Below are 57,671 nucleotides of genomic sequence, written 5' to 3' on the forward strand. Positions count from 1 at the left end.
CCTGGTTGATGATGCAGTCTTAACGGCTCAGGGCTAACGAGTATTATCCCTCGGGTTCCACAGACGACTGTGCATGTGCCATCTGCCCACTCAACCATGTGACCCAATTACCAAATGGTCACACGTTGTCAATCGGAGCCTGTCACGCTAAGCTGAAATAATGACTAAAGACATGAACACCCCATCCACACGTGGTCCACTCGATCACACGGTCCGAGAGCAAATCGTCGAAGCTGCGTATGAGCACTTCGGCCATTACGGCTATGAAAAAACCACCGTCGCTGAACTTGCCAAAGCCATCGGTTTTTCAAAAGCCTATATCTATAAGTTTTTTGATTCCAAGCAGGCAATCGGCGAGGTCATCTGCGCGAACCGTCTTGATATGATCATGGCGGCGGTCAATGCAGCCATCGCTGATGCGCCATCCGCAAGCGAAAAGCTGCGTCGTCTGTTCAGGGCGCTCACCGAGGCGGGAAGTGAACTGTTTTTCCATGAGCGTAAACTTTACGACATCGCCGCCGTTGCCGCGCGGGACAAGTGGCCTTCAACCGAAAGGTATTCCGAACGTCTGCTGAAACTGATTGAGAGCATTGTTGTCGAGGGCAGAAAAGCCGGTGAGTTCGAGAGAAAAACCCCTCTGGACGAAGCTACACTGGCGATCTATATGGTGATGTGCCCTTTCATTAACCCTGTTCAGCTGCAGTACAACCTCGAAGCCGCCCCGACCGCGGCGGTTGTCCTCTCCTCTCTGATTTTGCGAAGCCTGGCCCCCTGATTAGTGACCATTGACTTTATTGGTCACTAGAATGAGAATGCGGATACCGTCCTGTTAATGTAATAAGGGTTCCCATGCTCAGGCTTCATTCAGCCCGCCTTGCCGTATGCCTCCTGCCGTTTGCCCTGGTGGCATGCGGCGATAACCACGCCAGTGACGATCCGCGCACGCAGCCACCGCTTGTCAGGTCTGCGTCCGTGATCCCTGCGAACGAGACGTCACGCGCCTTTACCGGCGTGGTGGTGGCAAGAACGCAAAGTGATTTAGGCTTCAGGGTGCAGGGCAAAATTCTCGAACGTCTTGTCGATACGGGTCAGACCGTTAAGCAGGGCCAGCCTTTAATGCGTCTGGATCCTGTTGATCTGAAATTACAGGCGCAGGCCCAGCAGCGAGCGGTGGATGCTGCCCAGGCGCGCGCACGTAAAGCGTCCAGCGATGAGGCGCGTTATCGCGGCCTTGTGGCATCCGGTGCAGTGTCGGCGTCGGAATACGACCAGATTAAAGCCGCAGCCGACAGCGCCAGAGCGGAGCTCAGCGCTGCCCGGGCACAGGCAGGCGTGGCGCAAAACGCCACCGGTTATGCCGTGCTACTTGCCGATTCAGACGGCGTGGTGATGGAGACGCTTGCCGAGCCTGGACAGGTGGTCAGCGCCGGGCAGGCGGTGGTCCGTCTGGCCCGCGCGGGGCAGCGCGAGGCGCTGGTCCAGTTGCCGGAAACCCTGCGCCCTGCCGTAGGAAGTACAGCCCTGGCAACGCTCTACGGTAACGAAAAACAGCCCGTTAGCGCGAAGCTGCGCCTGCTGTCTGATTCAGCCGATGCGACCACCCGTACCTTTGAGGCCCGATACGTGCTGGATGGCGCGCTGGCGAACGCGCCGCTGGGGGCAACCGTGACGCTGAGCATCGAACACGGCAAAGGCGACAGCCGGGTGATGCAGGTTCCTCTGGCGTCTCTCTACGATGCGGGGAAAGGGCCTGGCGTCTGGCGTATTTCCGCTCAGCCGACAAAAGTCGTCTGGCAGCCTGTCAGGGTGCTTAGCGTAGGGGATGATATCGCCAGAGTGACCGGCGGCGTACAGCCCGGAGAGAAGATTGTTGCGTTAGGTGTCCATCTTCTGCACGAAGGCGAAGCGGTCCGGCTGGCGGAACAGCGCGATGCCACTCAGGCGGGGATGACACCATGAGTGGAGGTCGTTTCAACCTGTCAGCGCTTGCGGTACGCGAGCGCTCGGTCACGCTGTTCTTGATTATTCTGGTTACCCTTGCCGGTATTTTCTCGTTTTTTGGCCTTGGCCGCGCGGAAGATCCCCCCTTCACGGTTAAGCAAATGACGGTTATCACCGTCTGGCCCGGTGCAACCGCACAGGAAATCCAGGATCAGGTCGCCGAGCCGCTGGAAAAACGTCTGCAGGAACTCAAATGGTATGACCGCACGGAAACGTATACCCGCCCCGGTATGGCGTTTATCACGTTGTCATTGCAGGACAAAACCCCGCCTTCTCAGGTTCAGGAGGAATTTTACCAGGCGCGAAAGAAACTGGGGGATGAAACCAAAAACCTTCCGGCAGGCGTCATGGGGCCGATGATCAATGACGAGTTTTCCGATGTCACCTTTGCCCTTTTTGCACTGAAAGCGAAAGGCGAACCACAGCGTCTGTTAGTGCGTGACGCCGAAGCCCTGCGCCAGCAGCTTTTGCACGTTCCGGGCGTAAAGAAAGTGAACATCATCGGGGAACAGGCCGAGCGGATTTACATCTCCTTCTCGCATGACCGTCTGGCAACACTGGGACTCTCGCCGCAGGATATTTTCACCACGCTCAACAGCCAGAACGCATTAACCGCGGCGGGCTCGATTGAAACGCGCGGGGCGCAAATCTTTATCCGCCTCGACGGCGCTTTCGATAAATTGCAGAAGATCCGCGATACGCCCCTTATCGCGCAGGGCAAAACGCTCCGGCTGTCCGACGTGGCAACGGTTGAACGGGGCTATGAGGACCCTCCGACCCTGCAGATCCGTAACCAGCAAGAACCCACCCTCCTGCTCGGTATTGTCATGCGTGAAGGCTGGAACGGCCTGGCGCTGGGTAAAGCGCTGGATGCAGAAACGGCAAACATCAATGCGAATATGCCTCTGGGGATGACCCTGACGAAAGTCACCGATCAGTCGGTGAATATCCGCTCGTCGGTCGATGAGTTCATGATCAAGTTCTTCGTCGCCCTGCTGGTGGTGATGGTGGTGTGTTTTGTCAGTATGGGGTGGCGCGTGGGCATCGTTGTCGCAGCGGCAGTGCCGCTGACGCTGGCGGTCGTTTTTGTCGTGATGGAAGCCTCCGGTATAAACTTCGACCGCGTTACCCTGGGCTCCCTTATTCTCGCCCTCGGCTTACTGGTTGATGATGCGATTATCGCCATCGAAATGATGGTGGTAAAAATGGAGGAAGGCTACGACAGAATCAAAGCCTCCGCCTACGCCTGGAGCCATACCGCCGCGCCAATGCTGGCCGGAACCCTGGTGACAGCCATCGGGTTTATGCCGAATGGTTTTGCGCAGTCAACCGCCGGGGAGTACACCAGCAATATGTTCTGGGTAGTCGGCCTCGCCCTGATAGCTTCGTGGTTTGTGGCGGTGGTGTTCACCCCTTATCTGGGCGTCAAAATTCTGCCGGACATCGCAAAAGTCGAAGGCGGTCATGCCGCCATCTATGACACCCCGCGCTATAACCGTTTTCGTCATACCCTGAGCCGCGTGATCGCCCGAAAATGGATCGTCGCCGCGTCCGTCGTGGCCATCTTCACCCTCGCAGTACTGGGGATGGGGCTGGTTAAAAAACAGTTTTTCCCGACGTCCGACCGCCCCGAGGTGCTGGTGGAAGTGCAGATGCCGTATGGCACATCGATTGAGCAAACCAGCGCCGCCACCGCGAAAATCGAAGCGTGGCTGCGCAAACAGCCTGAAGCCAGCATCGTCACCGCCTACATTGGCCAGGGTTCGCCGCGCTTTTATCTGGCGATGGCCCCTGAGTTGCCCGATCCCTCTTTCGCGAAGGTTGTCGTCATGACGGACAGCGAGAAGTCACGCGAGGCGCTTAAGTTCCGCCTTCGCGAAGCGGTAGCACGCGGGCTGGCTCCGGAGGCACGCGTGCGGGTCACGCAGCTGGTGTTCGGGCCTTATTCTCCCTTCCCGGTCGCCTGGCGAGTAATGGGACCGGATGTCGATAAACTGCGTGATATTGCAGATAACGTTAAAGGTGTGCTGCAGGCCAGTCCGATGATGAGAACCGTCAATACCGACTGGGGTTCACGCGTACCGACCCTGCATTTCACCCTCGATCAGAATCGCCTGCAGGCTACCGGTTTAACGTCGAACGCCGTTGCCCAGCAGCTTCAGTTCCTGCTGTCGGGCGTTCCCATCACCTCCGTGCGGGAAGATATTCGCTCGGTACAGGTTACGGGCCGCGCCGCGGGTGATATCCGCCTTGATCCGGCGAAGATAGAGGGCTTTACCCTGGTGGGTAACGCCGGGCAACGCGTTCCGCTGTCACAAATCGGGGAGATTGAGATCCGAATGGAAGATCCGCTGTTGCGCCGTCGCGATCGTACGCCCACGATTACCGTGCGGGGAGACATTGCCGAAAACCTTCAGCCCCCGGATGTGTCAACCGCCATCATGAAACAGCTGCAACCCCTTGTTGATTCGCTTCCACCTGGCTATCGCATCGAAATGGCGGGATCGATTGAGGAATCCGGCAAAGCCACCCAGGCCATGGCCCCGCTGTTCCCCATCATGATTGCCCTGACGCTGCTGATAATCATTCTGCAGGTGCGTTCACTCTCGGCCATGGTCATGGTATTCCTGACCGCACCGCTGGGGCTTATTGGTGTGGTTCCTACGCTGCTGCTTTTCAATCAGCCGTTTGGCATCAATGCCCTCGTCGGCCTGATCGCGCTTTCGGGGATCCTGATGCGAAATACGCTGATACTCATTGGTCAAATCGATCACAACCAGAAGGACGGTCTCGATCCGTTCCACGCCGTGGTTGAGGCGACCGTACAGCGCGCGAGGCCGGTCTTACTGACGGCCATGGCCGCCGTGCTGGCGTTCATTCCCCTGACGCACTCCGTGTTCTGGGGAACGCTGGCCTACACGCTGATTGGCGGAACGCTAGGGGGAACCATTATTACCCTCGTCTTCCTGCCTGCGATGTATGCGATCTGGTTTCGGATCAAGCCCGCCGCCTGACGGTGCCGGGCTGGCGTTCGGGATAAGCCCGGCAATCCAGTCTGCAAAGGCACGCACTGCGGGAGAGAGAAAACGCTGATGGGGATAAAGCAACGTAACAGGCACCGAAGGCGGTTGCCAGTCAGCCAGAACCTCAACCAGCCTTCCCTCCCGCAGATGCGCTGAGACAATACTCTCAGCCAGCTGCGCCAGCCCGAAACCTTCAAGGCACATGTTGATATAAAGCCCGGTGGCATTTACGGCCGCTTCGCCGCGGACAGGGATGGAGACCGTCTCTGTCCCGCGGACAAAGCGTAACGCATCCGCCCGTCGGGTCTGATCGGAAAAATAGTGTATCGCCCGATGCTGTGATAAGTCGTCTGGCGAGCAGGGGGTACCGAACTTCCTGAGATAGTCCGGTGAGGCACAGGTCACCCAGCGAAACCGGCCCAGAGGACGGGCAACAAGAGGTCGAGCTATTCAGATCACCCGTTCGGATCACACAGTCCACCCCCTCCTGCACCAGATCAACCTGCCGATCGTTGACGCCCAGCATCAGGTAGATATCCGGATATAGCCGGTAAAAATCTTTCAGGTGAGGCATCACGATGAAATCCGCGATCCCGCCCGGCATATCCACCCGCAAGCGTCCCTGCGGGCACCGGACTGACGCCGTCAGGCTCGTTTCGGCATGATCGATTAGCGCCAGTATTTCCTGGCATTGCGCCAGATACTGCACACCTTCAGCGGTGAGGCTCACCCGCCTTGTCGTTCTGTTAAGCAGGCGCACCTGGAGGTAATTCTCCAGATTTTTTATGCTGCTGGTGACCGTTGACGAAGGCAGAGAAAGCGTTTCGGCTGCGCGGACAAAGCTTCCGGCCTGCGCTACCCGCATGAAGATCTGCATTGCCTGAATACGATCCATTTTTTCTCCCCCGACCGTCGCTCACATTATTCTTCGTAGATTATGAATAATGAAAACACGTTAAGCATCTTTTTCGCAGTAATCGGGTGGCGTAATTTCTCACTCATGAAGAGACAAAGGACAAGAAGATGAGCGATTACCTGAGAAATATGATTAACAATCAAAGCATAACCCCACCCGCCACGTTGATTAAGGGCGCAACCCTGCTCAGCATGGATGACAGGGTGGGTAATCTTGAGCGCGGCGATATCCTTATCGAAGGCGCAAAGATCGTCGCCATTAGTGAAAATCTGGCAGCAGAAGGCGCCCGCTTAATAGATGCCACACATATGATTGCCATGCCGGGCCTGGTAGATACCCATCGCCATGCCTGGGAGGGACAACTGCGCCGCATTAACCCCGACGCCAAAACGCTTGAAGATTACTGCAACGCCACGCACTTCTCGTTCGCCAGGTATTATCGCCCTGCCGATATTTATATCGGCAACCTGCTCACCGCCCTGGGGTGTATTGATGCCGGTATCACTACGGTGATTGATAATTCCCATAACAGCCGCACCGCTGCGCATTCGGACGCGGCCGTTGAGGCCCTGCTGGATACGGGGATCCGCGCCGTACACGCTTCCGGTGCACCGGTGTCCGGAGAATGGGACCGCGCGCACTGGCCCGGTAACTGGCAGCGCCTGCAAGAAAAGTATTTCCAGAATAACCCTGAAAGTCTTGTTTCGCTGGCGGTCATGGCCCAGCTGGAGCCGGAGAAATGGCTGGAGGCCCGCAGGCTGGGGTTGCCAATCGTGACCGAATTCTTTGGGGGTGAAATGGCGTCGCAGCTTGAGGCGCTGCATCAGCAGGGGCTTCTGGGACCGGACAATATTTTTAATCACTGCACCGCACTGCCGGACGACGGATGGAAAATCCTGCGGGATGCGGGCGTACGCGTGAACGTCTGCCCCCGTTCCGATGCGCACTATGGGATTGAAGACGGCATGTTTGCCCTTCAGTCCGCGCTGCGCCACGGCATCAGCCCCGGCCTCAGCGTTGACAATGAAACGTCGTACAGCGGCGACATGTTTATGGAAATGCGCGTGGCTTTTTACCTCCAGCGCGTCATGGGCATGCATCAGCAGCGCTGCTGTGGTTCAGCGCACACCGTAAATACGCTTCATACCCAACAGCTCCTGAAAGCAGCCACCGTCGATGGTGCGGCCTGTGCAGGGTTACAGGAGAGCATCGGCAGCCTGACGCCGGGTAAACAGGCCGACCTGGTTCTGATTAACGCCGGCGATCTCAACCTCTATCCGTCCGGCAATGCATTTGGCACGGTGGTCCATGCGGCAGAGCGCAGCAACATCCATACCGTCATGATTGCCGGACGAATCGTGAAGCAAGACGGCAACGTGCTGGGGGTAGACATCACCCGCCTTCGCGAGGCCATTGATGAATCACGTCATCATCTCTTTACCTCAGCCGGGTATGAGCCGGACATATTTGCCGGCGCCTTCCTGCCGCTGGCGCAGGATTAAGCCCCTTCAACCACAACAAATGTCCCGGTTGCCGCCCCCGCGCGCAGCTTTCTGGCGGCCACGTACCCGGGACTGTTATAAAAACGTTTGGCCTCAGCATACGAATCAAACTCTAAAACGACATGGCGTTCATGCGCCTCCCCTTCGAGATTTTCATATTCCCCTGACCAGACGATGACCCGGGGGTTGAACCCCTGCAGCGCTTCCCCGGCAGCGTTCGCATATTCTGCATAGGCAGCAGGATCTGTGACGGTCACGTGGGCGATTAAATAACCTTTATTCATCTTCTTTATCCTTCCTGAGGACTGTTGCCGGTGGTGTAAAACGCATCAACCTGTTTGACAGCGTTACGCGGTATGAAGACACTCTATTAGTCATCAATAAGGGAATAAATCACCCAAAAAATAACGCACTGTTACCTGTAAGGTGAACAATGAAAAACCTGCATGCACTGACTATTTTTGCGCGCGTCGCAGAAATGCAGAGCTTTACTCAGGCGGCGGAGAGCCTGGGCATTAAGAAAGGCCGCGTTTCAACGGTCGTACGTGAGCTTGAGCATGACCTCGGGACGACGCTGTTGCACCGGACTACCCGCGCGGTACAGCTGACCGAAGACGGTCGGGCTTTTTATTCGCGCGCCCGGGATTTGTTATCAGATGCTGAAGATCTGCAGTCCATGTTCGCGCCTGGCGGCATGTCACTGCGGGGACGTTTACGCGTCGATATGCCAGCAGTGTTGGCCCAAAGCGTAGTGATTCCCGCCCTGCCACAACTGCTGGACGCGCATCCTGAACTTGAAATAGAACTTTCAAGCACAGACCGGCGAGTCGATCTGGTTCAGGAAGGCTTTGACTGCGTGATTCGTTTTGGGCCCATTGTTGATGAGACCCTCATTGCCCGACCGCTCGGTCAGTTACGGATGATTAACGCCGCCAGCCCACGCTATCTGGAGCGCGTCGGAGTGCCCGAGACGATTGACGACCTGCTTCGTCAGGGACACCGAATGGTGCATTACATGCGAAATTTTGGTGCCCGACCTGATGGCTGGCAGTACCCGGACGGTGATGGCTACCGGTCCGTCATGTTACCCGGCGCCGCGCGGGTCAACAGCGTACCGGCCTATCATGAAGCCGGGCTGGCGGGTCTGGGCTTAATTCAGGGCGGGTATTCCGCGCTGGCGCCCCATATCCAGCGCGGCGCGCTGGTTGAAGTGCTTCCCCATTTGCCTCCTGAACCGCTTAATGCCGCTTTCGTGGTCGCCCATCGGCGTAATTTATCGCAGCGTGTCAGAGCTTTTATGCACTGGACGGAAGTCATTTTAAAACCGTACTTTGATTAATATCCTGCTAAAGATATTCACGCTAATTGTCGGAGGCCGGACGGCAATATTATCTCGCTCAGGGACGTTTCTTGTGAAAGGAATATACAGCGCAAATGCGAATAATGACTAAAACTGGCAGTTGATTGTTATTTGCGTGGCTTTTAAAATTTAATTGCAAGGTATTTATTAAATTTTAATTAGGGACATAAAAATGACAAGAAATACGCTTTTACTGACAATGATGGCCGCCTTTTCAGGCGCAGTATACGCAGGGGAAACGCAATTTACGCCGAATTTCTCACCTGACAGCGTCACCGTTTCAGCCTCGGGCGGAATGCTCAGCGGGAAATCCCATGAAATGGTGTATGACGACGTCACAGGCAGAAAAATCAGCCAGCTGGACTGGAAAATTAAAAACGTCGCCATCCTGAAAGGCGATATTTCCTGGGATGCGTACCCTTTCCTGACCCTGAACGCACGCGGCTGGACCTCGCTGGCATCCGGGTCGGGTCATATGGATGACTATGACTGGATGAACGAAAGACAATCCAGCTGGACAGATCATTCGACGCATCCGGCAACTAACGTCAATTATGCCAATGAATACGATCTCAATGTAAAAGGCTGGATATTGCAGGGCGAAAGCTATAAAGCGGGCGTGACTGCCGGTTATCAGGAAACCCGTTTTAGCTGGACGGCGACCGGTGGCTCTTATAATTATGATAACGGTACCAACACGGGGAATTTCCCGGCGGGCGAACGCGGTATTGGTTATAGCCAGCGCTTCTCAATGCCTTATATTGGGCTTGTGGGGCAGTATCGTATTAATAATTTCGAATTTAATGGCCTGTTTAAATTCAGTGACTGGGTGCGCGCTCATGATAACGACGAGCACTATATGCGCGACCTGACCTTCCGCGAGAAAACCTCAGACTCTCGCTATTATGGTGCGTCAGTGGATGCAGGATATTACGTCACGCCACACGCCAAAGTCTTTGCCGAGTTCGCGTATAGCCGTTACAAAGAGGGCAAAGGCGGCACGCAGATTATTGATACTAACACGGGCGAATCCGGGTCAATTGGCGGTGATGCGGCGGGCATTTCCAACAAAAACTATACCGTTACCGCCGGTCTGCAATACCGGTTCTGATTTCGCGCAACGCATCAGGCCAGCGTAAACATGCACAGGCCCCTGACGGGGCCTTTTTCGATGCGCTGCTTTGACATCAGCAGGTGCGCGCCCCTTCATGACGCCGATTTTGGTCGCAGATCCTCGTCAAACTCCAGACGTTTTCGACCGGGCTCCACTTCGCGCAGGGGTTCGACCTGATGCAGGGTCAGCTTGCAGCGATCCACCAGCACCTGATACTCACGCGTGCCCTGCTTCTTCCAGGCAATTTCCTGCTCGCTCAGCACACGTATCGCTTTTGCCGGACTGCCAATGATCAAATGGTTGGCGGGCATCTCCGCTTTCGCTTTCACAAAGGCCGCCGCGCCAACAATGCTGTTTTCGCCAATCACCGCGCCGTCCATGACCACTGCGTTCATCCCTACCAGGGCGTTACGGCGGATAATACAGCCGTGCAGAATCGCGCTGTGGCCGATATGGCCGTCCTCTTCCACCACCGTGTCCTGCTCCGGGAAACCGTGCATGACGCAGTTATCCTGAATGTTCGCGCCGTCTTTCACCACAATCCGGCCAAAATCGCCGCGCAGGCTGGCATTCGGGCCAACATACACGCCTTTGCCCAGGATCACGTCGCCGATGAGCACCGCCGTCGGGTGAACGTAGCTCTCATCAGGCACCACCGGCGTCAGACCGTCAATTTGATAAACGGGCATCTCCACTCCTTATACGATAGTAAGACCACCAAAGCGTTGATAGTAGAGCGTGCCGGGCACAGGCAGTTCGCCGACGGAGGTTTCACCTTTCTCGCTGACAAACGCCAGCGCCCCCGGTGCCACACGCTGATAAATATTAATGCACAGCTGTCGCGCACTTTGTCCGGCCCAGTGTGCAGGCAATAACTCCTCCGGCAACAGCGGGTCTTTCAGCACCACGCGACGGTAAAAATGGATCAGCAACAGCTGGATCTGGAAGCAGCGTTCCGGCGTTAATTCGTCCGGCGCGGCCTCTTTCAGCAGCGGCAGAAGAGGACGGAACGAGTGGATAAACGTCTCGTACATCGCGTTCTGTTCGGTCAACTGCCAGCACTCCTCGACCCGGGCACGCAGCGCCGCGCGGGACAGCGCCAGCGGCGAATGGGCCTCGAAGAAGATGACGTTTTCCGCCACGCCTGCGTCGTGTAAAAGCGACTGCACATCCGCCAGATGCTGCGACGGGGAGGCCATCAGGCTGGGAGCCAGGGTGCCAAAACCCTGCCAGATCAGCTGCTTCTTGACGTCAGCAAGGGTGGTTTTATCCAGACCTTCCGAGAGCAGCAACAGCCACTTGCCGTCCCATGCCGGGAGTTCTGCACGGTAGATTTTACTCTCCGCGCGACGGGTCAAACGCAGCCCCTTGTCGCTCAGCCGGTAAAAGCTGCGTCGTCCGATACGCGACACATCCAGCCAGCCCTCTTTGTTAAGACGAAACAGCGCAGTGCGCACAAAGCGCTCGCCAAACCCCATGCCTTCCAGTAAGGCGGCGAGGCTACCAAGCCAAATCTCGCCGCCGCGATGTGAAAGCGCGTCACCGTATAATGAGGAGATAAGCGACGTTCCGCTAACGGGAACCGAGCTAACCGCGTGCTGGATAAAGGCATCGAGTTTATTCATGTGATTCATTCTGTTGTTATTTTTGGTCTGGATGAATCATAGCATATTCCCCTCACCCCGGCCCTCTCCCAAAGGGAGAGGGAGACAACGTCCCTTCCCCCCTCTGTGGAGAAGGTTAGGATGAGGGGTGAGGGAAACTCAACCGTTAGCCGCAACTTTACGCAAATCAAACACCCGACAGGCTTTGCCCTCTGAGCGCGGGATACTGCCGCAGTTGACAATCATCACGTCGGTGGAGATCCCGACCATCGATTTAATCCGATGGCGCAGCTGATGGCACACCTGGCAGCGCTGCTCGTGGGTCAGGGTCAGACTGCTCTCTTTGAGCTCCACCTTCACGGAAAGTGAATCAAGATGACCGCGGCGGTTGACCTCCAGCTGGTAGTGCGGGGAGAGGTGTTCGAACTTCACGATCTCCTCTTCCAGCTGGGACGGGAAGACGTTGACGCCGCGGATGATGAGCATATCGTCACTGCGACCGCTGATCCTGTCCATACGACGCATGGTGCGGGCGGTCCCAGGAAGCAGGCGCGTCAGGTCGCGGGTGCGATAACGGATCACCGGCAGCGCCTCCTTGGTCAGCGTGGTAAACAGCAGTTCGCCCTGCTCGCCATCATTAAGCGGCGTGCCGTCGTTCGGGTTAACGATCTCCGGATAGAAATGATCTTCCCAGATGGTCGGACCGTCGGCGGTTTCGATACACTCCATCGCCACGCCTGGCCCCATGACCTCGGAAAGCCCATAGATATCCAGCGCGGTGATCCCCAGACGTTTCTCGATTTCGCGGCGCATGGCCTGCGTCCACGGCTCTGCGCCAAACACCCCCACACGCAGGGAGCAGGCGCTGGCATCGCCTCCCATCTGGCGCTCCAGCTCTTCGATCAGATTGAGGCAGTAGGATGGCGTCACCATGATCATGTCCGGCTGGAAATCGCGGATCAGTTGCGCCTGTTTCTCCGTCTGGCCGCCGGACATCGGGATAACAGTCGCCCCTAAACGCTCTGCGCCATAGTGCGCGCCCAGCCCTCCGGTAAACAGGCCATATCCATAGGCCACATGAATTTTGTCTTTCGCACTGCCGCCCGCGGCGCGCAGAGAACGGGCCACCAGGTTAGCCCAGTTGTCGATGTCATGTTGGGTATAACCGACGACGGTTGGCTTTCCGGTGGTGCCGGAAGAAGCATGAATACGCACCACCTGCTCCATCGGCACGGCAAAGGTATCGAACGGATAGTTATCACGCAGGTCCTGCTTGGTGGTGCACGGGAACTTACGGATGTCTTCCAGCGTTTTAAAATCGTCAGGGTGAACGCCCGCGGCGTCAAACTTGCGTTTGTACATCGGAACGTTGTTATAGGCGTGATGCAGCGTCCATTTCAAACGCTCGGTTTGCAGCGCCTGTAATTCGTCAATGGAGGCCGTTTCGATCGGATCAAGCTTTGTTGTATTTGTCATTGTAGGGTACTCACACTGTTATTCGCTCAAACACGCTCAAGGATCATGGCAATGCCCTGACCCACACCGATGCACATCGTACACAGCGCATAGCGCCCGTTGCGTCGATGCAATTCATTGCTCGCGGCCAGCGCCAGTCTGGCACCGCTCATGCCCAGCGGGTGGCCCAACGCAATGGCCCCTCCGTTCGGGTTAACGTGTTCAGCGTCATCCGGCAATCCCAGCTGACGTAACACGCCCAGCGCCTGAGAAGCGAAAGCTTCGTTAAGCTCAATCACGTCCATATCGTTGATGCTGAGCCCGGCACGTTCCAGCACTTTGCGGGTGGCTGGCACCGGTCCTAAGCCCATCAGACGTGGCTCCACGCCAGCGGTAGCCATCGCCACGATCCGCGTGCGCGGGACAAGCCCTTGCGCGTGCGCCATCGACTCGCTGGCGATAATCAACGCCGCAGCGCCATCGTTTACACCGGAGGCGTTACCCGCCGTCACGACACCGTTCTTGCGAAACGGTGTTTTCAGCGCGGCAAGTTGTTCAAGCGTGGTATCAGAACGGGGATGCTCATCTACCGAAACTTCCGTAACCGTTCCTTTTTTGCCGGGCACCTGCACCGGCACAATCTCCTGCGCCAGAATGCCGTTCTGCTGCGCCTGAGCAGTACGCTGCTGGCTACGCAGCGCGAAAGCATCCTGATCGGCCCGGCTGATATTTAACAATTCAGCTACATTCTCTGCCGTTTCCGGCATGCTGTCAGTTCCGAATTGCTGATGCATGAGCGGATTCACAAATCGCCAGCCGAGGGTGGTGTCGAAAATCTCCGCCTGACGCTGGAACGCCGCCGTGGCTTTACCCATTACAAACGGCGCCCGGGACATTGACTCGACGCCGCCTGCAAGCAGCATGTCGCCATCACCCGCCCTGATTGCCCGCGCGGCAAAGCCAATCGCGTCCAGACCCGAACCGCACAGGCGGTTCAGCGTGGTGCCGGAGACCGTCTGAGGCAGTCCGGCCAGCAGCAGCGACATACGCGCCACGTTGCGGTTATCTTCCCCCGCCTGGTTGGCGCAGCCGAAGATCACATCATCAATCCGCTCGAGGTCGAGCTGCGGATAACGGGCCAGCAGCGCACGCAGCGGCACCGCGCCGAGATCGTCGGCGCGAACGCTGGCCAGCGCCCCGCCATAGCGCCCCACCGGGGTTCGAACGCCATCACAAATAAAAGCGTCACGCATCAGGCTTCTCCTGTCACACTGCCGCCGATGCGGTGAGATTTTCCGCGAAACAGGGCAACGGTTTTCTGTTGTTGGTTCTGAATTTCAATGTCATACACGCCGGTCAGTTTGCCCTGATGCTTAACCCGCGCGGTGGCGGTCAGCGTGTCGCCGGCAAACCCCGGGCGCAGAAAATCGATTGAACAGCCTGACGCCACTGCCGCCAGCCCCTGGCTGTTGCAGGCGTAGGCAAAAGCGGTATCGGCCAGTGAAAACAGCTGTCCTCCGTGGCAGGTTTTGTGGCCGTTGAGCATCTGCGGGGTGATGGTCATCGTCACTACCGCGTAGCCATCGTCCATGTCGATGATGTCGATCCCCAGCGCCTGGGCGCAGGCGTCCTGTTCATACATGGTACGGGCGTTATGCCAGGCGTTATGACTCATAGCTACTCTCCAGAAGCGCACGCTGGCGCAGCAGTGAACAAGGGCGATAGCGTTCTTCGCCGTAATGGCGTTGCAAATTTTCCAGCAGCGTTAACAGCCGTTGCCAGCCCAGACGCTCACCCCAGGCAATGGGCCCGTTCGGGTAATTCACGCCGAGGCGCATGGCGGTGTCGATATCCTTCTCGCTGGCCACCCCTTTTTGCAGCGCATCCAGCGCTTCGTTGGCGATCATCGCCACCGTCCGCCAGACCAGCAGGCCGGGGTAATCGGCAATGTGCAGTACCCGGTGTCCCTGCTGCTGCAGGTACCAGACGGTTTTTTGCGTGGCGGTATGCGGGTTATCCGATGCGGCTGCGATCACCGCCACGTCGCGTTCAATGCGGTCAATCACCACGACCGGACAGTGAAAACGCCGGGCCAGCGCCTGAGCGGTCTCCCCCTGGGTTTCAATCAACAGGAGCTCATCTATTTCCGTGACACTGTCACCTCTTCGCTGCACGCGCATGGGGGTAAAGCTGTCGTTTACTGCGTCAAGCCACGGCACAGCCGGTTTCTCACCGTGCCAGTCGTAAACGCCCTTCCCGCTTTTTTTGCCCAGTCGCCCCGCCAGCACCAGTTCCTGCTGCACCAGCGACGGCAGGAAACGACGTTCCTGCCAGAAGGCATTGAACACGGAACAGGTCACCGCAAAGTTGACGTCCTGACCAATCATGTCGGTCAGCTCCAGCGGTCCCATCGGGAAACCACCGCCGTCGCGCAGGGCGGCATCAATCACTTCTGGCGCGGCGACCTGCTCTTCCAGGGCGCGCCAGGCTTCAGAATAGAACGGACGCGCAACGCGGTTGACGATGAACCCTGGCGTTGACTGGCAGCGGACGGGCTGTTTCCCCCAGTTCAGCGCCAGCTCGCACAGCGCATCGGCCACTTCGGGCGATGTCGCCAGCCCGCTCACCACCTCGACCAGCTTCATGACCGGTGCAGGATTAAAGAAATGCAGCCCCGCGACGCGCTCCGGATGGTGAACATCCGCCGCAATCGCCGTAACAGAAATGGAGGAGGTATTGCTGGTCAGCAAGGTCTGCGGCGGGCAAATCTGAGCCAGTTGCGCAAACAGCGCTTTTTTGACGTCGATACGCTCAGACGCGGCTTCAATCACCAGATCTGCCGCGGCGAGCGCTTCGATATCCGTTACCGGCAACAGCCTGGCAAGAATCTGGCTGCCAGCATCGGCGGAAAGTTTTCCGCGAGTCACCCGGGAGGCGAGACGCTGGCGGATCCCGTCAATCGCGCGTGAAATCGCGTCTGAAGCAATGTCATACATCAGAACCTGATGCCCATGACTCGCTGCGACTTCCGCAATTCCCGCGCCCATCGTGCCGCTTCCAATGACGGCGACAGTACGAACCGTGATCGCCATCTTATTTCCCCGTGAATGTCGGTGCGCGTTTGGCAAGGAAGGCACTGACCCCTTCCCGGTAGTCGTCGCTGCGACCGGCCAGACGTTGATAATCGCGCTCCAGGTCAAGCTGGGCGTCGAGGGTGTTGGTCTCTGCCGCGTTAATCGCCTGCTTAATCAGCCCCAGACCAAAGGTGGGCTGAGAAGCAAAGTGCAGCGCCATCTGCTGGGCCGTGGCGGAGAGGTGTTCGTCATCCACCACCTGCCAGATCATCCCCCAGGCGTGTGCCTGTTCGGCGCTGAGTTTGTCTCCGAGCAACGCCAGCCCCATTGCGCGGGCGCGCCCGGCGACGCGCGGCAGGAACCATGTTCCCCCGCAGTCCGGCACTAATCCGAGCTTGCTGAAGGCCATCACAAAGGTGGCAGAACGGGCGGCAATGACCATGTCACACCCCAGTGCCAGCGTGGCCCCGGCCCCGGCGGCCACGCCGTTGACCGCGCAAATCACCGGTTTCGGCAACGTCGCAAGACGGCGAACCAGCGGGTTGTAGAACGTCTCCACGGACATTCCCAGATCCGGCGCCGGACCGTTAGGGTCGACGTTGCGGTCATTAAGATCCTGACCCGCGCAGAAGCCGCGCCCCGCCCCGGTAATAAGCAGACAGCGGATGGTGTCATCGCGCTCGGCCTGCTTCAGGCACTCAGCGAGTTGCTGATGCATCACGTCGTTAAAGCTGTTCAGACGCTCCGGACGGTTCAGCGTCAGGGTCATCACGCCTTGTTCTACATGACTGAGAATAAATTCCACGATTAGCGTCCTTTAAAGTCGGGGGTACGTTTCTGTAAGAATGCGTCGATGCCTTCTCGCCGGTCTTCGGTCGCTGAAAGCAGCGTAAACAGCTGTCGCTCCTGGACCAGTCCGGCCTGCAGGGAAACCTCCTGAGACTGGCGCAGTGCCTGCTTCGCCGCCTGGAGCGCCAGCGGTGAGTGTCGTGCCATCAGCGCCGCCTGTTTCAGGGCATATTCCAGCGTCAATGAAGCCGGGAACACATCGCTGACCAGCCCGGCGCGCTGCGCCTGCTGCGCGGTAATGCTCTCCCCGGTCAGCACCATTTTGCTGGCCAGCGATTTGCCCACGCTACGAATCAGGCGCTGCGTACCGCCCGCCCCGGGCATGATCCCGAGCGTAATTTCCGGCAGACCAAAACGGGCGTTATCCCCGGCAATCACCACGTCGCACAGCAGCGCAAGCTCGCAGCCCGCACCCAGCGCGAAGCCGTTGACGGCGGCAATCAGGGGTTTATTGAAGGCGTTGATCCGGGCCCACAGCTGGGGACGGATATCGTTCAGGGTGGCAGGCAGGTCTTTCTCCGCCATTTCGTTGAGATCTGCGCCGGCAGCAAAGCAGCGTGCGTTGCCGTAAATCACGCAAACGGAGAGATCGCGATCGGCCGCAGCGGCGTCAAGCGCGTCAGCAATCTGCTCTAACAGGGCGTTATTCAGCGCGTTGCGTGCCGCCGGACGGTTAAGCGTCAGCTGCAGGACACGACCATGACGGGTGACCATCAGTTCGCTCATGCCATCCCCCTGGAGTCGAAATCGACGATCACGTCAGCGGTTAACGGCAGCGACTGACAGCTCAGCACATACCCGGCCGCCAGTTCGTCCGGCTCAAGGCTGTAGTTCGTCGCCATATCAACTTTGCCACGCAGCACTTTGCATTTGCAGGTCGCGCATACGCCGCCCTTGCAGGCATACGGCAGGTCGGCGCCCTGACGCAGGGCGGCATCAAGAATGCTTTCATCGTTTGCCGTGAGGGTAATTTCCCGGTCGCGACCGTCCTGACGCACGGTGACTTTCTGCCCTTCAGCCTGCACGCTGACCGTGCGTTTGCCGGTCGAGCCTGGCGTATTAAAACGCTCAAGGTGAATCGATTTCTCTGGCATCCCCAGCGCTTTCAGCGCCGCTTCCGCGTCGTCCATCATGGCGGACGGGCCACAAATAAAGGCTTCGTCATACTGGCGGAAGTTGATCAGGCTTTTCGCCAGCGCCTGCAGCTTCTCACCGTCGATACGTCCATGCAGCAGATCGCTGTCGAGCACCTCCTGGCTGAAGATGGCGACCAGCTGCAGACGCTGCGGGTATTTGTCTTTCAGATCGGCAAGCGCCTCGCGAAACATCATGCTCTGGCTGCTGCGGTTGCCGTAGATCAGGGTGAAATGACTGTTCGGCTCGGTGGCGAGCGTGGCGGATAAGATGGCCAGCATTGGGGTAATGCCTGAACCCGCGGCAATGGTCAGATAGTGCCCTTCCCGGTCGGCGCGCGGCTGGTAACCAAACTGGCCCTGCGGCACCATGACCTCCAGCACCATGCCCTGTTTGATCTCATCCCGGGCATAGCGGGAAAAACGTCCGCCCTCGATGGCTTTCACCGCTACGCTGATCTCACCCGGCGCGGTACTGCGGCAGATGGAGTAGCAGCGACGCAGCTCATCCTCACCCAGCTTCGCTTTCAGGGTCAGGTGTTGTCCGGGACGGAAGCGATAGGCGTCCTGCAACGCCTGGGGTACCGCGAAAGTGATGGTCACCGCATCGCGGGTTTCGGGTTCCACTTTTGCCACTGTTAATGAATGAAACGTTGTCATGGCAACCTCAAATACATTTGAAATAGTCGAAAGGCTCACGGCAGTCGTTGCAGCGATAAAGCGCTTTGCAGGCCGTCGAACCAAATTCACTGATAAGCGAGGTATGTGTGCTGGCACAGCGTGGGCAACTTACCTCGGCCGGGGCATGCGCGTGGCAGCTGTGGCCCACCGGTGGGCTGATGCCATATGCGCGCAGGCGTTCACGCGCATCCGCCGTCATCCAGTCGGTGGTCCAGGCCGGTTCGAGCTGCAGCACAATATGCACTGGCGTAAAGCCGTGTGCGGTCATCGCCTCGCGAATCGCGCCAAGCAAATGTTCCGTCGCCGGGCAGCCTGAATAGGTTGGCGTAAAGCCAATGACCCAGCCTTCGCCCTGCGGCGATACGCTACGCACCATGCCTAAATCGGTGATGGTTAACACCGGCACTTCCGGGTCCGGGATCTGGCTTAACAGCGACCAGATTTGAGGGATCTCCGCGGGTGCAATCCCGGCAAAACGCTGCATCTTCACCTCCGTACTTACCACTGCTGACCCGGATGGGCACGCTGGAGATACTGCATTTCTGCGAGCATTGGGCCGAGATGTTCGGTATGCAGCCCGCGCTTGCCCCCCGTGCGATACGCCACTTCCGACGGCACGCTCAGGGTGGCCTCCTGCAAACCGGAAAACACTTCCTGCTCCCATGGCTGACGAAGCTCGCGCGGATCAACCGCGACGCCGGAGGCAATCAACGCCAGCTCGACGTCATCGGCTTCAAACAGCTCGGCCGTAAACCGCCAAAGGGTGTCAACCGCCTGCTGCATACGCTGTGAAGATGTTTCCGTTCCGTCACCCAGACGCACCAGCCAGCCACGACTGAAGCGCAGGTGATAGCGCGCCTCTTTAATGGCTTTCGCGGCGATGGCGGCAAGCTGGCTGTCGCTGCTGTGGGTCAGGCGTTCATACAGCGCTACGTTCCAGGCATCCATAAAGTACTGGCGCGCGAGCGTGTCGGCGAAACTGCCGTTAGGCTGTTCCACCAGCAACACGTTGTGAAACTGGCGTTCATCACGCCCAAACGCCAGGGTGTCTTCATCGCCCTGACCTTCCAGCTCTGCGGCATAGGTCAGGAAATTGCGCGCCTGCCCCAGCAAGTCGAGGCCGATGTTGGCGAGCGCGAGATCGATTTCCAGCTCCGGCGCGTGACCACACCAGGCGCCCAGACGCTGGGAGAGCACCAGACCGTTGTCGCCCAGACGCAGGGCATATGCGGATAATGTTTTCATCCCTGACCTCACATGTGCTCGATGCCATCAGGGATGGTGTAAAACGTAGGATGGCGGTAAACCTTACTTTCCGCCGGGTCGAAGAACTCGCCGCTCTCTTCCGGTTGAGAGGCGATAATCTCGCTCGCCTTCACCACCCAGATAGAGCAGCCTTCACTGCGACGGGTATAGGCATCACGCGCATTTTCCAGCGCCATGCGATCGTCGGCGGCATGAAGACTTCCCACATGACGGTGGGACAACCCTTGTTTGCTGCGTACGAACACTTCGTACAGCGGCCAGTAGACATTGCTCATCGTGTTTCCTCTTAAGCCACTTTGCGGGCGTGTTGTTTTTCCGCGTGCGCCAGTGCGGCTTCACGCACCCACGCCCCGTCTTCCCAGGCTTTACGTTTGGCAGCCAGACGTTCGTGGTTACAGATACCGCGCCCGTTAATGACCTCATCAAACTCGTGCCAGTCAATCTCGCCAAAGCGGTAGTGACCGCTCTCTTCGTCAAAACGCAGGTCAGGATCCGGGACCGTCATGCCCAGCATTTCTACCTGCGGAACCGTGTTGTCGACAAAACGCTGGCGAAGTTCGTCATTGCCGAAGCGTTTGATTTTCCAGGCGAGGCTGCGGGCGCTGTTCGGCGAGTTGTCATCGTTTGGGCCGAACATCATCAGAGCCGGCCACCAGAAGCGGTTAATGGCGTCCTGCAGCATCTGGCGCTGGGCGTCACTCCCCTGCGCAAGCGCCATACAGGCTTCAAAGCCCTGACGCTGGTGGAAACTCTCTTCTTTACAGATTTTCACCATCGCGCGGGCATAGGGGCCATATGAGGTACGGCACAGCGCCACCTGGTTGACGATCGCCGCACCGTCCACCAGCCAGCCGATCACCCCGATATCCGCCCAGCTCAGGGTCGGGTAGTTGAAGATGGAGGAGTATTTCATCTTGCCGTCGAGCATCTTCTGGTAGATGTCTTCCCGCGCGCAGCCCAGCGTCTCGGCCGCGCTGTAGAGGTACAAACCGTGCCCGGCTTCGTCCTGCACTTTCGCCAGCAGGATCGCTTTGCGGCGCAGCGTCGGCGCGCGGGTGATCCAGTTTCCTTCCGGCAGCATGCCGACAATTTCGGAGTGCGCGTGCTGACCAATCTGGCGGATCAACGTCTTACGATAGGCATCAGGCATCCAGTCCTGAGGCTCAATCGCCGTCTCCTGCGCTATGCGCTGCTCAAAGCGTTGTTCTTGCGTCACGTCATCACCTTTATGATTCGATTATTTACCACTTAAAGTGAAATACTGAATCACTTCATTTCTTAAAAGTTACACAAAGGTTAAATATAACCCCAAGAAATGTTTCCCCATTTTGTGATGGTGCTCGCAAGGCTTTTTGCACAAGGCCTGCACGACGGGGCTTACGGCCCTCTGCTTCATTATGCTGGATCACAATATTAACAATTCATTAAAACTTAGCTTGCTTTTTATGATTCATGATTAAACTATTGATAGTGAAATCACGTAACACTTGGAGATAAGCGATGCAGCAGTTAGCCAGCTTCTTGTCCGGTGCCTGGCAGTCTGGCCGGGGCCGCGAACGTACTATCCATCACGCCATCAGTGGCGAAGCGCTGTGGTCCGTGACCAGCGAAGGGCTGGACATGGCGGATGCACGTCGCTATGCGATCGCGCGTGGCGGCGAAGCCCTGCGCGCCATGACCTTTATCGACCGGGCCGCCATGCTGAAGGCGGTGGCGAAACATCTGCTTAGTGAGAAAGAGACGTTCTATGCCCTGTCTGCCCAGACCGGGGCGACCCGAGCGGACAGCTGGGTGGATATTGAGGGTGGGATCGGGACGCTGTTCACCTATGCCAGCCTGGGGAGCCGCGAGCTGCCTGATGACACACTCTGGCCGGAAGATGAGCTGATCCCGTTGTCGAAGGAAGGCGGCTTTGCTGCGCGTCACGTACTGACGTCAAAATCGGGCGTGGCGGTCCATATCAACGCCTTTAATTTCCCGTGCTGGGGAATGCTGGAAAAACTGGCGCCCACCTGGCTTGCGGGGATGCCTGCCATTATCAAACCCGCCACCGCCACCGCGCAGGTCGCGCAGGCGATGGTGAAAGCGATTGTGGAGAGTGGTCTGGTGCCGGACGGTGCTATCAGCCTTGTCTGCGGCGGCGCGGGCGATCTGCTGAATCATCTCGACAGCCAGGATGTGGTGACCTTTACCGGCTCCGCCAGCACCGGCCAGAGCCTGCGCATTCACCCGAATATCGTGGCGAACTCCATTCCCTTTACCATGGAAGCCGACTCCCTCAACTGCTGCGTTCTGGGGGAGGATGTGACGCCGGAACAGCCAGAATTCGCACTGTTTATTCGCGAAGTGGTACGCGAAATGACCGCCAAGGCAGGGCAAAAATGTACCGCCATCCGCCGTATAATTGTGCCTCAGGATCGGATGGATGCCGTCAGCCAGGCGCTGATCGCGCGGCTGCAAAACGTGGTCGTCGGCGACCCGGCAGAGGACGGGGTGAAGATGGGTGCGCTGGTGAACGGCGAGCAACGCGCGGACGTGCAGGAGAAAGTCGATCTGTTGATTGCGGCGGGTTGCCAGGTCAGACTCGGCGGAAAAACCGATCTGCAGGCTGCGGGGGCATTCTTCCCGCCGACGCTGCTTTTCTGCCCACAGCCAGATGAAACCCCCGCCGTGCATTACACCGAAGCCTTCGGGCCGGTCGCCACGCTGATGCCCTCCCGCAATTCAGACCACGCGATGCAGCTGGCACGGGCGGGTGGCGGGAGTCTGGCCGGTACGCTGGTCACCGCCGACCCGGCTATCGCCCGCCAGTTTATTGCCGGCGCGGCGCGGGCGCACGGACGAATTCAGATCCTTAACGCCGAATCCGCCAGGGAGTCCACCGGACATGGATCTCCGCTGCCGCAGCTGGTGCACGGCGGTCCTGGCCGCGCAGGTGGCGGTGAAGAGCTGGGAGGACTGCGTGCGGTGAAGCACTATCTGCAGCGCACCGCCATTCAGGGCAGCCCGACCATGCTTGCCGCCATCGGCAAACAGTGGGTACGGGGCGCCGCGGTTCATGAAGATCGCGTTCATCCGTTCCGGAAATACTTTGAAGAACTGCAGCCGGGCGACAGCCTGCTGACCCCGCGCCGCACCCTGACGGAAGCCGATATCGTTAACTTTGCCTGCCTGAGCGGCGATCACTTCTACGCCCATATGGACAAAATCGGCGCGGCAGAATCCATCTTTGGCGAACGGGTGGTGCACGGTTACTTCCTGATCTCTGCCGCGGCGGGTCTGTTTGTTGATGCCGGCGTTGGGCCGGTGATTGCCAACTACGGCATGGAAAACCTGCGCTTTATCGAACCGGTTAAGCCGGGCGATACCATTCAGGTGCGCCTCACCTGTAAACGTAAAACGCTGAAGAAACAACGGACCGCCGATGAGAAGCCGACCGGCGTGGTCGAATGGGCCGTTGAGATCTTTAACCAGCACCAGCAGGCGGTCGCACTCTACTCCATCCTGACGCTGGTGGCGCGCCAGCACGGCGACTTCTGACACGTTCCTCTCTTGCACATTGACCGGGGTGTGATATTGCCCCGGTCTTTTTTTAACCTGGCAAGACCAACAAATAACCTGGCAGATGCAGGCAAACGCTTTTCTCGGGCGCCTGTCAGGATAAGGCTGTCACAACACAATAAACACAACAAGATGAGGTCTACGATGGGAAGCAATTCTTCTTTTTCTGCCCGTAGAACGGCACTGGCTATGGCCGTTGCGCTGTGTTGCGCCTGGCAATCACCTGTTTTCGCACACGGCAGTGAGGCGCATATGGTTCCGATGGACAAAACGCTGCAGGCGTTTGGCGCCGATGTGCAGTGGGATGATTACGCACAGATGTTTACCCTTGCGAAGGACGGGGCATATGTGAAGGTCAAGCCCGGCGCGAAAACCGCTATTGTTAACGGCAAAACCCTCACGTTGCAGGTGCCGGTGGTCATGAAAGGCAAAAAAGCGTTCATCTCCGAGACCTTCATCAACGACGTTTTCCAGTCGGGTCTCGACCAGACCTTCCAGGTTGAAAAACGCCCTCACCCGCTAAACGCGCTAACGGCTGACGAAATTAAGCAAGCCGTGGAGATTGTGAAAGGCTCTGCGGATTTTAAACCGAACACCCGCTTCACCCAGATAGCCCTGGCCGAACCCGAGAAAGCCAAAGTGTGGGACTTTGTGCTCAACGGCACGGCGGTGGACTCTCCCCGCCAGGCGAACATCACCATGCTGGACGGGAAACACGTTATTGAAAGTCTGGTGGACCTGAAGGATAAAAAGATCCTGCGCTGGGACGCCGTTAAAGATGCCCACGGCATGGTGCTGCTGGATGATTTTGCGACCGTTCAGCAGATCATCAACGAGAGTGCAGAGTTTGCCGAGGTTTTGATAAAGCGCGGCATTACCGATACGAAGAAAGTGATCACCACGCCACTGACCGTCGGCTATTTCGACGGCAAAGATGGCCTGAAACAGGAAGACCGGCTGCTGAAAGTGGTGAGTTATCTGGACGTGGGCGACGGCAACTACTGGGCGCACCCGATTGAGAACCTGGTGGCAGTGGTCGACCTTGAGCAGAAGAAGATCCAGAAGATTGAAGAAGGTGCCGTTGTGCCGGTGCCGATGACGCCGCGTCCGTATGATGGACGTGATCGCATCAACACGCCGAAAAAGCCGCTCGACATCATTGAGCCGGAAGGCAAAAACTACACCATCACCGGCGATATGATTCACTGGCAGAACTGGGATTTCCATCTCAGTCTGGATTCCCGCGTGGGCCCAATGATTTCGACCGTCACCTACAATGATAACGGCAAAAAACGCCAGATTATGTATCAGGGCTCCCTGGGCGGGATGATCGTCCCTTACGGTGACCCTGACGTGGGCTGGTACTTCAAAGCCTATCTGGATTCCGGCGATTACGGCATGGGCACCCTGACCTCTCCGCTGGTGCGCGGCAAAGACGTGCCGTCCAACGCCGTGATGATCAATGAAACCATTGCCGATTATACCGGTGCGCCGATGGAGATCCCCCGCGCCATCGCCATTTTTGAACGCTACGCAGGACCGGAATATAAACACCAGGAGATGGGTCAGCCTAACGTCAGTACCGAGCGGCGCGAGCTGGTGGTTCGCTGGGTGAGCACCGTTGGCAACTACGACTATATTTTCGACTGGGTATTCCACGAAAATGGCACCATCGGGATTGATGCCGGTGCAACGGGGATTGAGGCGGTGAAAGGCGTACAGGCGAAAACGATGCATGACCCTACTGCCAAAGACGATACCCGATACGGCACATTAATTGATCACAACATCGTCGGGACCACCCACCAGCACATCTATAACTTCCGTCTCGATATGGATGTGGATGGCATCAACAACACGCTGGTGGCAATGGATCCACAGGTGAAACCGAACACCGCTGGCGGCCCGCGAACCAGCACCATGCAGATCAATCAGTACGCTATTGATACCGAGCAGCAGGCGGCGCAGAAATTTGACCCGGGCACCATTCGTCTGCTGAGCAACACCAGCAAAGAGAACCGCATGGGGAACCCAATTTCGTATCAGATAATCCCTTACGCCGGGGGGACGCACCCGGTGGCGACCGGCGCGAAGTTCGCCCCGGACGAGTGGATCTATCACCGCCTGAGCTTTATGGATAAACAGCTGTGGGTCACGCGTTACCATCCGGATGAGATGTACCCGGAGGGCAAATTCCCAAACCGCTCAACCCACGATACGGGGCTTGGCAAATACAGCAAAGATAACGAGTCGCTAAACGATCAGGATGACGTCGTCTGGATGACCACCGGCACAACCCACGTCGCGCGCGCCGAAGAATGGCCAATCATGCCAACGGAATGGGTGCATACCCTGCTCAAACCGTGGAACTTCTTCGACGAAACGCCGACACTCGGCAGGAAAAAAGACGCGCAGAAATAAAAACAGACCGGGCGTAATGCCCGGTTTTTTATTCGTTTATTTGCTGAATATCTCATCCTGATTATAGTTATTTTACTCCACTCATTCCGATTGCATCTTTTGAAACATTTTCAGCCAGGACGCGAAGTTTTCACAAACGACGTAGTACTTTCTCTGAGAGGTTTTAAATGAAATTGAATCTGATTGTCAGAAGTTTCGTGCTGGCTGGAATGATCATGTCCAACAGTCCCTCTTATGCGGCGGAAGCACCAAAGGACGCGTCTGCCGCAACACAACAAGCCAACAATGCCCTTTTTAACCAGCTTCCTTTCTCCGATAACACTGATTTTACCAATGCCCATAAAGGATTTATCGCTCCACTTCCTCAGGACGTTATCAAAGGCGAACAAGGCAATGTCATCTGGGATCCCCAACAGTATTCATTTATTAAAGAAGGTGATAAATCGCCGGATTCGGTAAACCCCAGCTTATGGCGTCAATCCCAGCTGATTAATATCAGCGGTCTGTTTGAAGTTACCGAAGGGGTATATCAGATCCGCAATCTCGATCTGTCAAATATGACCATCATCGAAGGCAAAGAAGGGATTACCGTCGTTGACCCGCTGGTCTCGGCAGAAACCGCCAAAGTCGGCATGGATCTTTATTACAAAAATCGCGGCCAAAAACCGGTCGTGGCGGTGATTTATACCCACAGTCATGTTGACCATTATGGCGGTGTGCGGGGTGTAGTGGATGAAGCAGACGTGAAGGCTGGCAAGGTAAAAGTTTATGCCCCTTCCGGATTTATGGAGGCGGCGGTTGCGGAAAATATCATGGCGGGCAACGTTATGAGTCGTCGCGCCAGTTATATGTATGGCAACCTGCTGAAGCCTGATGCAAAAGGACAAGTGGGTGCGGGTCTGGGGACGACCACGTCCGCCGGTACCGTCACCCTTATCGCGCCGACTGACATCATTGAAAAAGACGGACAAAAAGAGGTCATTGACGGGCTGACCTACGATTTTATGCTGGCCCCCGGCTCTGAAGCGCCTTCAGAGATGCTCTGGTTTATCGAAGAGAAAAAAATCATTGAATCCGCAGAGGATGTGACCCATACGCTGCATAACACCTACTCGCTGCGCGGCGCAAAAATTCGTGAACCGCTGCCCTGGTCAAAATATATTAATCAGGCGATTGTGCGCTGGGGCGATAAAGCCGACATCATCATGGCACAGCATCACTGGCCAACCTGGGGCAATGATAATGTCGTCACACTGCTGAAGAGCCAGCGCGACCTCTACCGTTACATCAACGATCAGACGTTACGCATGGCGAATGAAGGCCTGACGCGTGATGAAATCGCCGCTAATTTCAAACTCCCGGATTCCCTCGCCCATACCTGGGCTAACCGCGGTTACTACGGTTCTGTTAGCCATGACGTTAAAGCCACCTATGTGCTCTATCTGGGCTGGTTCGACGGTAATCCCGCCACGCTGGATGAACTGCCTCCTGAAGAGGCTGCGAAGAAATTCGTTGAGTATATGGGCGGCGCGGAGGCCATTCTGAACAAAGCGAAAACTGACTTTGATCAGGGCAACTATCGCTGGGTGGCGCAGGTCGTGAGTAAAGTGGTGTTTGCCGACCCGAACAATCAGGCCGCGCGTAATCTGGAAGCAGATGCGCTGGAACAGCTGGGTTATCAGGCGGAATCCGGCCCGTGGCGTAACTTCTACCTGACCGGCGCGCAAGAGCTGCGTAACGGCGTGGTGAAAGGCCCGACCCCGAACACCGCCAGCCCGGATACCGTGCGGGCGATGACGCCAGAGATGTTCTTCGACTACCTTGCCGTTCATATCAATGGCCAAAAAGCCGGCGATGCCAAATCGGTGTTTAACATCGATCTGGGCAGCGATGGCGGCAAATACAAACTTGAACTGGAAAACGGCGTGCTGAACCACACGGCAAATGCCGAAGCGAAAGACGCTGACGCTACGCTTACCCTGAACCGTGATACCCTGAATAAAATTATCCTGAAAGAAGTCACGCTGAAACAGGCGCAGGACAGTGGCGATATCAAGATCAGCGGCGACAGTGCCAAACTGGACGCTATGCTTGGCTATATGGATAAGTTCGATTTCTGGTTTAATATTGTGACACCGTAACGGTGCAAAACAGACGGGCGGTCCTTCCGCCCGTTCCTGCTTCACTTGCTCCCAGGAAAGGGTAAAGAGCATTTATGGAAAAAAGAAAAAAAACGACGCCAGAGCGGGCTGCCTGGCCGACGCGTCAGGCGATGGTCATGCACGGGCTGGCGATGAACCTGCCGTGGCTGGCATTCGTCAACATCAGCTTCGCCGTGATGATCCTGCTGCGCCACGTCTCGCTTAAGCCCGACGACCCCCTCTACCTCCGGTCGCTGCCTCTGCTGAAGTTTATTGATGCCTCGATGTTCGGCATTATTATTCTGTCAGCCGCGTTAATCATCATGGCCTGGCGACGTATTGCCGGTATCAGCGTGGTGCTCTTTTTCTGTAGCGTCATCTGGTCGATATCCTGTTTCTGGTTTATCACCGATCTGTTGCTGCCCCACGTCTGGCCCCTGTGTGCGATTTTGTTACTCGCCGGGTTGACGGCGCTCTACTTTTACCCCCGTGGGTTACTCTCCTTCGTGATCCCGCTCTGGGTCACGCTACCGGTCGCAAGCTGGGTACTCAATGATGGTGTCAACCTTCACTTTGCCGCCGTCTGGACCGTCTTTACGCTGATTTTGCTCTGCGGGCGTTTCATCCTGATAAGCTGGTTTGATGAGGCCTGGCGACGTAACCAGCAAAACCAGCTGTTGATTTCGCGGCTGGAAGCGCTGGCGCATCAGGATCCGTTAACCCAGACCGCCAACCGTCGCAAGATGGAAGTGGTGCTGGAGAATGCCGTTGAGCAGAAAAAAGCCTTCTCGCTAATTATGCTGGATATAGATTATTTCAAACTTTACAACGACACCTATGGTCATCAGGCCGGTGACGAATGCTTGACCCGCGTGGCGCAGGTGCTCCGGCAGTCGGTGCGAACACCTGACGATGTCGTGTCTCGCTACGGCGGTGAAGAGTTTGTGGTGATCCTCTTTGATTGCCCGGAAAACACAGCCGAAAAAGTTGCCATGCGTATTCAGGACGGCCTGCGCGCGGAAGCGATAGCGCACGACGCCTCAAAAGTCAGCGATCACGTCACCGTAAGCATGGGCATTGCAGGAATGGCAGAGGGTCTGGCGGGGACGGAGATTATCGCCCGCGCCGATGAGGCGCTGTACCGGGCGAAAGCGGCCGGACGGGACCGCTGGTCACGATAGCCGTGTCGGGTGGCCGTTGCGCCAGCCCGACACGCTTTGTTTTAATACCGTACACATACCGATTTGGTTTCACACCAGCCATCCAGCCAGTCCGGGCCGAAATCGCGCCCGGTGCCGGACTGCTTCATGCCGCCAAACGGCAGGTTGGCGTCGATCAGCGTATGGCTGTTCACCCAGACGGTCCCCGCCTGCAGCCGGTCGGTGTATTCCAGCGCCTTGCTGATATTTTGCGTCCAGACGCTGGCCGTTAACCCGTATTCGGTGTCGTTGGCCAGCGCCAGCGCTTCTTCGCCATCCGCGACGCGCACCAGGTTGACCACCGGGCCGAACACTTCTTCGCGGGTGAGTCGCAGCGCGGCATCCGGGTTCACCACCAGCGTCGGCGACACGTAATAACCGTTGCCATCCGGCCCCCGATTACCGGTGATCAACTCCGCATTGCGCGATTTTGCCTCGTCGAGGAAGGTCTGCACTTTATCGCAGTGCGCGCGCGAGACCAGCGGGTTGATGAACGCCTCCGGCGACATGCCCGGCCCGACGCTCAGGGATTTCACCGCCTGCTCAAACCCGCTGACCAGCGTGTCAAACAGCGGCGCTTCAATATAGATACGGGAGCTCGCCGCACAAACCTGCCCCTGGTTCAGGAAGCTGCCGGTCATCAGGCCTTCAATTACCCAGGCCGGGTCAGCATCTTTCAGCACGATAGCCGGGTTTTTACCCCCCAGCTCCAGCGTCACCCCCGTGAGCGTATCCGCCGCCGCGCGGGCAATTTGCTTGCCTGTCGCCGTTGAGCCAGTAAAGCTCACTTTGGCAATATGCGGATGTGAGGTCAGCGCGGCACCGCACACCGCACCGCTTCCCGTGACCACATTAAACACCCCGTCGGGGATGCCCGCTTCACTTGCCAGTTCCGCCACGCGCAGCATGGTGAGCGGCGTGGTTTCTGAAGGCTTAATGACAATGGAACACCCCGCCGCCAGCGCAGGCATGACTTTCCACATCCCGATCATCAGCGGGAAGTTCCACGGCACAATCCCGGCCACCACGCCAACCGGCTCTTTGCGCGTCCACGCCTGATAGCGGGCCCCCTGCGGTAAGGGGATGGAGAGGTCGAGGGTTTTACCGGCAATTTTCGTGGTAAGCCCTGCGGTATAGCGCATCCAGTTCAGGGTGCAGCCCACTTCAAAGGCGCGGGAGATATGAATGGATTTCCCCTGCTCCAGCGTCTCAAGCTGGGCCAGCTCTTCGCTGTGCTGTTCAACCAGATCGGCGAAATGCAGCAGGATACGCTCACGCTCTGCCGGTAATTTTCCGGCCCAGCTACGGGCAACAAACGCACGCCAGCCGGACATCACGGCACGGTCGACATCATCAACGCTGGCATCGGCGGTGGAGGCGATGACGTCACCCGTTGCCGGATTATAGACATTGAGCCGCTTTTCACTGTCCGACGCGGCCTGACGCCCTTCAATCCACAGGCCATGATGTCGGTCTAAAAACTGCTGTACGGCAGGCTGAACGGCTACCTGAGATTCAGACATAGGGTACTCCTTCGTTTTTATTCGCAGGGTGTTAATGCAGTCTAAGAGGGGTTTTGGATTCTCGCTTTTGTCTCTGTGACATTCGCTTTGCCACCTGTGACAGGCTCCGCAAATCGTGATAATTCCGTCTTATAACGCTGTTACCGGTGAGTGTTCTTTCCTATAGTCAGCCTCATAGCTCTGACAAAATGCAACACAAATGCAACAATGCAAAAACATTGACGGTGCAGCGAGATAAGCGATGGCGTGTGCAAGCGAAGAGGAACAGTATCAACAGTGGCTGGCACAAATTAACCAGGTCTGCGGGCGTTTTAATGCGCGTCCGCTGGAGGGGGAATTCGTCGGCGAGCTGGAAACCAGCTATGCCCGTAGCCTGAAGTTAAGCACCGTAACCGCAGGTGGCGTTAACCTGTTCCGATCCCGCCATGAGATTAACGACAGTAACGATGCCTGGTTCTACACCGTATTTCAGCTGGAGGGCAGCGCGGAGATTGAACAGGACGACCGCCGCGCGGTGCTGAAGACCGGCGATATCACGCTGCTTGATGCTTCCCGCCCGTGCTCCATTGCCTGGCATGAAAAATCCCGCCAGATTTCGCTGCTGGTTCCGCGCCAGATTATTGAGCAACAGTGTCGTTTTCAGGAGGTAAGCTGCGCGCTCACCCTTTCGCGCACGCTGCCCACCGTTCAGTTAAGCCACCACCTGCTGATGGAAAGTATGGGGAATGCCGATCTGAGTGACCGGGAGAGTGAAGCGGCGCTGGAAGCGATGATCTGTCTGCTTCGCCCCGCGTTCCAGCAGCGCGACGTGGCTCAGCCACGTAAAGAACGCCTGTTCCGCAATGTGCTGTCATTGATTGACGATCATATTCAGTCTGAATCACTGCGACCGGAATGGATTGCTGCACAGAGCGGGATGTCGGTGCGAAGCCTCTACCGCATGTTTGCTGATAAGGGGCTGGTGGTCGCCCAGTACATTAAAAACCGCCGTCTCGACCTGTGCGCACAAGTGTTGCGCTCCGCCAGCGATGATGAAAAGCTGGCGGGCATTGGCTACAGCTGGGGCTTTTCCGACCACAGCCATTTTTCAACCGCCTTTAAGCAGCGTTTTGGCGTCTCGCCTGGCGAATATCGTAAGCGCTTTCGCTAACTACTTCTTCAGCCATTTCCCGTTGATGCCTTTCACGTACTCGCCCGGCTGGGCGCGGGCAACCAGCTTTTGCCCTGCCATTTTCGCCACTTCATCCACCGGCAGATTGTTGCTGTCAGCCAGCTTCTGATAGCTTTCCGTGCGCGCGGCGTTAATGCGATTGACCAGCGCCAGCGTTTCCGCATCCTGTTTGATTGGCGCAAGATAACCGCTCAGGGTTTCCCCCACGCGCCCCTGCGTCCGGGCGTCATTTAAGGTCAGCGTTGCCGCCTGCACGTTCATGCCGAGCGCCAGTAACATCAGAGCTAATCGTTTCATGGCATCCTCAGAACAGATCGCTGCGCGATTTCAGCAGGGTTTCAACGTCTTTATCGACCTTAATGTGGATCTCATGTTCGATTTTGACATTCATATTGATGGTAATCGGCTCCTTCGGCGCGGCGACTTCAATGCGCGGCGTACAGCCGGTCAGTAGCGCGGCAACGGCAACGGTGAGCACACCAGCCATCTTTTTCATTGTTGTTCCTCACTTTCCTTGCCAGTCGAACTGCGGATACCAGGTATTGCCGCGTGTTGCTCAAACCAGGTTTGCAGGTTGTCTCCAAAACGCAGGCTACGCCAGAGGGTAAAGACATTCTCTTCATGGGTATAGTTCAGATTAACGTAGCTGCTTTTACCCTCTACCCGGCTGGTTCCCTTAAGGGTCGCCTGCATGGTTAATTCACCCAGATTATCTAAATTGATTCTTGTCCACGAGCGAGAAATTTCCATATAGCGCAGCCAGTTAATTGCGGCGCCCGCCACCATATTATCTTTTACGATAGCGTCCGCCGTGTCTTTATCGATACGCAGCGTCATCGGGCCGGGGTTGGTCAGCCAGCCATCTTTGATGATCCATTTTTCATTGTCCAGCCAGAACGGCAGCGCCCCGCTCACCGGGCCAGACATCGCAAACTGCTTCGGATTAACGGCACTGATCAGCTCGCTGGAGGAGATATTGTCTACCCGCAACAGCGCCGGATCGTGTTGCGGCATCCTCAACTGCTGCATGGTGATTTTTCCGCCGAGGGTTTCCACCTTCACATTGGTGAGCAGAAGCGGGTTCGCCTCACTCCAGGGGTAGTCACCCTGCAGGTCCGCCGTGATATTCCGCGCGGTCACCAGGTTTACCACCTCGCCAATCCGCAAGGTTACCGGGCCGCGCGTTCCCAGCGACCAGGTGCCCTCACTAAACCGGAACGGCAGGACAAAGTCGACGCCGTTGATCTGGTTGTCTGGCATCCAGGCGCTACCGGCTTTCAGTACGCCGTGACCGCCCGCCTCAAAGCCCTGACCCGCGGCGGCCGAGAAGGCCACCTGCGCATACAGTTCGCCGTCACGCAGCGTCATTTTCCAGTCTGGCGGGATCAACGGCTGGAACACGGTGAGCGATTGTTTCGGCCACCAGGCCTGCCCGCGAAGGCGTTCCCCGTCCCAGCGTCCGTTCACCTGTACCGGACCGATAGCATCGGCATGCAGATCGCCCTTGAACTGGAACAGTGTCGGGTCTGTTCCGTCTACGCTGAAGGTCAGCACCGACGGCGGCAATACGCTGCCGCCGCTGAAACGGGTTTGCCCGGCATTCAGTGACAGCGCTCCGCTGAACGTCGGTTTGTCAGGATCGCGATACCAGCGCACCGGGTTATCCAGCACCAGACGGGGTTTACTGACCTCCATGGCACCGTACTTGAGCTGGTCGAAACCGGTTGAAAGCGCGGTCAGCTCAATAAGTTTGTCGCGCCATTCGCCTTTTCCGGCAACATCCCAGCGCGCATTCATTGGGGTGAAGCCCCCTTTGCCCCAGTAGCGCCACTGCCACAAGCCGTTGTCGGGTAAAAAGTCACTGGCCTGACCATCCAGATGCAGTTCAAAATCACCCATCTCGTTCTCGTGCGCCCGCAAAATGGCCTGCAGGCGTCCATCGACCCCCTTTTGGGTCAGCTTAACGCCCGCCAGCGGCCAGCGAATTTCATCAATATCCAGTGAATCGATAATGCGACCACGTGAGCGCAGCAGCGCGCCCGGCTCAAAGGAGAGCTGCGGTTCATACAGGCTTCCGGTCAGTTTTGCCGGCAGTCTGGCATAGAGCACCAGGTCGTTATGTTTCGCCTCGCCGCTCAGATGAAGCGGCATGTCGCTTTGTTCCATACTGAGCCTGCCCGGTCCGATATTCAGCACCGCGTTACCCTTCCCCGCATCCCCTTGAGTGAGCACATTCAGACGCCCGGTCAGGGTCGCTTTCTCAAGCCCCGCCTGCCAGTTATCGACACGAAGGCCAACGCGCCCGCTCAGCGGCATGCCGGAAAGGTTCCAGTTCCAGCGTCCGTCACTGATATTCAGCTGTTCCGCGGTTATTTGCCATGGCAGATCGAGCAGCGGATCGGGGTTATCCCGCGCCATGACCACCAGTTGCCCCTGATTGGCTTCCCAGTCGAGATCGGCATCGACCAGCGAGGTTAACTGTGGCACGTTAAAGGTCGCAACCGCATGGCCTTTAACCGGCACGCCGTCCGGCACCAGCGGCAGGGTGAATTGTCCCACCAGTTTTATCGGCTGTGGCTGGTCGGGAAGTTGTACATCGAACTGGGTGACAGAGAGGGTCTGACCGCGGAGCATCCCTTTAATACTGACCTGCTCACCTTTGTAGGCAATCTCCTGGCGCGCGGGCGTCAGCGACGCCTGAAGTTCTCCCTGCCACTGCTGCCAGGGCGAGAGCGTCAGACGATGGACAGTAAGCCAGGTATTCGGTAACACCGCCTGCCACTGCGCCAGCGTTTTGGGCGCGACCGTGGACGGTGCGGACTGGGGAATTTTATTGAGGCAAACGGAGTTCAGTTCGAGCGCGCCGACATCCAGTTTCCAGCGGCTGGGGTGCGACAGGGTCGCGTTATCGACTCGGGCAATTTCGCAGTCATCCACAAGATAGCGAAGATCGGGGATGATCAGGGCATGACGCGTGAGTCTGGGACTTTGTTCAAAGGCGATGCGTGTCCCGACAGGAAGCCAGATCCCGGCAAGGGTTGGTACCCACTGGGCAAGGGTCATCAGCAGCGTCAGCGGCACCAGAATGAACAGCAGTAAGAGCGCAATTGCGGCTTTGTATGTACCCCTCATGGGCAGTTAATATCCTGATTTAGCGAAAGAATTAAGCCGACAGTGCCGATCATTGTCGCATGTTTAGCCAGTCAGTTGAAGAGAATGCCAAATTTAAGGATAGATGCTCTGACCGTATGCGCTAAAAATTTTATTATACTTAACGTCAATAAGTCATCTTAAATTCAATGGGTTAGGCTGTATTTCAAGACGACCTTCAGCGTTGTAGCGTCAAAAGTTAGAATTTGTTGCGCGGCATTGCCAGCAGGTAAACCATCGCAAAAACCAGGGAACCCCAGTACACCGAGTCATATAGAAAAGGATCAAAATCTATGTGCAAAAATCCATTCACAAACTCATGCCCATTCGCAAAAATGTTTATCTGTACGGCAGCGACTGCAATCACGAGCAATGTATAAGCAATGAAGAGAGGGTATTTGCGGAGTCGGTTGATTTTTATCTTCCCCAGATACAGGAGGACAAAAATTGCAATAGATACAATAAAATAGCAAAAAGCGGGCCACATAGGTGGATTTAGGGATAACTCAAGTTGTGGTGACATAATCAATTCTCTTTAGCAATCTGGTACATCTGCCATCCTGTAACGCTTCCACTTCGCCCACCTTCTGACACCTCCGCCCCAGGGTGCATCAAATCTATACTTAAGCAGGGGTGTAGATTGAATATCATAGAGTTAACGGGTAAAGATGCTCTAAAATAATTGATAGAACTTATTGAATTCAATAATATTTCAGAAATTGTAAGATAATTTTAATCATGCTAACGTGAATGCAAAATCACTGGAGAAAGTCTTATGAAACTCGCGGTATATAGCACAAAGCAGTACGACAAAAAGTATCTGCAACATGTTAACGAGGCTTACGGGTTTGAGCTTGAATTTTTCGACTTTCTGCTGTCCGAAAAAACCGCCAAAACGGCGCACGGCTATGAAGGCGTTTGCATTTTTGTGAATGATGATGGCAGCCGTCCGGTGCTGGAAGAGTTGAAAAAACAGGGCGTGAAATATATCGCCCTGCGCTGCGCTGGCTTCAACAACGTGGATCTTGATGCCGCAAAAGAGCTGGGGCTGAAGGTGGTCCGCGTCCCGGCATATTCTCCGGAAGCGGTCGCGGAACATGCCATCGGTATGATGATGTCGCTGAACCGTCGTATTCACCGTGCTTATCAGCGTACCCGTGACGCCAACTTCTCTCTGGAAGGACTGACCGGCTTTACCATGTATGGTAAAACCGCGGGCGTTATCGGTACCGGTAAGATTGGCGTCGCCGCCCTGCGCATTCTGAAAGGGTTTGGTATGCGTCTGCTGGCGTTTGATCCGTACCCAAGCGCTGCCGCGCTGGATCTGGGCGTGGAATATGTCGACCTGCCGACGCTGTTTTCACAGTCTGACGTTATCTCCCTGCACTGCCCGCTGACGCCGGAAAACTACCACCTGCTCAACCAGGCGGCGTTTGACCAGATGAAAGATGGCGTGATGATCATCAACACCAGCCGCGGCGGGTTGATTGATTCCCAGGCCGCTATTGAAGCGCTGAAAACCCAGAAGATTGGCGCGCTGGGGATGGACGTGTATGAGAATGAGCGCGATCTGTTCTTTGAAGACAAATCTAATGACGTGATCCAGGACGACGTATTCCGCCGTCTGTCTGCCTGCCATAACGTCCTGTTCACCGGACACCAGGCGTTTCTGACTGCCGAAGCGCTGATCAGCATTTCAGAAACCACGCTGGGGAACTTGCAGCAGCTGGAAAAGGGGGAAGAGTGCCCTAACGCTATCGTGTAAACCTATGTGCCGGGTGCGGCTCTGCCCGGCCAGCTACGCCCGGTCTGGTGCCCAGCTCCGGTGAGCAAAGCGCCACCAGAGCAGGACAGCCAGCAGCGCAATGGCGCTGAGCACACTAAAGGCCGTCGCAAAAGAGTAATGACCGGCAATGGTGCCGGTTAACGCCGGGCTCATTGCTGCCCCGCCCCCCTGCATCAGCATTACCACACTCTGCCCGGCATTCACGTGCCCACTCCCGCGCAACAGCACCACGATAAACGACGGCACGACAACGCCCAGGATCCCCGCGGCCAGACCATCAAGAATTTGTACCGGGATCATCATCAACGGGGCGTCTGTGGAGGCTGCCAGTGCCGCCCGAACGGGCATGATCAACAGGGCCAGCATGATGAGACGCCAGTAACCGTAGCGCTCAATTCGGCCTGCCACCCCAATGGCGACGGGGATCATCACCGCCTGAGAAATGATGACGGTGGCCGCCGCAAATAATCCGGGATTGATGGTTGCCGGTGCCGCAGCAACCCTCATGCTCAGCATCGGCAGCAGTGCGGCATTGGCCAGATGGAACAGCAGCAGCGTCAACCCGGTTATCAACAGCGCCCGGTTTTTAATCAGCACCGCGACGCCGGGGACTGGTTGACGGGCTGAAGAGGTCAGCCCCCGCGCCGCATCGTTGTCGATATCTGTATGACGAATGGCAAGCAGCGCGCACAACGTCAGAAGCGTAGTACTGGTCATCAGCAGGAAAATGCCCCCGACACCCCAGAACCAGGCAATGCCGCCTGCAATCACCGCCGTCAGGAAATTGCCGGCGTGGTTGAACGCCTCGTTCTTCCCCATCTGCGCGCTAAACCCGCCCGGGCCCGTCAGACCCAGCGTAATACCCGCAATCAGTGGCCCCACAAACGCCGCGCAGATACCGGTGATAATTTGCGAGACGGCGACGACGCCGCTCTGCTGACTAAACCAGAGCAGCAGCGTACTCAGCGTAATGGCGATACAAAGCAGTGCCAGAACCGAACGCTTATTGCGGGAGGTATCCGTAATAAATCCCGCCGGCAGCGTTGCCAGTAATCCCGCCAGCCCCCCGGCGGTCATCAGGATGCCGATATCATCCGGGGTCCAGTGACGTTCTGTCAGGAAGATGCCGAGAAAGGGCCCGAGGCCATCGCGAACATCAGCAATGAAAAAACTTGTCAGGCACAACGCCCGCAGTGAACGAAGAGACATACTTCCTGCCTTTTGCATATTGGCTGGCTCTGTTAGCGACGGCCTGTACGTTCGACGCCCTGTTAAAATCACGATGCAGTATACCGGAGCGTGTTGAAGCTAAAATGACCACTCCACTCTTCTGCCGCGGCAAACTCTTTTTATAGAACTTCACGCTTTCCAGATACGCCCATTTATGGGAGTATTTAGGAATCGATTGTTTCCTAAATGATGAGCACAATGTCTGAGAAGCTACAGAACGCACGCGAGCGCGGACGTCCGCGGCAGTTTGATCTCGATGCGGCCCTGGATCTGGCGATGCCGGTATTCAGAGAAAAGGGTTACCACAGCGCGTCGATTAGTGACCTGAGCGACGCGATGCAGCTCACTGCGGGCAGTATTTATAAAGCCTTTCACGATAAACGTGGCCTTTTCCTGCAGGTATTCGCACGTTATACCTCCCTGCGTAATCAATCGTTGCGCGAGCGTCTGGCGCGACAACCTGATGGCCGGGCCAAAATAGCCGAGCTGCTGAACTTTTATCTTGAATCGGCCAGCGCTGTCGAAGGGCGCCGCGGCTGCCTGGTGGTCGGCAGCACCCTTGAACTCAGCCAGTTTGACGGCGAAATTGCCGGGCTGGTGCAGAGCGCGCTTGCGCGAAATCAGCACGCGATCCTCCAGCTGATCGAACAGGGTATGCAGGACGGTTCAGTTAATTCACGTCACGACGCACAGGCGTTGAGCGGCGTACTGCTGTGCCTGGTCCTGGGCATGCGTGTGGCGGGCAAAGCCGGAGAATTACCGGCACGCGAACGGCTGGTAGAGACGGTGATGGCGCTACTCGCCTAAAAAATTTACCCATAAAGGAAATGATCATTTCCTAAACATCTGGAGGTAGTTATATTTGAGAATTCAATCCCCCTTCCGTGGTCGCAGCCTGTCGCGGACTTGCCCGGTTTTGCGCACTATTACTCAACGGTCGATGGGGTTCGTCTGCACTATGTCAGAGGCGGACAGACGCAAGGTGAAACAATCGTGCTGCTTGCAGGCTTCCCGCAAAGCGGGTTTGCCTGGCATAAGGTGATGGCTCTTTTAGCCGATCGTTACGATATCATCGCACTCGACCTCCCGGGCCAGGGCGACTCCGATAAGCCACAGTCTGGCTACGATACCCTTACGCTTGCCAGTTCGGTTTTTGGGCTGGTGCAGGCACTTGGGATCACAAGACATTACCTGGCCGCCCACGATGTAGGTGCATGGGTTGCCTGGCCGTATGCCCTGCGTTATGAACAGCAGGTAATCAAGCTGGCTCTGCTTGATGCCGGTATCCCGGGTATTACTTTGCCGGACGCCCTGCCCGCGACGCCAGAAAAAGCCTGGAAAACCTGGCACTTCGCGTTTCATCTTCTCCCCGACCTGCCGGAAGCCTTAATTAGCGGGCGTGAAGAGATTTACCTCGAATGGTTCCTGCGGCGAAAAACTGCCAGTCCGATGGCCTTTAGCGATGCGGATATCGCCCGGTATGTCCGCCTGATGCAGCAAAACGGGGCGCTGCGTGCCGGGCTGGCCCCTTACAGAGAAGCGGCGGTCTCCGCTGTTCAGAACCGGACGCTGGCTGAAACGCAAAAACTTCGGGTGCCGCTGCTGGCCGTCAGTGCCGATCAGGGTTCGATTGCCGATATGGCTGCCCCGCTTCGCCAGTTTGCAGAGACGGTGAGTGGCATTACGCTTGCTCATTGCGGTCATTTCATTCCCGATGAACAACCTCAGGCCCTGAGTGAGGCCCTGGCAGACTTCTTCCGTTAACAGGAAGCGCACGGTGTTGATCACTGCTGGCACCGTGCCCTGCTTCATCAACAAAGACAATTGCTGTCGCCATAAAATAAACCTCGCTCAAAATTTATTAAGGAGTTAATCTCGCAAAGAAAATAAGGGGGCATTATGAAAAACTTGATACTCAGTGTTATCGCAAAAATTTCCAAAATGGACGCTGAAGCTAAAGAGCTGGCGGCCAAAGTAGAAGCGCAGTCTTTGTTGATAGGCGCGTTGTTACTGACCATTGGTAAAAATGGCGGTATGAACGAAATGCTCGAGAATGTCAGAAAAGCGATCAACGCAGCGCTTGAAGCAGCAGATACGCCGCTCAAATCCGACGCTGAAATGTTACTGAACGAATTCAATAACCTGATTTTATTAACCCAGCTACTCGAAACTAATGACTCAGAGATAAGTATCGAATCATTAAAGGAAGCCCCAGGCGAAACGGCCTCAGATTGAAACCATTCCTTGAGGCTGGAGTTAAGTCTCCAGCTTCTCGTTAAACCCACGCCTTACGCGCAGCGCGCCACGGCCGTGTGAGCGTGATTAGACTTTGCCAGACAGAATATTCAACATCCGTCGCAAGGGTTCCGCAGCGCCCCACAACAGCTGATCGCCGACCGTCAGAACCGAGTAAATAGGGTCATTGTTAAGCGACATTTTCTTGTAACGGCCAATACCCACCTGCAGCGAACCGCTAATGTTAGCGGGAATCAATTTACTGACACTGTCATCCTTATTATTGGGCACATAGTTAACCCATGGATGGGAATGCGTCACAAGCTCTGCAAATTCTTCTTCGCTGACTTCACGCTTGAGCTTCAGGGTTATTGCAGCACTATGGCAACGGATCACACCGACCCGAATACACAAGCCATTTACTGCAATCGTACCCGGAGAGAGACCAAGAATTTTGTTCGTTTCTGCCTCACCCTTCCATTCTTCTCTGCTATGGAAGGTGCGAACAAGTTCCTGATATGAGATCATCATATTCATCCGGAGCGCATCCCAGAGGGACATCATGAGCCATCAACTCACCTTCGCCGATAGTGAATTCAGCACTAAGCGCCGTCAGACCCGAAAAGAGATTTTCCTCTCCCGCATGGAGCAGATTCTGCCATGGCAGAATATGACCGCTGTCATCGAGCCGTTTTATCCCAAGGCGGGCAATGGCCGACGGCCCTATCCGCTGGAGACCATGCTGCGTATTCACTGCATGCAGCATTGGTACAACCTGAGCGACGGTGCCATGGAAGATGCCCTGTACGAAATCGCCTCCATGCGCCTGTTTGCCCGATTATCCCTGGATAGCGCCCTGCCGGATCGCACCACCATCATGAATTTCCGCCACCTGCTCGAGCAGCATCAACTGGCCCGTCAATTGTTCAAGACCATCAATCGCTGGCTGGCCGAAGCAGGCGTCATGATGACCCAAGGCACTTTGGTGGATGCCACCATCATTGAGGCACCCAGCTCTACCAAGAACAAAGAGCAGCAACGCGATCCGGAGATGCATCAGACCAAGAAAGGCAATCAGTGGCACTTTGGCATGAAGGCCCACATTGGTGTCGATGCCAAGAGTGGCCTGACCCACAGCCTGGTCACCACCGCGGCCAACGAGCATGACCTCAATCAGCTGGGTAATCTGCTTCATGGAGAGGAGCAATTTGTCTCAGCCGATGCCGGCTACCAAGGAGCGCCACAGCGCGAGGAGCTGGCCGAGGTGGATGTGGACTGGCTGATCGCCGAGCGTCCCGGCAGGGTAAAAACCTTGAAGCAGCATCCGCGCAAGAACAAAACGGCCATCAACATCGAATACATGAAAGCCAGCATCCGTGCCAGGGTGGAGCACCCGTTTCGCATCATCAAGCGGCAGTTCGGCTTCGTGAAAGCCAGATACAAGGGGCTGCTGAAAAACGATAACCAACTGGCGATGTTATTCACCCTGGCCAACCTGTTTCGGGTGGACCAAATGATACGTCAGTGGGAGAGATCTCAGTAAAAACCGGAAATAACGCCAGAAATGGTGGAAAAAATAGCCTAAATAGGCTGATTCGATGTGTTTGCGGGAAAAAAATCGGCCCAGATCCGCGAAATTTTAATCAACGAGTCAGCTTGGGAAGACATGACCTGCTTATTCGCACCTTCCCTAACGTAAATGCCTCATAAGATTTGCATACAAGCTTCAAAGCCATTTGATAATTTTCAAGAAGTAAATAGCACTTTCCTATATTCCCATAATGTGTGGCAAACGTAGTATCTTTCACGCCAGCGTCACCACCACCCAGCAGTACGATCGCCGTGGCGAAGCACGCCTGCGCACGGCCCGCGATCGTCTGAACCTGACCTGAATTCAGAATCTTATTAAGTAATTAAGTTAACAAGATAATAACCATGTAGGTTCTGACCGCGCACATAGCAGGATATGGTTACTCAGCCAAAACTCCTCTAAAGTGATCCAGCTGGTTACCCCCTTCTGAATCAGGGGGTGGTTTGGAGTTTAGCGGGGTACCGGCATTTTACATTGAGGTAATTTTTGTCCCACTCCTTCATTAAGATGAATAGATCTCATCCCCCTCTTCGATTATGCACGGGTGCCGCAGTTCCGTTAAGGCCCCTTCAGACAGATAAAGAACCCTGTCTGCAGATGCTATGGTTTCCGGACGATGGGCAATAAGAAGAACAGGCAGACCCAGCTTGCGTAGCGTCTGACTTATCTGTATTTCACACTCAACATCAAGATGACTCGTCGCTTCGTCCAGTAACAAAAATCCCGGTTTCTTGTACAGTGCTCTTGCCAGCAGAATACGCTGTTTCTGGCCTCCGGAAAGCCCTCCGCCGGTTTCACCTATTAATGTCTGATATCCCATTGGCATTGCCATGACATCACTGTCAATCTGGGCAAGGCGGGCACACTGAATCATTCGTTCAGTGTTTCGGTCATCACTGAAAAAGATGATGTTATCGGCAATGGAACCACGGAAAAGATGATCATCCTGCAAGACGGTACCAATGCGCCGGCGCATCCGGTAGTAATCCGGGTGTGAATGTGGAATGCCAAATGTTCTGATCGTTCCTTCATCTGGAATATAAATCCCCAGAATAAGCTTTACCAGCGTCGATTTACCGCATCCGGATTTGCCAGTGATGGCGACGACTTCGCCAGGATGAAGCGTCAGCGATATCCCGTGGAGCAATGGCTTATTGCTGCCTTTATGGCTGAAAATGATATGCGTTAGTGTCAGCGGAAGGGCTGAATTTTCGGTGGCACTGTCTCGAAAAGCCGATTGCATGGTTAATGGGCTGCCATATTCCTGAGCGGGTGGTGGCTGATGGCCTTCTGTCGGGGTGAGCACAATGTCAGCCAGACGCTCGTTATAAACATCGAGCATACGCCAGGCAAAAAACTTGTCTGTCAGGCTGCTGATACTGGAAGAAAAACGCATCTGGTAAGACAAATAGGCAACAAGCATACCGACGGTAAAGGTCCCGTTCAGCACTTCATCCGCTCCTTTCCACAAGATTGCCACCGATACCATACTGCCGGACAGAGTATGCGCAATGTCATAGCACATCAGCAGGCGGCTCTGGCGTAACTGCGTATTCCTGCGGGCGACATTAAGGTTCAGCCATGCTGCTTCACGGTGTGCAGTAACGCCGTTGATTCTCAGGCTCAGGATCCCGTTAAGGGTTTCAAGAAAATGGCCTGATTCTCTGGCACTGGCATCCCATGCATCCTCCGCTGATTGTCGCAGGGATGGATACCACAACGCTCTCAGTACACCGTAGATGAAGGCGGCCAGTATTGCTATCAATGTCATCTCTGGGCTGTACAGCAACATCATGCTTAATGCGGTTACTACAAGCAGTACATCCAGGATCCCCTCCAGAACCTGCGTAGTCAGCGCCTGCTGGATGGTGTCTACCGCATCAAACCGGGCATTAATACTCCCCTTGCTGCGCGCATCAAACCATGACAGGGGGAGCCGGACCAGATGATGAAATACTCTGGCCGTCCACTGCATATTAAAATTGACCGAAAGGGTTATACTGGCCCACTGACGGGCCAGCGACAGCAACATCTGTGTCAGAGAAAGCAGTATCAGGGCAATAATGATGACGCTTAAAAGGCCTCGATCGGCATCAACCAGTACCTCATCAATTACTAATTGGTTGAGAAGAGGACTTCCCAGCGTTAAGAGCTCCAGTGCCAGTGCAAAAATGATAATATATGACATTGCAGGAAGCAGGCCGGCCGTCTGACCTGTGAGCTGGCGCAGGCGAATTTTTTTTCTTTCGTCTCTGGTTGTGAAATCGCTGGCTGGCATCAGCTCCAGCGCCACCCCGGTGAAGTGTTTTCCTGCCTCCTGCAGGGAGAGGGTGATTTTCCCTTTGTCGGGATCATGCACTGTCAGCTTGTTCCCGCGGACCTTGTGGAGCACGACGAAATGATTCATATTCCAGTGGAGAATGCATGGGAGAGACAGGGATTTCAAATCTTCCGGCTCTAATCTGACAGCGCGAGAAGACATCCGGATACCCGCAGCACACTCAATCAGTCTTTGCAGGGTCATTCCGTGAGTACTGATACTGAAGCGTTCTCGGAGAGTGGGCAAATCCGTCTGGAGACCATGCCAGCACGCCATCATCGCAAGGCACGCCAGACCGCATTCTGCTGACTCGGTCTGGCGGATAACGGGAAGCTGTCTTCTCCCTGTCCAGTTTAGTGTTCCCATTACAATTTTCCTTTCAGGCTCCAGAGCGGCTCTGTCAGCCACTCCCATAAATGTCGAGTATCCAGACTGACATCCCCCTCAAGTGTCATACCGGGGCGGAGGGCTTCTTTTTTTCCATAGGCCAGGATAAAGGTGTTATCAGGGACGACAATGACACGGTAGTGCCCTTCATTCTCCTTCCAGGTGACAGGAGATATGGAGAGTAAATCCGAAGGAGTCAGCGTTGTACGGCTGATTTCATGTATTGTTCCGTACTGAACACCAAACTTCTGATAAGGGAAGGCTGCGAACCGCAAAGCCACACGCTGCCCTGGCTGGATGAATCCGGCATTCTGACTCGTGGCATACAGTTCAATCTGCAGACTTGCATTGTCCGGTACCACCGTCATCACCGGCTCTGATGCTCTGACAGACTGCCCCTGCCTGACCAGCACAGTTGCAACAGTGCCGGATACCGGCGACGTCAGGGTTAGATTCTCCTGTCCGGACAGTTCGTCCTGCTGTTGCCTGATCTCCTGCAGTTGTCTGCCTAGTTCGGCGTTTCGGCTTTCGCCCTGGACATTGAGGTGATTGAGATCGTCTTCAGCGGTTTTGAGTGTGGTACGTAACTGCAGTACACCCTGCCGCTGATCCTCTGCGTTTTGCTGTGCTGCGGAGACGTCGATCTGTTTCTGCTGGAATTCGATTTCAGAAACGTAATGCGTGCCAGCCAGTATTTCATAACGTCTCATGACTCCGGTCGTCAACTGAACCTGCCGTTCAGCCAGCATCAGACGTTGCTCTGCACTTTTAACCTGTGAATGCAGGAAAGCAATGCGCTGCCGCACTGCTTCCTGCTGTTGCTGGTTATCCCGCACCTCGGAAGCTTGCTGAGAGGCCAGCAGGGCATACTGTGTTTTCAGGGAGAGATTCATGGCAGCCAGCGTACCGGTTCCCTGCCCGTTAAAATGTTCACCGCTGATATGATACAGAGGCTCGCCAGCTACCACGTACTGCCCTTCTGATACCGCCACTCGGGTAACATATCCGTTATATTGAGGTGTTATTTTTATCAGTCCGGAGGATGGCATTACTATACCGGTGAGATGTGCCTTACGAGTATAACTGGCTGAATATACGAATATTATTATGCACAGGAGCGTCAGTATAGTCACTGAAGAAAATACAGTTAAGGAAAAGGATGCGGGTAAGATAATGGTCCCGTACTCGTTATCACTATGATAGTTAAGCGCTTCGTCCCTGAATATTTTCATTTTAAAAAACATTTAAATTAGACAATAAAATTACGAAGCAATTCATAAATGAATGTAAAATAATTGATGGCAACAAACTTCCAGATTTCAATCTTGCAAAAGAAAATATAAGAGAAACAACAAACAGTACAGTAAAATCAAGCGCACTAGGGAAGGTGCGAATAAGCAGGTCATTTCTTCCCAAGCTGACTCGCTGATTAAAATTTCGCGGATCTGGGCCGATTTTTTTCCCGCAAACACATCGAATCAGCCTATTTAGGCTATTTTTTCCACCATTTCTGGCGTTATTTCCGGTTTTTACTGAGATCTCTCCCACTGACGTATCATTTGGTCCACCCGAAACAGGTTGGCCAGGGTGAATAACATCGCCAGTTGGTTATCGTTTTTCAGCAGCCCCTTGTATCTGGCTTTCACGAAGCCGAACTGCCGCTTGATGATGCGAAACGGGTGCTCCACCCTGGCACGGATGCTGGCTTTCATGTATTCGATGTTGATGGCCGTTTTGTTCTTGCGCGGATGCTGCTTCAAGGTTTTTACCTTGCCGGGACGCTCGGCGATCAGCCAGTCCACATCCACCTCGGCCAGCTCCTCGCGCTGTGGCGCTCCTTGGTAGCCGGCATCGGCTGAGACAAATTGCTCCTCTCCATGAAGCAGATTACCCAGCTGATTGAGGTCATGCTCGTTGGCCGCGGTGGTGACCAGGCTGTGGGTCAGGCCACTCTTGGCATCGACACCAATGTGGGCCTTCATGCCAAAGTGCCACTGATTGCCTTTCTTGGTCTGATGCATCTCCGGATCGCGTTGCTGCTCTTTGTTCTTGGTAGAGCTGGGTGCCTCAATGATGGTGGCATCCACCAAAGTGCCTTGGGTCATCATGACGCCTGCTTCGGCCAGCCAGCGATTGATGGTCTTGAACAATTGACGGGCCAGTTGATGCTGCTCGAGCAGGTGGCGGAAATTCATGATGGTGGTGCGATCCGGCAGGGCGCTATCCAGGGATAATCGGGCAAACAGGCGCATGGAGGCGATTTCGTACAGGGCATCTTCCATGGCACCGTCGCTCAGGTTGTACCAATGCTGCATGCAGTGAATACGCAGCATGGTCTCCAGCGGATAGGGCCGTCGGCCATTGCCCGCCTTGGGATAAAACGGCTCGATGACAGCGGTCATATTCTGCCATGGCAGAATCTGCTCCATGCGGGAGAGGAAAATCTCTTTTCGGGTCTGACGGCGCTTAGTGCTGAATTCACTATCGGCGAAGGTGAGTTGATGGCTCATGATGTCCCTCTGGGATGCGCTCCGGATGAATATGATGATCTCATATCAGGAACTTGTTCGCACCTTCCCTAGAATATTGGGTATGCATCCCACAAAAAACTGCAGATGATAACATCACGGGCCAAATAACATTACCTTTGAATATGCCACTAAAAAAATCAATTAGACAACCTCTGTAGATACATTCTTCAGAGAAAGGTATGATAAAGATGGCAAATAAATAAGGGATGATATGGTCAGTTGAAATATGAAACACCCCAAAGTTTGGTTCTCGCTTTACATAAAAGATGATTTGAATAAAAATTATCAAAACTAAAAATTTAAATAAAAGCATTTTACTGCCGAGTTTCAAACAGCATTTATAGATGTAAGAAATAACCCAAGCGCCAAGGATGCCTTCTGTAATATACATTGCGTACAATGATTTTTCCAGACCAATCCACCTTGTAGTCAGAAGAGGTAGTGAAGTAATTGCAATGGAAAAAAGAACTGGCACCAGATAAAATATTATGTTCTTCCTGAAGTCCACGCCGCATCCTTAAATTTTATCCAATCATATACAGGGTTAGATGTGTCAATACATTGCAGACAAGCACACATGCAAGGTAGAAATTTCTACTGGGTTTTATATCCAGTTACTCGAATATAGAGTCGAATCCCCCATCTGGTTATGGCTAAAAGGACGATAATCATGACCATGAACTTTGCAATCGTTTCACTGCGCGATGCTGCATTGAGGTCAAGAACGTTAGCGAAATTCAATAGTCCAAAACCAAGTATGAAAAGGAGTAAATACGTTAAGAAATATATAATTTTTTTCATAAATAACATGGCCAAAAGAAAGACGTTAATAATCCCACTATTACTGCATCATCATGAATCACACAATGGCTAATAAATCAGCCAGTCAGAATGATTATAGTGGGATTTAGTGTAATTATTTTTTTTAAGTCAAAATTACCAGCGACACTGACCAGTAAAGTCACTGGATTTCTGATTACTACCTTTGCAATCTGCCTTGCTACTAAAACTATCCTTGGTACACTGACCGGCAATGGCCCCGCCAATAACGCCAGCAGCCATACCAAGTGGTCCGCCAGGAGAACCAGCAACTAAACCCCCGATAATTCCAGCACCGCAGGAGTCAACGCCATTATAAATATTACTATTTTTGGAGCCTGAATTTTTTGAACCCGAATTTGAACTAGAGCTGCGGTCATGATCTCCTGCATTTCCACCACCACTCACCTGAGCTACTTCAAAGAAACTTAACTCTCTGATACTTGACATAAAATCCCTCTTTTTCTAGGTTTTGCATTTTGTGCGCTTTGACTATTGCACGCAATAAAAGTGTGTGAAAAGCTAATGATTGTAAACATTTGTAAGTTTGAGTTTAATTAACAGCATTAAGATTTAAAAGATGCTGCTCGCTCAACCCCGTTATTTTTACAACTACTTATCTTTGTAGGCGTACGATTCTGGGTAACTTATAAAGATTGCAGCCAGAATCAATCTCAAAATGGGATTGGTGCGTAACATGTTTTATTATGTAGTTAAACCTTATTCTAACATTTTGTGCTGGATGTAGCAGATAGAAGGAGTTAAGCTGTTTAAGTTGTTTTAGTGTGCAGAAAATTCGCAACTCTTTGAAATGGCTACATTTATCATAATTTCAATGGGTTAGGCCGAAACGTTTAACGGACATCTACGGACGTGCACTGTCTTTTTGGTGCCCCTATCGATGTCCCTTCTTTCTAAATGCCCCCAAAATCCCCCTTTGCGCAGCTCCTTCCAGTTTGTCCACGACCCGCTTTACCGCCTCTCTGACTTCCATCATCATGCTCCTGTTTCAAAATCATAAAGGGTTGAGCTGGGCCACCCCTGGCTGAAGAAGTCACCCAACATTATTCCGGCTTTCTGGTAACGATGGCCATCCTTCCAGATTTTATCCAGGCACTTTATGTGGCGTTAATGATTTTGGGGAAGAAAAAATCGGGCAAAATCCGGGCACCGCGCCCGGTTCTGCTTCCAGCCTGAAAAAGCCCTTAAGCACTCAATCCACGATTATCCAGCATCGGTTCAATCCTCGGATCGTGCCCACGCCACTGGCGGTAAAGTTCAGCTAAATCACTACTATTGCCGCGAGATAAAATCGCCTCGCGGAATGTCTGCCCGTTTTCGCGGGTTAAGCCGCCCTGCTCAACAAACCACTGATAGCCATCGTCTGCCAGCATTTGCGTCCACAGGTAAGCGTAATACCCCGCCGCATAGCCGCCGCCGAAGATATGGGCGAAGTAGCTGCTGCGATAGCGCGGTGGAACGGCGGGCAGATCCAGCCCCTCTTTGTGCAGTGCTGCCGCTTCAAAGGTGTCAACATCGTCCACGGGTTCGCTGATGCCGTGCCAGTTCATATCCAGCAGCGCAGCGCTAAGCAGCTCGGTCATGTCATAACCTTTATTAAACTGCGTCGCGTTAAGCATTTTATCGCGCAGCGCCTCCGGCATCGGCTCTCCGGTCTGATAGTGGCGGGCATAGTGGGCAAACACCTGCGGATGGCTCGCCCAGTGCTCGTTGATTTGCGATGGGAACTCGACAAAATCACGCGGCGTATTGGTGCCGGAGAGGGAGGCGTAGCGCTGGCTGGCAAACAGACCGTGCAGCGTATGACCAAACTCGTGGAACAGAGTGACCACATCGTCCCAGGAGATCAGCGCCGTCTGACCGTTAGCCGGTTTTTGATAGTTGCAGACATTGTAGATAACCGGGCGCGAGGCAAACTCATACGATTGCTCGACGAAATTCCCCATCCACGCCCCACCGGCTTTCGATTCGCGGGCAAAGAAATCACCGTAGAACAGCGCCATCCCTTCGCCGGTATGGTCGAAAATTTCCCACACGCGGACATCAGGATGGTAAACCGGAATATCGAAACGCTCGACAAAGCGGAGGCCAAACAGCTGGCTTGCAGCCCAGAATACGCCATCCTGCAACACGGTGTTGAGCGCAAAGTACGGCTTGATTTGCGACTCGTCGAGGGCATATTTCGCCTGGCGCACACGCTCGGCATAAAAGGCCCAGTCCCACGCCTGCACGGTGAACCCGCCCTGCTCGTCATCAATCACTTTTTGGATATCGGCTTGCTCAAGCGTCGCTCGGGTACGTGCGGCGGGCACAATTCCGCGCATAAAAGCCAACGCGGCGGCAGGTGTTTTCGCCATTTGATCGGCGATACTCCAGCTTGCGTAGTCCTCAAACCCCAACAATTTTGCCTGACGCGCACGCAACGCGGTGAGACGCAGGATCAGTGCCCGGGTATCGTTTTCATCCCCTTTCTGGGTACGCGTCCAGCCCGCGTTAAATAAATTTTCCCGCGTCTGACGGTCACGCAGCGCAGAAAGTGCGGGTTGTTGAGTGGTATTCAGCAGCGGAATCAACCAGCGATCGTTCAGCCCTTTCTCCGCGGCGGCATGGGCAGCCGTTGCAATCTCGTCAGGACTGAGTCCATCAAGCTGATGAGCATAATCCACGACCAGCCCACCGGCTTTGGTGGCGGCCAGCAGACGCTGATTAAACTGGCTGGTGAGGGTCGCCGCCTCGGTATTCAGCGCTTTCAGCTCCGCTTTTTCTGCATCATTCAGCCGCGCACCAGCCCGCACAAAGTGCTGGTACGTCTCTTCTGCCAGCCGACGGGATTCGGCGTCCAGCGCAGCACAATCCTGCCAGACGCTCTCCACGCGAGAGAACAGCGTGTCGTTAAGCCAGATATCGTTCGCCAGGGCAGCAAGCTCGGTAGAGATCTGCTCTTCAAGCGCCTGTAAGTCATCATTGGTGTGCGCAGAGGTCATGGCGAAGAAAACACTGCTGACACGCGAGAGCATGGCACCGCTTTTTTCGAGTGCCAGCACGGTATTGTTGAAATCGGGGGCGGCCGTTTGCGCGACAATCGCGTCAATTTCGGCTCGCTTCTGGCGTATCGCTTCATCGAATGCCGGGCGGTAGTGACCGTCGTTGATTTCGTCGAATCGGGGTGCCTGATAAGGCAACAGGCTGCTTTCAAAAAAGGGATTAGTGGCCGACATCTTTCACTCCTGAGTACGGTTATCTTCCCAGAGTAGGCCAGGCCGCCACTGCCTGCAATGCCGTCATACAAATGTTGCCTTAACGCATCCTTCGCGGCCGTGCTATGTTAGTACAACACAAAAAGCGTTGAGGAACAGTGAGATGATTATTTTAGTTACCGGGGCAACGGCAGGTTTTGGTGAAAGCATCACGCGTCGCTTCGTCGCCAACGGGCATAAGGTGATTGCGACGGGTCGTCGTCAGGAGCGTCTGCAGGAGCTGAAAGATGAACTGGGTGACAGCATCCTGACCGCGCAGCTTGATGTCCGTAACCGTGCCGCCATCGAAGAGATGATTGCTAACCTGCCGGCCGAATGGCGTGCCATTGACCTGCTGGTCAACAATGCCGGTCTGGCGCTCGGTATGGAGCCTGCCCACAAAGCCAGCGTCGAAGACTGGGAAAACATGATCGACACGAACAACAAAGGGCTGGTGTACATGACCCGCGCCGTGCTGCCAGGCATGGTTGAGCGCAATCGCGGCCACATTATTAACATCGGTTCTACCGCCGGAAGCTGGCCTTATGCGGGCGGTAATGTTTATGGCGCGACCAAAGCCTTCGTGCGTCAGTTCAGCCTTAACCTGCGTACCGATCTGCACGGCACCGCCATTCGCGTGACCGATATTGAGCCGGGCCTGGTAGGCGGAACCGAATTTTCTAACGTTCGGTTTAAAGGTGATGACGCGAAAGCAGACAAAACCTACGAGAATGCGAACGCCCTGACGCCGGAAGATGTCACCGAAGCGGTCTGGTGGGTGGCAACGCTGCCAAAACACGTCAACATTAACACGGTAGAAATGATGCCAGTCAGCCAGAGTTTTGGCGGACTTAGCGTCCATCGTGGCTAACATTGCCCTTCCCGGCCTGCGGGCCGGGTCTGTTTCAGGCCATAAAAGAATGGTAGTATGTTCAGGCTAACTCTCTGAGAAATGACAACTCATGGCCGCTGAATCGCAACTCAATCCTACCCAGCCCGTAAACCAGCAAATCTATCGCATTTTGCGACGTGATATTGTCCATTGCCTGATCCCACCCGGAACGCCGCTCTCTGAAAAAGAGGTGTCCGTGCGGTTTGACGTGTCCCGCCAGCCCGTGCGTGAGGCGTTTATCAAGCTTGCAGAAAACGGTCTGATTCAGATCCGCCCGCAGCGCGGCAGCTATGTGAACAAAATCTCGCTCTCCCAGGTGCGTAACGGGTGTTTTGTCCGTCAGGCCATTGAGTGCGCGGTGGCGCGCCGGGCCGCATCCTTGATTGATGACAACCAGTGCTACCTGCTGGAGCAAAACCTGCATCAGCAGCGTATTGCGATTGACCGCAAACAGCTCAACGACTTCTTCCAGCTTGATGACGAGTTTCACCAGAAGCTGGCGCAAATTGCAGACTGTCAGCTGGCCTGGGACACGATTGAAAACATCAAAGCCACCATCGACCGCGTGCGCTATATGAGCCTCGACCACGTCTCACCACCGGAAATGTTGCTCCGACAGCATCATGATATTTTCAGTGCGCTGGAAAAACGCGATCAGGACGGTGTAGAAAAAGCGATGACGCTGCACCTGCAGGAAATCAGCGAATCCGTACAGTTAATTCGTCAGGAAAACAGCGACTGGTTTAGCGAAGAGTAAAATACGCCGCCCCCGTTTCGGTTGCGGCGAAGAGATTAGCGAACCACCAGCACCGGAATACTCGCATAGCGCAGGATAGATTCCGCATTTGAACCGAGCAGATGGGTGCTGATGCTCGGTTTTTTCGACCCGATGACGATCACGTCATATTCCCCTTCTTTGCTCAGTTTGATAATTTCGTCACGCACGTTGCCAAAGCAGACCAGGCTGTGGATATTCTCCCCGGGGAGATCAAACAGCCTTTTTAGCTCGTTCATTTTCTTCCCGGATTCTGCGGTCATAAACGCTTCAAACTTTTTGATATCGGCGTTGAATCCGCGCAGCAACGAGCGGCTGCTGTTGGGGAGAATGTTCACCAGCGTAATCGACGCACCTTCCGCCTTTGCAAGGTTGGCCGCGTGGCGAACCGCTTTGTCGCTCAATTCCATTTCAAATACATCAACAGGCATTAAAATCTTCTTATACATAAGCCTGACTCCTTATTCCTGTGAAAGGGGTATTCCCTGCTTCAAGAATGACAGCCGGAATATAAACAAACCCTAAACGCTTGCCCGCAGAAACTATCAATAAAGGAAAATAAATGTGGGCTTTGTAAATTGCTGTCGTGAACCGTCAGCACCCACCAATATTGAGAAAAAAGTGTGAGTTTGATCAAAAACAAAAAAATGAGATGCAGACAGGCGTATTTATAGTGCCCCGTGAACGGTGAAACCTGAAATAGCGCCGTAACGGATAAGTGAGAGAGGAGAAAATACCATGATGACATACGACCGTAACCGTAACGCAATTACCACCGGCAGCCGTGTAATGATCAATGGCACAGGACACACCGGCGTGATTAAAGCGATCCACAGCGAAGGGCTGGATGCCGCGCAGGTGCGTCGCAGCAAAACGGTAGAAGTGGAAGGTTGCGAAGGTAAGTTCGAACCGATTGAACTGATTCGCCTGGGTATGCACTGATTCATGCGACATCATGCCGCCGCATGCGGCGGCATGTGATGACTTAGCCGTTCGCCGCGTACTCTGCGACCGTGGCTTTTGCACCTTTTTGCAGTAACGTCTGGTAAGCACGCATTACCGCATCCACAAAGACGGTTTCATGCGGGAGTTCTTTGCCAAAAATGGCCTCAATGCCCAGCAGCGCCTTCACCCGGTCTTCGCCCTCAGCACTTCCCTTCACCGCCGCCTGAATGACCGCCAGCTGCGGGTCGCTCACGTCGATAGCGTTGCCCTGCTCATCGACACCACCGACATACCGCATCCAGCCTGCAATGCCTAATGCCAACAGCGGGAAGCTTTTTTGATGCACCAGATGCCAGCGCACGGAATCGAGCATACGCTGCGGGAGCTTCTGGCTGCCGTCCATCGCGATTTGCCAGGTACGGTGACGTAACGCCGGGTTGCTGTAGCGGGCAATCAACAGGTCAGCATAGTGGCCTAAATCAACGCCTTTCACTTTTAAGGTCGGCGCCTGCTCGTTCAGCATCAGCGCATGGGCGGCAGTACGGTAGTGCGCGTCTTCCATGCAGTCGTTGATATGCGGGTACCCCGCCAGATAGCCAAGATACGCGAGGAAAGAGTGACTGCCGTTAAGCATGCGCAGCTTCATCTCTTCAAACGGAATGACGTCTGAAACCAGCTCCGCCCCGGCCTTTTCCCACTGTGGACGGCCTGCGACAAAGTTGTCCTCAATCACCCACTGACGGAACGGTTCGCACGCCACGCCTGCCGGGTCACGAACGCCGGTCAGCTGTTCAATTTTATCCAGCGTCTCCGGTGTAACCGCGGGAACAATGCGATCCACCATGGTGGACGGGAAAGTGACGCTGGATTCAATCCAGTCTGCCAGCTCGCCGTCAACCGCGCGGGCATAAGCGCAGGTCACATTACGCATGACGTGACCGTTCTCCGGCATATTGTCACAGGACATGACGCTAAACGCGGGCAGCCCGGCAGCTTTGCGTCGCGCGAGTGCTTCCACCACCACACCCGGCGCAGATTTCGGCTGATGCGGGTTTTGCAGGTCGGTGGTGATTAACGGGTGATCGAGCATCAGTGTCCCGGTCGCCGGCGAGTGGCAATATCCCTTTTCAGTAATGGTGAGCGAGACAATCGCCACCTGCGGCTCACACAGTGCGGCCAGCACGCGTTCCAGCCCGTCAACCTGGGCATGCAGTGCGTTCCTGACCACGCCCACCACCCGCGATGTCCACGCATCGGCAGACATTTCCGCCACGGTGTAGAGATGATCCTGTGCGTTCAAATCGGCAATCTGCTGTTCACCGCCAATCAGGTTTACCTCACAGTAACCCCAGTCGCTGTTGTGTTCCGCGGCGAGAATGTCGGCGTACACCGCCTGATGCGCACGGTGAAATGCGCCAAACCCTAAATGAACAATGCGTGCCTTGAGGCGATCGCGATCGTACTGAGGAAGCGTCGCTTTCGCCTGTAATAACCGGTTTTCCATGATTAAGACTCGTTAAGTTATGTACGCTGGGATTCGCTGCCGCTCTAAACGAGCAGCAGCGCCTGCTGACTACACCAACTAGAATGGCAGTCGGGGTAAAAAAGAACTGCCATTAACCATACTGATCCTGCAGTTTGAGATTTTGATTTATATTAACTTTTACGCATGTGGTGTGACATAAACATAAAGTTGTGTGACAGGTCACTCAAGATATAAACCATTACCGCCGCGATGAAACCGCCCCATAGCCGACGGAATCACGTGCCGGCCCCTCCGCCGCATCTTCCGCCACGCTCAAATCACGATCGCAGACCTCTGGCATGCAGATGGCGGCGATCAGCCCAATCACGGAGTAGGCGATCATCATGGCGACAATTGGCCACCAGGAACCGGTCATATTGCAGAAGATCCCGGCGAGCACTGGCCCGAAGCCTACCGCCACCAGCCCGCCCGCCTCTTTTGAGATAGCCATCCGGGTAAAGCGGTTACGCGAGCCAAACATCTCCGCCATCGTGATGTTTTCCAGGGCGAACAGTCCCAGTACGGCGAAATTATGGATAACGATGATGGAAAGCATGATCACACCCGGCGCATAGCTCTTATCAACGATAATCGACAGCATCGGGTACGCCAGAATAATAGCGGAGATATTGAGCAGAATGTACGGCAGACGACGCCCCACTTTATCGGAGAGCCAGCCCAACAGCGGGATAGAGATAAACCCGAGAATTGAGCTTATCATCAGCGCATCGGTGGGGATCGCTTTATCGAACAGCAGCGTCTGAACCAGATACCCGGCAAGAAACGTCTGGATCAGACCCGAATTCCCCGCCTGACCAAAACGCAGCCCGGTTGCCAGCCAGAAGGACTTACTCTTCACCATCGCTGCAAATGATAAATCATGTTTTGTCACCAGTGCGGTTGTCTCAGCCTCGTTCACTTTTTCAAATACCGGGCTCTCCTTGAGGTTCATTCGCAGCCAGATTGCGAAGATCATTACCACCACGCTTGCAAGAAACGGTACACGCCAGCCCCAGGCAACCAACTGTTCGCGGTCGAGGGCGAAGAACATAATTGCCCAGATAGCCGTTGCACTTAGCGTCCCGCAGTTGGTGCCCATCGCCACCAGCGAGGAGATAATGCCGCGTTTCCCTTTAGGGGCGTACTCCGCCAGCATGGTCCCGGCACCGGAGATTTCAGCCCCTGCTCCCAGCCCCTGGATGATACGCAGCGTCACTAACAGGACGGGCGCGAAAATCCCAATCTGCGCGTAGGTCGGCAAGACCCCGATCAGGGTCGTGCAGATCCCCATCATAGTAATGGTGATAAACAGCACCTTTTTTCGGCCAATGCTGTCGCCCATTCGCCCGAAGATAAAGGCGCCGACAATGCGCGCGATATAGCCTGCGCCGTACGTCCCCATCGCCAGAATCAGCGCCATTGCGGCCGATTGTTCCGGGAAGAAGATCTCATGGAATACCAGTGCGGCCCCCAGCGAATAGAGCTGGAAATCCATAAACTCCAGTGCGGTGCCCAGCCAGCCGGAAACGGCGGCTTTCACCAGATCTGAAGTCGTTCTTTGTGGTTGTGTTTGCGTCATAATGGCTATCTCTGCAAGGTAAGATGCGTACCACTCAGAGCCTGTCTGCGCAGGCTCTTAACCGCGTGAATTATTATTGCCCGAACGTGAGTAAGACTTTGCAGCACTGCCGCTGGTCTTTTTCAAACCGTTCGATGGCGTCTGTTACGTGGTGATAGTCAAAAGTGTGGGTGATCAGTTTGTCCGGGTCGATCAACCCCTTTTCCAGCCAGTCGATGACGACGGGGAATTTGTTGGCATTCAGCCGTGATGAGAATATCGCCAGCTCTTTTCCGGTGATCCCCTGCTGAACAATCTGGCTTGGGTCGCTGGAAAACCCCATCAGCACGATGCGTGCCGCCGGAGAGGCAATTGTGATGGCTTCCTGTAAAATTGTCGGATGACAGGCTGCGTCAATAATAAGCGTCGGTTTGATCCCTTTTTCTTCCAGCGCCGCCTGTAACGACAGCTCTGCGTTGTTGAACACCCAGTCCGCGCCGCTGCGTTGCGCCATCGCCAGCCGTTCATTGATCCGATCGACAACGATAACCTGCTTCACCTTATAGACACCTTTCAGCGCCTGGACGGTGACAAGCCCCATGGGACCTGCGCCGTAGATCAGGGCGATATCCTGCCCGGTGGGTTGTGCGTGCCCCGTCACGTTAGCGGCAATCGT

At 55.2% G+C, this 57,671-nt stretch carries 49 protein-coding genes and 3 pseudogenes (1 of these 52 only partly in view); 20 read left to right on the top strand and 32 right to left on the bottom strand.

The window, feature by feature from the left end; translation table 11 throughout:
• The first annotated feature begins 160 nt into the window (after nt 1–160).
• The 3 genes from HV157_RS02515 (at nt 161) to HV157_RS02525 (ending at nt 5,015) form a co-directional block, all read left to right on the top strand.
• Nucleotides 161–775, top strand: coding sequence for a TetR/AcrR family transcriptional regulator (locus HV157_RS02515; RefSeq protein ID WP_014169944.1), 615 nt, complete (start codon nt 161–163; stop codon nt 773–775).
• A gap of 74 nt (nt 776–849) precedes the next feature.
• Nucleotides 850–1,959, top strand: a complete 1,110-nt coding sequence (locus HV157_RS02520) for an efflux RND transporter periplasmic adaptor subunit (protein WP_050736753.1) — start codon at nt 850–852, stop codon at nt 1,957–1,959.
• A complete protein-coding gene (locus HV157_RS02525) occupies nt 1,956–5,015 on the top strand; it encodes an efflux RND transporter permease subunit (RefSeq protein WP_182268549.1) in 3,060 nt (1,019 codons plus the stop codon). Before HV157_RS02520 ends, HV157_RS02525 begins: the two co-directional genes overlap by 4 nt.
• Here HV157_RS02525 and HV157_RS02530 read toward each other — a convergent pair.
• Nucleotides 4,938–5,919, bottom strand: a pseudogene (locus HV157_RS02530) (LysR family transcriptional regulator). The gene HV157_RS02525 and the pseudogene HV157_RS02530 sit on opposite strands and share 78 nt — an antisense overlap.
• Before the next feature lie 128 nt (nt 5,920–6,047).
• On the opposite strand from HV157_RS02530, the gene HV157_RS02535 reads away from it, so the two are divergent.
• The gene (locus HV157_RS02535; protein WP_182268548.1) at nt 6,048–7,442 is read left to right on the top strand and encodes an amidohydrolase family protein; all 1,395 of its coding nucleotides are present in this window, start codon (nt 6,048–6,050) and stop codon (nt 7,440–7,442) included.
• Here HV157_RS02535 and HV157_RS02540 read toward each other — a convergent pair.
• Nucleotides 7,439–7,726 carry a DUF1330 domain-containing protein gene (locus tag HV157_RS02540; RefSeq protein ID WP_014169939.1) on the bottom strand — a complete coding sequence of 96 codons (288 nt, stop codon included), beginning with the start codon at nt 7,724–7,726 and terminating at the stop codon, nt 7,439–7,441. The genes HV157_RS02535 and HV157_RS02540 overlap by 4 nt on opposite strands.
• Nucleotides 7,727–7,875: 149 nt before the next feature.
• On the opposite strand from HV157_RS02540, the gene HV157_RS02545 reads away from it, so the two are divergent.
• Together HV157_RS02545 and HV157_RS02550 are read left to right on the top strand one after the other, a co-directional pair.
• Nucleotides 7,876–8,781 carry a LysR family transcriptional regulator gene (locus HV157_RS02545; RefSeq protein WP_014169938.1) on the top strand — a complete coding sequence of 302 codons (906 nt, stop codon included), beginning with the start codon at nt 7,876–7,878 and terminating at the stop codon, nt 8,779–8,781.
• A 193-nt stretch (nt 8,782–8,974) separates the two neighbouring features.
• On the top strand, nt 8,975–9,913 hold the full coding sequence (locus tag HV157_RS02550; protein ID WP_025204278.1) for an omptin family outer membrane protease: 939 nt from the start codon (nt 8,975–8,977) through the stop codon (nt 9,911–9,913).
• 95 nt (nt 9,914–10,008) lie between these two features.
• Here HV157_RS02550 and paaY read toward each other — a convergent pair whose 3' ends face one another.
• The 13 genes from paaY to paaA all read right to left on the bottom strand — a co-directional run bounded on the left by paaY (nt 10,009) and on the right by paaA (nt 21,194).
• Nucleotides 10,009–10,605 carry a phenylacetic acid degradation protein PaaY gene (gene paaY, locus HV157_RS02555; protein WP_020884237.1) on the bottom strand — a complete coding sequence of 199 codons (597 nt, stop codon included), beginning with the start codon at nt 10,603–10,605 and terminating at the stop codon, nt 10,009–10,011.
• A 9-nt stretch (nt 10,606–10,614) separates the two neighbouring features.
• Nucleotides 10,615–11,550 (bottom strand): phenylacetic acid degradation operon negative regulatory protein PaaX, encoded by a 936-nt coding sequence (gene paaX, locus HV157_RS02560; protein WP_014169935.1) that lies wholly within the window; start codon nt 11,548–11,550, stop codon nt 10,615–10,617.
• Nucleotides 11,551–11,679: 129 nt separating this feature from the next.
• On the bottom strand, nt 11,680–12,996 hold the full coding sequence (gene paaK, locus HV157_RS02565) for a phenylacetate--CoA ligase PaaK (protein WP_014169934.1): 1,317 nt from the start codon (nt 12,994–12,996) through the stop codon (nt 11,680–11,682).
• A 26-nt stretch (nt 12,997–13,022) separates the two neighbouring features.
• On the bottom strand, nt 13,023–14,228 hold the full coding sequence (pcaF, locus tag HV157_RS02570) for a 3-oxoadipyl-CoA thiolase (RefSeq protein ID WP_079231073.1): 1,206 nt from the start codon (nt 14,226–14,228) through the stop codon (nt 13,023–13,025).
• A complete protein-coding gene (gene paaI, locus HV157_RS02575; RefSeq protein WP_020884240.1) occupies nt 14,228–14,650 on the bottom strand; it encodes a hydroxyphenylacetyl-CoA thioesterase PaaI in 423 nt (140 codons plus the stop codon). Before paaI ends, pcaF begins: the two co-directional genes overlap by 1 nt.
• The gene (paaH, locus tag HV157_RS02580; protein WP_182268547.1) at nt 14,640–16,067 is read right to left on the bottom strand and encodes a 3-hydroxyacyl-CoA dehydrogenase PaaH; all 1,428 of its coding nucleotides are present in this window, start codon (nt 16,065–16,067) and stop codon (nt 14,640–14,642) included. Before paaH ends, paaI begins: the two co-directional genes overlap by 11 nt.
• A gap of 1 nt (nt 16,068) precedes the next feature.
• Nucleotides 16,069–16,857 carry a 2-(1,2-epoxy-1,2-dihydrophenyl)acetyl-CoA isomerase PaaG gene (gene paaG, locus HV157_RS02585; RefSeq protein WP_025204280.1) on the bottom strand — a complete coding sequence of 263 codons (789 nt, stop codon included), beginning with the start codon at nt 16,855–16,857 and terminating at the stop codon, nt 16,069–16,071.
• On the bottom strand, nt 16,857–17,624 hold the full coding sequence (gene paaF, locus HV157_RS02590; RefSeq protein ID WP_014169929.1) for a 2,3-dehydroadipyl-CoA hydratase PaaF: 768 nt from the start codon (nt 17,622–17,624) through the stop codon (nt 16,857–16,859). Before paaF ends, paaG begins: the two co-directional genes overlap by 1 nt.
• Nucleotides 17,621–18,691 (bottom strand): 1,2-phenylacetyl-CoA epoxidase subunit PaaE, encoded by a 1,071-nt coding sequence (gene paaE / locus HV157_RS02595; RefSeq protein WP_182268546.1) that lies wholly within the window; start codon nt 18,689–18,691, stop codon nt 17,621–17,623. The genes paaF and paaE overlap by 4 nt, the downstream gene beginning before the upstream one ends.
• A gap of 7 nt (nt 18,692–18,698) precedes the next feature.
• Nucleotides 18,699–19,196 carry a 1,2-phenylacetyl-CoA epoxidase subunit PaaD gene (paaD, locus tag HV157_RS02600; RefSeq protein ID WP_025204283.1) on the bottom strand — a complete coding sequence of 166 codons (498 nt, stop codon included), beginning with the start codon at nt 19,194–19,196 and terminating at the stop codon, nt 18,699–18,701.
• A gap of 14 nt (nt 19,197–19,210) precedes the next feature.
• Nucleotides 19,211–19,957 carry a 1,2-phenylacetyl-CoA epoxidase subunit PaaC gene (paaC, locus tag HV157_RS02605; protein WP_025204284.1) on the bottom strand — a complete coding sequence of 249 codons (747 nt, stop codon included), beginning with the start codon at nt 19,955–19,957 and terminating at the stop codon, nt 19,211–19,213.
• 8 nt (nt 19,958–19,965) lie between these two features.
• Entirely contained in the window at nt 19,966–20,253 is a 288-nt protein-coding gene (gene paaB, locus HV157_RS02610) for a 1,2-phenylacetyl-CoA epoxidase subunit PaaB (protein WP_006175064.1), read from the bottom strand.
• Between the two features lie 11 nt (nt 20,254–20,264).
• On the bottom strand, nt 20,265–21,194 hold the full coding sequence (gene paaA / locus HV157_RS02615; RefSeq protein ID WP_014169925.1) for a 1,2-phenylacetyl-CoA epoxidase subunit PaaA: 930 nt from the start codon (nt 21,192–21,194) through the stop codon (nt 20,265–20,267).
• Between the two features lie 284 nt (nt 21,195–21,478).
• Between paaA and paaZ the strand changes: the two genes are divergently transcribed.
• The 4 genes from paaZ (at nt 21,479) to HV157_RS02635 (ending at nt 29,282) form a co-directional block, all read left to right on the top strand.
• Nucleotides 21,479–23,518 (top strand): phenylacetic acid degradation bifunctional protein PaaZ, encoded by a 2,040-nt coding sequence (gene paaZ, locus HV157_RS02620; protein WP_063925002.1) that lies wholly within the window; start codon nt 21,479–21,481, stop codon nt 23,516–23,518.
• A 165-nt stretch (nt 23,519–23,683) separates the two neighbouring features.
• Nucleotides 23,684–25,960, top strand: a complete 2,277-nt coding sequence (gene tynA, locus HV157_RS02625) for a primary-amine oxidase (protein WP_182268545.1) — start codon at nt 23,684–23,686, stop codon at nt 25,958–25,960.
• A gap of 167 nt (nt 25,961–26,127) precedes the next feature.
• Complete coding sequence (locus HV157_RS02630; protein WP_182268544.1) at nt 26,128–28,101, top strand: alkyl sulfatase dimerization domain-containing protein; 1,974 nt, start codon at nt 26,128–26,130, stop codon at nt 28,099–28,101.
• Nucleotides 28,102–28,175: 74 nt separating this feature from the next.
• Nucleotides 28,176–29,282, top strand: a complete 1,107-nt coding sequence (locus HV157_RS02635) for a GGDEF domain-containing protein (RefSeq protein WP_068794588.1) — start codon at nt 28,176–28,178, stop codon at nt 29,280–29,282.
• Nucleotides 29,283–29,323: 41 nt separating this feature from the next.
• Here HV157_RS02635 and HV157_RS02640 read toward each other — a convergent pair whose 3' ends face one another.
• Nucleotides 29,324–30,823 carry an aldehyde dehydrogenase family protein gene (locus HV157_RS02640; RefSeq protein ID WP_063925004.1) on the bottom strand — a complete coding sequence of 500 codons (1,500 nt, stop codon included), beginning with the start codon at nt 30,821–30,823 and terminating at the stop codon, nt 29,324–29,326.
• Between the two features lie 241 nt (nt 30,824–31,064).
• On the opposite strand from HV157_RS02640, the gene feaR reads away from it, so the two are divergent.
• Entirely contained in the window at nt 31,065–31,973 is a 909-nt protein-coding gene (gene feaR / locus HV157_RS02645; protein ID WP_014169920.1) for a transcriptional regulator FeaR, read from the top strand.
• On the opposite strand, the gene HV157_RS02650 is transcribed toward feaR, so the two are convergent.
• The 4 genes from HV157_RS02650 to HV157_RS02665 form a co-directional block, all read right to left on the bottom strand.
• On the bottom strand, nt 31,974–32,291 hold the full coding sequence (locus HV157_RS02650; protein WP_014169919.1) for a YdbL family protein: 318 nt from the start codon (nt 32,289–32,291) through the stop codon (nt 31,974–31,976).
• Between the two features lie 7 nt (nt 32,292–32,298).
• Nucleotides 32,299–32,490 carry a YnbE family lipoprotein gene (locus tag HV157_RS02655; RefSeq protein WP_014169918.1) on the bottom strand — a complete coding sequence of 64 codons (192 nt, stop codon included), beginning with the start codon at nt 32,488–32,490 and terminating at the stop codon, nt 32,299–32,301.
• The gene (locus HV157_RS02660; RefSeq protein WP_149376585.1) at nt 32,487–35,126 is read right to left on the bottom strand and encodes a YdbH family protein; all 2,640 of its coding nucleotides are present in this window, start codon (nt 35,124–35,126) and stop codon (nt 32,487–32,489) included. Before HV157_RS02660 ends, HV157_RS02655 begins: the two co-directional genes overlap by 4 nt.
• 217 nt (nt 35,127–35,343) lie before the next feature.
• Nucleotides 35,344–35,667 (bottom strand): hypothetical protein, encoded by a 324-nt coding sequence (locus HV157_RS02665; RefSeq protein WP_049022804.1) that lies wholly within the window; start codon nt 35,665–35,667, stop codon nt 35,344–35,346.
• A 252-nt stretch (nt 35,668–35,919) separates the two neighbouring features.
• Between HV157_RS02665 and HV157_RS02670 the strand changes: the two genes are divergently transcribed.
• Nucleotides 35,920–36,909 carry a 2-hydroxyacid dehydrogenase gene (locus HV157_RS02670; protein ID WP_032678075.1) on the top strand — a complete coding sequence of 330 codons (990 nt, stop codon included), beginning with the start codon at nt 35,920–35,922 and terminating at the stop codon, nt 36,907–36,909.
• A 33-nt stretch (nt 36,910–36,942) separates the two neighbouring features.
• Here the strand turns inward: HV157_RS02670 and HV157_RS02675 are convergent, their stop codons facing one another.
• A complete protein-coding gene (locus HV157_RS02675; protein WP_182268543.1) occupies nt 36,943–38,139 on the bottom strand; it encodes an MFS transporter in 1,197 nt (398 codons plus the stop codon).
• Between the two features lie 219 nt (nt 38,140–38,358).
• On the opposite strand from HV157_RS02675, the gene HV157_RS02680 reads away from it, so the two are divergent.
• The 3 genes from HV157_RS02680 to iraP all read left to right on the top strand — a co-directional run bounded on the left by HV157_RS02680 (nt 38,359) and on the right by iraP (nt 40,395).
• Nucleotides 38,359–38,967 (top strand): TetR/AcrR family transcriptional regulator, encoded by a 609-nt coding sequence (locus tag HV157_RS02680; RefSeq protein WP_074146999.1) that lies wholly within the window; start codon nt 38,359–38,361, stop codon nt 38,965–38,967.
• A gap of 51 nt (nt 38,968–39,018) precedes the next feature.
• Nucleotides 39,019–39,924 carry an alpha/beta hydrolase gene (locus tag HV157_RS02685; protein WP_182268666.1) on the top strand — a complete coding sequence of 302 codons (906 nt, stop codon included), beginning with the start codon at nt 39,019–39,021 and terminating at the stop codon, nt 39,922–39,924.
• A 135-nt stretch (nt 39,925–40,059) separates the two neighbouring features.
• The gene (iraP, locus tag HV157_RS02690; protein ID WP_014169912.1) at nt 40,060–40,395 is read left to right on the top strand and encodes an anti-adapter protein IraP; all 336 of its coding nucleotides are present in this window, start codon (nt 40,060–40,062) and stop codon (nt 40,393–40,395) included.
• Nucleotides 40,396–40,482: 87 nt separating this feature from the next.
• On the opposite strand, the pseudogene HV157_RS02695 reads toward iraP, so the two are convergent.
• Nucleotides 40,483–40,890: pseudogene (locus HV157_RS02695) on the bottom strand (Asd/ArgC dimerization domain-containing protein); the annotation flags it as partial.
• A gap of 67 nt (nt 40,891–40,957) precedes the next feature.
• Between HV157_RS02695 and HV157_RS02700 the strand changes: the two are divergent.
• The gene (locus HV157_RS02700; protein WP_000019450.1) at nt 40,958–41,938 is read left to right on the top strand and encodes an IS5-like element ISKpn26 family transposase; all 981 of its coding nucleotides are present in this window, start codon (nt 40,958–40,960) and stop codon (nt 41,936–41,938) included.
• Entirely contained in the window at nt 41,920–42,105 is a 186-nt protein-coding gene (locus tag HV157_RS26420) for a hypothetical protein (protein WP_346010510.1), read from the top strand. The genes HV157_RS02700 and HV157_RS26420 overlap by 19 nt, the downstream gene beginning before the upstream one ends.
• A gap of 383 nt (nt 42,106–42,488) precedes the next feature.
• Here the strand turns inward: HV157_RS26420 and HV157_RS02705 are convergent, their stop codons facing one another.
• From HV157_RS02705 to dcp, 6 genes and pseudogenes are all read right to left on the bottom strand, one after another.
• A complete protein-coding gene (locus HV157_RS02705) occupies nt 42,489–44,672 on the bottom strand; it encodes a peptidase domain-containing ABC transporter (RefSeq protein ID WP_182268665.1) in 2,184 nt (727 codons plus the stop codon).
• Nucleotides 44,672–45,925 carry an HlyD family efflux transporter periplasmic adaptor subunit gene (locus HV157_RS02710; RefSeq protein WP_113656160.1) on the bottom strand — a complete coding sequence of 418 codons (1,254 nt, stop codon included), beginning with the start codon at nt 45,923–45,925 and terminating at the stop codon, nt 44,672–44,674. Before HV157_RS02710 ends, HV157_RS02705 begins: the two co-directional genes overlap by 1 nt.
• A gap of 297 nt (nt 45,926–46,222) precedes the next feature.
• The gene (locus HV157_RS02720; RefSeq protein WP_000019445.1) at nt 46,223–47,203 is read right to left on the bottom strand and encodes an IS5-like element ISKpn26 family transposase; all 981 of its coding nucleotides are present in this window, start codon (nt 47,201–47,203) and stop codon (nt 46,223–46,225) included.
• Nucleotides 47,204–48,160: 957 nt separating this feature from the next.
• Nucleotides 48,161–48,493: a hypothetical protein gene (locus HV157_RS02730; protein WP_127913522.1), complete on the bottom strand. Its 333-nt coding sequence runs from the start codon at nt 48,491–48,493 to the stop codon at nt 48,161–48,163.
• A 588-nt stretch (nt 48,494–49,081) separates the two neighbouring features.
• Nucleotides 49,082–49,162: pseudogene (locus tag HV157_RS26205) on the bottom strand (hypothetical protein); the annotation flags it as partial.
• 86 nt (nt 49,163–49,248) lie between these two features.
• On the bottom strand, nt 49,249–51,282 hold the full coding sequence (gene dcp, locus HV157_RS02735) for a peptidyl-dipeptidase Dcp (protein ID WP_182268540.1): 2,034 nt from the start codon (nt 51,280–51,282) through the stop codon (nt 49,249–49,251).
• 142 nt (nt 51,283–51,424) lie between these two features.
• Here dcp and ydfG point away from each other — a divergent pair, with 142 nt between their 5' ends.
• Nucleotides 51,425–52,171 carry a bifunctional NADP-dependent 3-hydroxy acid dehydrogenase/3-hydroxypropionate dehydrogenase YdfG gene (gene ydfG / locus HV157_RS02740; RefSeq protein WP_020884259.1) on the top strand — a complete coding sequence of 249 codons (747 nt, stop codon included), beginning with the start codon at nt 51,425–51,427 and terminating at the stop codon, nt 52,169–52,171.
• 91 nt (nt 52,172–52,262) lie between these two features.
• Nucleotides 52,263–52,949: a GntR family transcriptional regulator gene (locus tag HV157_RS02745; RefSeq protein ID WP_014169893.1), complete on the top strand. Its 687-nt coding sequence runs from the start codon at nt 52,263–52,265 to the stop codon at nt 52,947–52,949.
• A gap of 35 nt (nt 52,950–52,984) precedes the next feature.
• On the opposite strand, the gene HV157_RS02750 is transcribed toward HV157_RS02745, so the two are convergent.
• Nucleotides 52,985–53,416 carry a universal stress protein gene (locus tag HV157_RS02750; protein ID WP_182378393.1) on the bottom strand — a complete coding sequence of 144 codons (432 nt, stop codon included), beginning with the start codon at nt 53,414–53,416 and terminating at the stop codon, nt 52,985–52,987.
• Nucleotides 53,417–53,705: 289 nt separating this feature from the next.
• Between HV157_RS02750 and ydfZ the strand changes: the two genes are divergently transcribed.
• A complete protein-coding gene (gene ydfZ / locus HV157_RS02755; RefSeq protein ID WP_013096785.1) occupies nt 53,706–53,909 on the top strand; it encodes a putative selenium delivery protein YdfZ in 204 nt (67 codons plus the stop codon).
• 43 nt (nt 53,910–53,952) lie between these two features.
• Here the strand turns inward: ydfZ and HV157_RS02760 are convergent, their stop codons facing one another.
• From HV157_RS02760 to HV157_RS02770, 3 genes are all read right to left on the bottom strand, one after another.
• Complete coding sequence (locus HV157_RS02760; RefSeq protein WP_182268539.1) at nt 53,953–55,416, bottom strand: fructuronate reductase; 1,464 nt, start codon at nt 55,414–55,416, stop codon at nt 53,953–53,955.
• 220 nt (nt 55,417–55,636) lie between these two features.
• Nucleotides 55,637–57,016: an MFS transporter gene (locus tag HV157_RS02765; RefSeq protein ID WP_182268538.1), complete on the bottom strand. Its 1,380-nt coding sequence runs from the start codon at nt 57,014–57,016 to the stop codon at nt 55,637–55,639.
• A 73-nt stretch (nt 57,017–57,089) separates the two neighbouring features.
• Nucleotides 57,090–57,671 carry the 3' portion of a Zn-dependent oxidoreductase gene (locus HV157_RS02770; protein ID WP_025204304.1) on the bottom strand. It continues 438 nt past the right edge of the window, so 582 of the gene's 1,020 nt are visible here — the last part of the coding sequence; the start codon falls outside the window, past its right edge; it ends in the stop codon at nt 57,090–57,092.

This window comes from Enterobacter sp. RHBSTW-00318 (assembly GCF_014101375.1).
In the GTDB taxonomy this organism is placed as follows: Bacteria; Pseudomonadota; Gammaproteobacteria; order Enterobacterales; family Enterobacteriaceae; genus Enterobacter; species Enterobacter ludwigii.

Excerpts from the sequence above, each read along its gene's own strand:
- HV157_RS02700 (WP_000019450.1), top strand. The coding sequence starts at position 40,958 with ATGAGCCATCAACTCACCTTCGCCGATAGTGAATTCAGCACTAAGCGC.
- HV157_RS02535 (WP_182268548.1), top strand. The coding sequence starts at position 6,048 with ATGAGCGATTACCTGAGAAATATGATTAACAATCAAAGCATAACCCCA.
- HV157_RS02720 (WP_000019445.1), bottom strand. The coding sequence starts at position 47,203 with ATGAGCCATCAACTCACCTTCGCCGATAGTGAATTCAGCACTAAGCGC.
- HV157_RS02550 (WP_025204278.1), top strand. The coding sequence starts at position 8,975 with ATGACAAGAAATACGCTTTTACTGACAATGATGGCCGCCTTTTCAGGC.
- HV157_RS02640 (WP_063925004.1), bottom strand. The coding sequence starts at position 30,823 with ATGTCTGAATCTCAGGTAGCCGTTCAGCCTGCCGTACAGCAGTTTTTA.
- paaE (WP_182268546.1), bottom strand. The coding sequence starts at position 18,691 with ATGACAACGTTTCATTCATTAACAGTGGCAAAAGTGGAACCCGAAACC.
- iraP (WP_014169912.1), top strand. The coding sequence starts at position 40,060 with ATGAAAAACTTGATACTCAGTGTTATCGCAAAAATTTCCAAAATGGAC.
- ydfZ (WP_013096785.1), top strand. The coding sequence starts at position 53,706 with ATGATGACATACGACCGTAACCGTAACGCAATTACCACCGGCAGCCGT.
- HV157_RS02545 (WP_014169938.1), top strand. The coding sequence starts at position 7,876 with ATGAAAAACCTGCATGCACTGACTATTTTTGCGCGCGTCGCAGAAATG.
- HV157_RS02760 (WP_182268539.1), bottom strand. The coding sequence starts at position 55,416 with ATGGAAAACCGGTTATTACAGGCGAAAGCGACGCTTCCTCAGTACGAT.
- paaZ (WP_063925002.1), top strand. The coding sequence starts at position 21,479 with ATGCAGCAGTTAGCCAGCTTCTTGTCCGGTGCCTGGCAGTCTGGCCGG.
- HV157_RS02680 (WP_074146999.1), top strand. The coding sequence starts at position 38,359 with ATGTCTGAGAAGCTACAGAACGCACGCGAGCGCGGACGTCCGCGGCAG.
- HV157_RS02665 (WP_049022804.1), bottom strand. The coding sequence starts at position 35,667 with ATGTCACCACAACTTGAGTTATCCCTAAATCCACCTATGTGGCCCGCT.
- HV157_RS02655 (WP_014169918.1), bottom strand. The coding sequence starts at position 32,490 with ATGAAAAAGATGGCTGGTGTGCTCACCGTTGCCGTTGCCGCGCTACTG.
- paaK (WP_014169934.1), bottom strand. The coding sequence starts at position 12,996 with ATGACAAATACAACAAAGCTTGATCCGATCGAAACGGCCTCCATTGAC.
- HV157_RS02525 (WP_182268549.1), top strand. The coding sequence starts at position 1,956 with ATGAGTGGAGGTCGTTTCAACCTGTCAGCGCTTGCGGTACGCGAGCGC.
- HV157_RS02710 (WP_113656160.1), bottom strand. The coding sequence starts at position 45,925 with ATGAAAATATTCAGGGACGAAGCGCTTAACTATCATAGTGATAACGAG.
- HV157_RS02765 (WP_182268538.1), bottom strand. The coding sequence starts at position 57,016 with ATGACGCAAACACAACCACAAAGAACGACTTCAGATCTGGTGAAAGCC.
- paaY (WP_020884237.1), bottom strand. The coding sequence starts at position 10,605 with ATGCCCGTTTATCAAATTGACGGTCTGACGCCGGTGGTGCCTGATGAG.
- paaH (WP_182268547.1), bottom strand. The coding sequence starts at position 16,067 with ATGGCGATCACGGTTCGTACTGTCGCCGTCATTGGAAGCGGCACGATG.
- HV157_RS02745 (WP_014169893.1), top strand. The coding sequence starts at position 52,263 with ATGGCCGCTGAATCGCAACTCAATCCTACCCAGCCCGTAAACCAGCAA.
- HV157_RS02635 (WP_068794588.1), top strand. The coding sequence starts at position 28,176 with ATGGAAAAAAGAAAAAAAACGACGCCAGAGCGGGCTGCCTGGCCGACG.
- HV157_RS02540 (WP_014169939.1), bottom strand. The coding sequence starts at position 7,726 with ATGAATAAAGGTTATTTAATCGCCCACGTGACCGTCACAGATCCTGCT.
- HV157_RS02675 (WP_182268543.1), bottom strand. The coding sequence starts at position 38,139 with ATGTCTCTTCGTTCACTGCGGGCGTTGTGCCTGACAAGTTTTTTCATT.
- HV157_RS02650 (WP_014169919.1), bottom strand. The coding sequence starts at position 32,291 with ATGAAACGATTAGCTCTGATGTTACTGGCGCTCGGCATGAACGTGCAG.
- tynA (WP_182268545.1), top strand. The coding sequence starts at position 23,684 with ATGGGAAGCAATTCTTCTTTTTCTGCCCGTAGAACGGCACTGGCTATG.
- paaF (WP_014169929.1), bottom strand. The coding sequence starts at position 17,624 with ATGAGCGAACTGATGGTCACCCGTCATGGTCGTGTCCTGCAGCTGACG.
- feaR (WP_014169920.1), top strand. The coding sequence starts at position 31,065 with ATGGCGTGTGCAAGCGAAGAGGAACAGTATCAACAGTGGCTGGCACAA.
- paaB (WP_006175064.1), bottom strand. The coding sequence starts at position 20,253 with ATGAGCAATGTCTACTGGCCGCTGTACGAAGTGTTCGTACGCAGCAAA.
- HV157_RS02670 (WP_032678075.1), top strand. The coding sequence starts at position 35,920 with ATGAAACTCGCGGTATATAGCACAAAGCAGTACGACAAAAAGTATCTG.
- paaX (WP_014169935.1), bottom strand. The coding sequence starts at position 11,550 with ATGAATCACATGAATAAACTCGATGCCTTTATCCAGCACGCGGTTAGC.
- dcp (WP_182268540.1), bottom strand. The coding sequence starts at position 51,282 with ATGTCGGCCACTAATCCCTTTTTTGAAAGCAGCCTGTTGCCTTATCAG.
- paaI (WP_020884240.1), bottom strand. The coding sequence starts at position 14,650 with ATGAGTCATAACGCCTGGCATAACGCCCGTACCATGTATGAACAGGAC.
- ydfG (WP_020884259.1), top strand. The coding sequence starts at position 51,425 with ATGATTATTTTAGTTACCGGGGCAACGGCAGGTTTTGGTGAAAGCATC.
- HV157_RS02705 (WP_182268665.1), bottom strand. The coding sequence starts at position 44,672 with ATGGGAACACTAAACTGGACAGGGAGAAGACAGCTTCCCGTTATCCGC.
- paaD (WP_025204283.1), bottom strand. The coding sequence starts at position 19,196 with ATGCAGCGTTTTGCCGGGATTGCACCCGCGGAGATCCCTCAAATCTGG.
- HV157_RS02520 (WP_050736753.1), top strand. The coding sequence starts at position 850 with ATGCTCAGGCTTCATTCAGCCCGCCTTGCCGTATGCCTCCTGCCGTTT.
- HV157_RS02515 (WP_014169944.1), top strand. The coding sequence starts at position 161 with ATGACTAAAGACATGAACACCCCATCCACACGTGGTCCACTCGATCAC.
- HV157_RS02660 (WP_149376585.1), bottom strand. The coding sequence starts at position 35,126 with ATGAGGGGTACATACAAAGCCGCAATTGCGCTCTTACTGCTGTTCATT.
- paaC (WP_025204284.1), bottom strand. The coding sequence starts at position 19,957 with ATGAAAACATTATCCGCATATGCCCTGCGTCTGGGCGACAACGGTCTG.
- HV157_RS02630 (WP_182268544.1), top strand. The coding sequence starts at position 26,128 with ATGAAATTGAATCTGATTGTCAGAAGTTTCGTGCTGGCTGGAATGATC.
- HV157_RS02730 (WP_127913522.1), bottom strand. The coding sequence starts at position 48,493 with ATGTCAAGTATCAGAGAGTTAAGTTTCTTTGAAGTAGCTCAGGTGAGT.
- pcaF (WP_079231073.1), bottom strand. The coding sequence starts at position 14,228 with ATGCGTGACGCTTTTATTTGTGATGGCGTTCGAACCCCGGTGGGGCGC.
- HV157_RS02750 (WP_182378393.1), bottom strand. The coding sequence starts at position 53,416 with ATGTATAAGAAGATTTTAATGCCTGTTGATGTATTTGAAATGGAATTG.